Source organism: Pedococcus sp. P2_A3 (assembly GCF_056405035.1).
This window is the reverse complement of sequence record NZ_JBFUCW010000016.1, coordinates 1-54334: the sequence shown is the minus strand read 5'-3', so window position 1 is coordinate 54334 and position 54334 is coordinate 1. Positions and strand designations below refer to the sequence as shown.

Sequence of the window (54334 nt, the reverse complement as noted above, 5' to 3'; positions counted from 1 at the left end):
TGAGGACCACGTCCTCACCCCCGCCCTCGGCCGGGCCGAACAGGATCATGACGCTGGAGCGCCGGCCACCCTCGGGCGGCGGGGCGAACGTCTCGAAGTAGCCACGGTCGGCGGCAGCGATCGCGTCGCGGGCGCGGTCGATCCAGGCGGGGCGAGCAGCGGTCACGGTGCCGGGGTCCCTGTCGCCGCGGCATACGGGTTGGTCGCCCCGGGGGCGAGCTCGAACTTGAGGAGCTTCTCGGCCTTCACCGGGTCGGTCTCGCCGACGCCGTAGGACGGGCACAGCCTGGCCACGGGGCAGGCGCCGCAGGCGGGCTTCTTGGCGTGGCAGGTGCGGCGGCCGTGGAAGATCAGGACGTGCGAGAGCATCGTCCACTCCTTGCGCGGGATCAGCGCCCCGACGGCGTGCTCGACCTTGACCGGGTCGTCCTCGGTGGTCCAGCCGAACCGGCGGACCAGGCGGCCGAAGTGGGTGTCGACGGTGATGCCCGGGATGCCGAAGGCATTGCCGAGCACGACGTTCGCGGTCTTGCGCCCGACACCGGGCAGCGTCACGAGGTCCTTCATCCGCGGCGGCACCTCACCGTGGAACCGCTCGACCAGCTCGGCACCGAGCTTCATGACCGCGTTGGTCTTGGCCCGGAAGAAGCCGGTGGGCTTGAGCAGCGCCTCCATCTCCGCGCGGTCGGCCCCCGCGAGGGCCGCGGCATCCGGGTAGCGCGCAAACAGCTCGGGCGTGACCTTGTTGACCATGACGTCGGTGGTCTGGGCGGACAGGACGGTCGCCACGAGCAGCTGCAGGGGGTTGTCGAAGTCGAGTTCGCAGTGGGCGTAGGGGTAGTGCTCGTGCAGCATGCGGTACATCCGCCGGGCGCGCCGCGTCAGGGCGACAGGGGTCTCTTCGCCGGCGGCGTGGGCGGGGGCTCCAGACACCACCACAGACTACGGGGCGAGGCGGACATCCGACGTGGCACACTGTCGCCCGTGGATCACGACGTGGTGAAGAAGGCCCCGCTTTTCGCAGCCCTGGACGACGAGGCATCGACGACCCTGATGGCCTCGATGACGCAGACCCGCCTCGAGCGCGGCGACGTGCTGTTCAACGAGGGCGACCAGGGCGACCGGCTGTACGTCATCCGCGAGGGCAAGGTGAAGCTCGGGCGCCGCAGCGCCGACGGCCGCGAGAACCTCGTGGCGATCCTCGGCCCCGGTGAGATGTTCGGTGAGCTCAGCCTCTTCGACCCCGGCCCCCGCACGATGACGGCGACCGCGGTCGCCGAGACCCAGCTGCTCGGCATCGGCAACGACGACCTCAACGGCCTGCTCGAGGGTCGTCCCGGCGTCGCCAAGGTGCTCCTGGCCGCCCTCGCCAAGCGCCTGCGCCGCACCAACGAGAACCTCGCCGACCTCGTCTTCACCGACGTCCCGGGTCGCGTCGCCAAGGCGCTGCTCGACCTGTCGGCGCGCTTCGGGCGCCCGGTCGAGGAGGGCATCCTCGTGGCCCACGACCTGACCCAGGAGGAGCTCGCCCAGCTGGTCGGCGCCTCCCGCGAGACGGTCAACAAGGCGCTCGCCGACTTCGCCACCCGCGGCTGGCTGCGTCTCGAGGCCCGCGCCGTGCTGTTGCTCGACGTCGAGCGCCTCAAGCGCCGCGCCCGCTGACCCTCGAGGCAGCCTCTCGCCGAGCTACGTCACTGGTCGCACCCTGCGACCAGTGACGTAGCTCGCGCGACGACCTCTCAGTCGCCCGCCCGCAGGTAGTCGAGCTGGGCTGCCACGCTCTGCGAGGCGGCTGGCCAGACCTCGCGGGGCACGTCGGCATACACCCGCTCGACCACGGCCTGCACCGGATCGGGTGCCGACGCCGCACCGTCCGCGAGCGCCTGGCGCACCTGCTCGAGCCGTTCCGCGCGGTGCGTGCGGTAGAACGCGACCATCGCCGACGCGTCGGGCACGACCGGACCGTGGCCGGGCAGGATCGCGGTGACCACGCCATCACCCGTCAGCTGCGCGATCCGCTCCAACGACGTGAGGTATGCCGCGAGCTCACCGTCCGGGTGCGCGACCACCGTGGTGCCGCGGCCGAGGACCGTGTCGCCGGTGAGCAGGGCGTGGTCGGCGGCGAGCGCGAACGACAACGAGTCCGACGTGTGGCCGGGCGTCGCCACGACCCGCAGGTCGAGGCCACCGGTCGTCACCGCGTCGCCGTCGGCCAGGTCGTCGTGACCGCGACCGACGGCGCGAGTCGGGGCACCGGTCAGCTCGGCGAAGCGGTCGGCCCCCTCCGCGTGGTCCGCGTGGCCGTGGGTGAGGATCGTCTGCGCGACGCGAGCACCCCGCGCGGCCACCGCGTCGACGACGGCGCGCAGGTGGCCCTCGTCGAGCGGACCGGGGTCGATGACGACGGCGTCCGTCGAGCCGGGTTCGAGGAGCACCCACGTGTTCGTGCCGTCGAGGGTCATCGGGCTGGGGTTCGGGCAGAGGATGCACAGGGCCCGATCGGTCACCTGCCCGCCGTGCCAGTCACCGATCGCCGCCGACGGCTCGGGCGGCCTCGCCATGCTCATCCGGGGAGGTCTGCCCGCATCACGAGTCCGTCACCCGTGTCGACCAGCTCGGGCTGCACGGGCGCGATCACCGGTGACTCGGCGATGAACGCGGCCGCCGACGGGGCCGAGGCGACCTCCTCGACCGCCACGACGGTGGGTGGCAGCATCAAGGCCCGCCCGTCACGCCAGGCCTCCAACAGCTCGGCCGGACGCACCCAGTCGGCCACGTCGGCCTCGGTGGTGTCGTCGTCCGCGCGTTGCCCCTGCGGCACGGCGGCGCTGAAGAACCGCGTGTCGTAACGGCGCGCCTCGAACTCGGGCGTGATCCAGTGAGCGCGGTAGCCGAGCAGGTCGGAGCGCAGCACGAGCCCGTGCTCCCGGAGCACCTCCGAGAGCGACGCCTCGCGGTCGAGCAGTCGACGGCGCTGCGCGTGCCAGTGCTTGCCGCTGACGTCGGAGATCACCTCGTCGGGCGACGGCCCGGCCAGCAGCACCCCTGACTCCTCGAACACCTCGCGCACCGCCGCGGCGACCAGTACCCGGGCCGTCGGCTCGTCGACCTCGAGCCGGGCCGCCCATTCCGCAGGGGTCGGACCGGCCCACGGCAGGGCTTCGTCGGCGTCGCGCGGGTCGACCCCACCACCGGGAAAGACCATCATCCGCGGCGCGAAGGCCATCGTCGCGACCCTGCGCAGCATGAAGACCTCGACGCCCACGGCACCGTCACGCACGAACATGACGGTGGCCGCCCGCTTGGGCGTCACGGGGCCCGAGGGGTCGGGTGCACTCAGCCAGGCGTCTGCCCGGGCCCGCAACGACGGGGAGTCGGCGATGGGGAACTCGCGCCTGACCACCCGGGGCTACTCGTCGGCGAGGGCGACGACGATCTCGACCTCGACCGGGGCATCGAGCGGCAGCACCGCGACACCGACGGCCGAGCGCGCGTGGATGCCGGCGTCGCCGAAGGCCTTGCCCATCAGCTCGCTCGCACCGTTGATGACGCCGGGCTGGCCCGTGAAGGCAGGGTCGGACGCGACGAACCCGACGAGCTTGACCACCTGGGTCACCTTGTCGAGGTCACCCACGATGCTCTTGACGGCGGCGATCGCGTTGAGCGCGCAGATCTCGGCGAGCTTCTTGGCGTCCTCCGGCGGCACGAGTCCGTGGCCCTCGCCGACCTTGCCGGTCTGCACGAGCGCGCCGGACACCATGGGCAGCTGCCCGGAGGTGTAGATCCGGCGGCCGTCCTGCACGGCCGGGACGTAGGCGGCCACCGGCTTGGCGACCTCGGGCACGGTCAGGCCGAGCTCGGCCAGACGATCCTCAACAGCACTCATGTCAGGCCTTCTCCCGCTTCAGGTAGGCGACCAGGCCGTTGCCGTCGGGTCCGGTGAGGACCTGGACGAGCTCCCAGCCGTCCTCGCCCCACTGGTCGAGGATCTGCTTCGTCGCGTGGACGATGAGTGGCACCGTCGCGTACTCGAACTTCTTCATGGGTTGCAGCCTAGCCACCGCTGGCAGGATGGTCGCATGGCCCGTGACCCGATCCAGGTGCTCGACGAGCGGGCCGCCCCGCCGACCCGCACCACGGCCTACGGCGACGACCCTGCCCAGGTCTACGACGTGCGCCTGCCCGAGCGCGTCACCCGCCGACTCACCGTCGTGGTGGTGCACGGCGGGTTCTGGCGGCCCGAGTACGACCGCACCCACGCCGGCCGCCAGGCGCAGGCCTTCGCCGACGCCGGCTACCCCACGGCCGTCGTCGAGTACCGCCGCGCGGGCATGCCCGGTGGCGGGTGGCCGGGCACGGCCGACGACGTGGCGCACGCGGTCACCGCGATCCGCCGCGACCCGGACCTCGAGCACCCCTGGGTGCTCGTCGGCCACTCCGCCGGCGGCCAGCTCGTCGCGTGGGCGGCGGCGCAGTCGTGGGCCCACGGCCTCCGCGGCGTGGTGAGCCTTGCGGGCGTCCTGGACCTCGCGCACGGGGCGGAGAACGGCGTCGGCGACGACGCGATCACGACGTTCCTCGGCGGCCGCCCGGCCGACGTCCCCGACGCGTACGCCGCGGCCGACCCCGTGCGGCTACCACCCGCCATACCCACCCTGCTCGTGCACGCACGCGATGACGACGTGGTGCCGTTCGAGCTGAGTGAGCGGTATGCCGCGGTGCACCACGGCCCCACCGTGCGCCTCACGCCCGTGGACGATGGCGGTCACTACGGGCTCATCGACCCCGAGCACCCGGCGTTCGCCATGGTCCTCGAAGCCGTCGACCTGCTCGCCTCCTAGGCTGGGCCCATGTCCGTGGCCACCCCCGACCTGTCGAAGGTCCGCCTGCACGTGGTGACCGGCAAGGGCGGGACGGGCAAGACGACGGTCGCCGCCGCCCTCGCGCTCGCACTGGCCCGGCAGGGCAAGCGGGTGCTGCTGGCGGAGGTCGAGGGGCGCCAGGGGATCTCGCAGACCTTCGACGTGCCACCGCTGGGGCATATCGAGACCCGCATCCTGCACGACCGCACCGGCGGTCAGCTGTGGGCCATCTCGGTCGACGCCAAGGAGTCGCTGCGCGAGTACCTCCAGAAGTTCTACAAGGTCGGCAAGGCCATGTCGGTGCTCGACCGGTTCGGCGCGGTCGACTTCGCGACGACCATCGCGCCCGGCGTGCGCGACGTGCTCCTGATCGGCAAGGTCTACGAGGCCGCCGGGCGACGCACGGGCAAGGGGCCCGCCGCCCCGACGTACGACGCCGTGGTCCTCGACGCCCCGCCGACCGGGCGGGTCGTGCGGTTCCTCAACGTGAACGCCGAGGTCGCCGACGTCGCCAAGGTGGGCCCGATCCGCTCGCAGGCCGACTCGATCACCCGCATGCTGCGCAGCCACACGACGGCCGTGCACGTGGTGACCCTGCTCGAGGAGATGCCCGTCCAGGAGACCGTCGACGCGCTGGCCGAGCTGCGTCGCACCGACCTGCCCCTCGGCGCGATCGTCGTGAACCAGCTGCGTGACCCGCTGCTCACCGACAAGGCGCTGACCTCGGTGCGGCGAGCCGGCAACGCGAGGCTCGCCAACGGCGTCGCGGCCGACCTGGCCACCGTCGGCGTGAAGGTCACCGACGGCATGGTCGCCGGGCTGCTGGCCGACGCCGTCCACCACGCCGACCGGATCGCCCTCGAGCGCGAGCAGGACGCCATCCTCGCCCAGGAAGGGCGGTTGACCGTGCGACTGCCCCTGCTGGCCGAGGGCACCGAGGGCGGCGGCATCACCGTCCTGGCTCAGGCCGTCGCCGACCAGAGGATGGTCTGATGCCGCCCCGCACGAGGACCGCAAAGACCGCGAGGACCGCGAAGTCCGCTGCCGCGTCCGGGGCGGCGTCCGCCTCCCCGAACGCCGCCCCGCTCGACCTCGCCGCGCTGCTCACCGACCGGGAGACCCGGATCATCGTCTGCTGCGGCGCCGGAGGCGTCGGCAAGACCACGACGGCTGCCGCGTTGGGGCTGTGGGCGGCCGAACACGGCCGCCGGGTGGTCGTCCTGACGATCGACCCGGCCCGCCGGCTGGCCCAGTCGCTGGGGCTGACCGAGCTCGACAACACCCCACGGCCGGTCGCGGGGGTGGGCGAGGGCGCCGGTGGCTCCCTCGACGCCATGATGCTCGACATGAAGCGCACCTTCGACGAGGTGGTCGAGCAGCACGCCACCCCCGAGAAGGCCGCGCAGATCCTGGCGAACCCCTTCTACCAAGCAGTCTCGAGCTCGTTCGCCGGCACGCAGGAGTACATGGCGATGGAGAAGCTCGGCCAGCTCCGCACGGAGGCCGCGCGCGACGGCCGCTGGGACCTCATCGTCGTCGACACTCCCCCGTCGCGGTCGGCGCTCGACTTCCTCGACGCCCCGAAGCGGCTCGGGTCCTTCCTCGACGGGCGGTTCATCCGGCTGCTCTCGGCCCCCGCCAAGGCCGGTGGACGGGCCGGCTTCAAGGTCTTCAGCCTGGGGGTCAACGTCGTCACGAACACCCTGTCCAAGGTGCTCGGTGGCCAGCTGCTCCAGGATGTCCAGACCTTCGTCGCCGCGCTCGACACCATGTTCGGCGGGTTCCGGGAACGGGCCGACCACACCTACGCCCTGCTCAAGGACTCCGAGACCGCCTTCGTCGTGGTCGCCGCCCCCGAGCGCGACGCCCTGCGCGAGGCCTCCTTCTTCGCCGGCCGCCTCGACGAGGAAGGTATGCCGCTCGCCGGGCTCGTCGTGAACCGCATCCAGCGGGTGGCCGCCCCCTCCCTGACGGCCTCGCGGGCCCTCGCGGCGGCGGAGCAGCTGGCCGACGCCGACCCACGGTCGGCGACCTCCGCGACGACCGAGGGCCTGCTCCGGTTGCACGCGTCGCTGGCGGAGACCGCGGCCCGGCAGGAGCGGCTGGCGGCCCGGTTCACGGCCGGGCACCCCGGCATACCGGTCGTGGAGGTGCCGGCGTCGGCGCAGGACATCCACGACCTCGACGGGCTGCGCGAGGTCGCCGTTGCCCTCACCAACCCCACCCTCCCCACCCCCACCCCCACCTGACCCGTCACGCGACCCTGACCCGTCACGCGACCCTGACCCGTCACGCGACGAAGTCCCTGGACCCGCGGGGGATGGGTCAGGGACTTCGTCGGGGGGTCCGCGGCGAGCGCGGCGTCTGTCGGTGTTCGGGGGGCAGCCGGTGGGGTCCGGTCAGGCGCTCTCGGCCTCCGCCGAGGCCTGGCTGCGGGCCTGCGCGAAGAGGGCGGCCCAGGACGTGATGTTGGGGCGACGCTTCAGCAGGGCCCGGCGCTCGCGCTCGGTCATGCCACCCCAGACACCGAACTCGGTGCGGTTGTCGAGGGCATCGGCGAGGCACTCGGCGATGACGGGGCAGCGCTGGCAGACGACCTTGGCGGTCTGCTGGGCGGCACCCTGGACGAACAGCGCATCAGGGTCGGACTTGGAGCACGAGCCCAACGGGGCCCAGTCGTCCATCCAACCCGTGCCGACGGGCTGACCGCTCGGCCGCTCAGGTGCGATAGTCATTCTCAGTGCCTCCAGATACTGCTGGTTCAGACGCTTCACCGTGCGTCTTATGTCCGTATCGACGTGTGGAAACGATAGGAACTGCAGGCACTCCGACGACATGGCCCATTCGTGTAGTTCTGGCATGACCAAAGGGACTAGTCATTCCGAACCATCCCGTCTCGCTCCATCGAGCCGTGCTCAAACTAGGCTGAAATCCGGCGAGACCGGGTCATTCCGTATCCGCGCTCGCGGGAAACCGGTCGTTCAAGGTTCGCCAGTTACCCTGTCCGCATGCAAGGACGCGCCACCAACCTCGGAAATGTCGTCAGTCTGCTCGGTGCCTTCATCGCCACAGCCATGGTCATGGGCCTGCTGGCGGCCGGTCTGCTGATCCCTGCGGTGGGCGCCACCGGCAGTGCCGCGACCTCCGGGGTGAAGATGTTCGACGACCTCCCGGGTGAGTTCACCGCCACCCAGCTGTCGCAGCAGTCGACCATCAAGGATGCCCGGGGCGGGATCCTGGCGACTCCGCAGCAGGAGAACCGCATCATCGTCAACCTCAACCAGGTCGCCCCGATCATGCAGAAGGCCCAGATCGCGATCGAGGACAGCAGGTTCTACGAGCACGGCGGCGTCGACCCCCGCGGCATCCTGCGCGCGGTGGCGTCGAACGCGCAGGGCGGCGACGTCCAGGGTGCCTCCACCCTGACCCAGCAGTACGTCAAGCTGACGCTGCAGGAGAACGCGCTGCGGGCCAACGACGAGGAGGCCGCCCAGGCGGCGGTGCGCAAGAGCGCGGCGCGCAAGATCCAGGAGATCAAGTACGCGGTCACCCTCGAGAAGGAGATGACCAAGGACCAGATCCTGCAGGGGTACCTCAACCTGGCCTACTACGGCGACCTCGCGTACGGCGTCGAGGCGGCCGCGCAGCACTACTTCAGCGTCAGCGCCAAGGACCTCAACCTCCCGCAGGCGGCGCTGCTGGCCGGCCTCGTGCAGAACCCCGGCAAGACCGACCCGCGCAACTACCCGGAGAAGGCCCAGGCCCGTCGCGACGTGGTGCTCGACCGGATGCACGCCCTGGGCATCATCTCGGCCAAGCAGCTCAGGCAGTCCAAGGCCATCCCCGTGCGCAAGATGCTCAAGCTGAAGAACCCGCTGAGCAACTGCGCCGCCTCGTCGCAGCCGTACTTCTGCAACTACGTCATGGAGTACCTCAAGGACATGGACAACCATGCCCTCGACGTGCTCGGCAAGACCCGGCCGGAGCGGATCAAGAACATCACCGGCGGCGGCCTGACCATCCAGACCACGCTCGACCCGCAGGTGCAGGCCGAGTCGCTGAAGGACCTCACCAAGCGGGTCCCGTTCGGCAACACCGCCCTCCCGAAGGACACGGCCGACAAGTCCAAGATCGGTCGCTCCCGGCTGGTCGGCAGCGCCGCGACGATCATCGAGCCCAACACCGGCCGGATCCTCGCGATGGTGCAGAACACCAAGTACCCCACGACCAAGGCCCAGCAGGGCGCCTACGGCTACACCGAGGTGAACTGGAACGTCGACGAGAAGTACCAGGGCACCACCGGCTTCCAGTTCGGCTCGACGGCGAAGATGTTCGCGATCGTCCGGGCCCTCGAGACCGGCATCCCGGTGAGCGGCACGATCCCGTCGAAGTTCGCCAGCCCGACCAAGGGCGCGGTCTACACCCCGAAGGAGATCGGCCAGTGCGCCCCGGGCGGTCCCTACACGATCCACAACGACTACGCGATCGGTGGCAAGCCGATCCCGCTGAAGAAGGCGACCGCTGACTCGATCAACACCGCGTTCGCGTCGCTGACCTTCAAGCTGGGCGCCAAGAACGTGCTCAACACGATGTCGAAGATGCACCTGCACTCCGGCTCGGGACCGAACCTCCCGTGCTACGCCAGCACCGTCCTGGGCACCGGTGACGTCACCCCCATGACCCTGGCGAGCTCCTACGCGATCCTGGCGAACAACGGCAAGTACTGCCCCCCGAACCCGATCCTGTCGATCACCACCGCCGACAAGAAGCCGCTCAAGATCGGCGCCACCACCTGCCAGCAGGTCATCGACCCCGATGTGGCCAAGGGTGCCACCCAGCTGCTCCAGGGCGTCATCCAGGACGGCACCGGCAAGGGAGCCAAGCTCGGCTCGCGGCCCGCCGCAGGCAAGACCGGCACCACCGACAAGCACGTCGAGTCCTGGTTCGTGGGCTACACCGTCCAGCGCGCAGCCGCCGTGTGGGTCGGCACGCCGTACTCCCAGCTCGGGATGAACGGCATCCGGCTGGGCGGTCAGTCCTACCGAGGGGTGTTCGGTGGCGACATCGCCGCACCGATCTGGAAGGACCTGGTCCTGAACGCGTCGGTCGGGCTGCCCGACCGCCAGTTCGACGACCCGAGCAGCAAGATCGTCAACGGCGACAAGGTCGCCGTGCCGTTCGTGGGCGGCATGTCGGTGGCGGAGGCCACGGCCCGGCTCAAGGACGCCGGCTTCCTCGCCCAGGTCGCCGGGCAGGCCAACAGCTCCTACCCGCGTGGCACGGTCGTGTACACCAACCCGAGCGGCACGGCGCTGCGCGGCACCACGATCAGCCTCTACACCTCCAGCGGCTTCGCGGGGCAACCGAAGCCCAGCAGCACGCCGACACCCACCCCGAAGCCGACCAAGACCAAGGGCCCGCCGCCACCCGGGCACTGACCGTCGCGAAGGGCCTCCACCACCCGGTGGGGGCCCTTCGTCGTCGGCGTGCGCCGCGAGCCCTGCTCCGCGGCCCGGCTCACCCCTGGGTGAGGGCCGCCTTCACAGCAGCGGCGACGCGGCCGCCGTCGGCACGACCGGCCACGACGCCCTGGGCGACCTTCATGACCTGGCCGAGCTGCGGCATACCCGTGGCCCCGGTCTGCTCGATCGCGGCGGCGACGATGGTCGTGAGCTCGTCGTCGGAGAGCTGGGCGGGCAGGTAGGCCTCGAGGACGGCGAGCTCGGACTCCTCCTTGGCCGCGAGCTCGGGGCGGCCCGCGCCGGAGTAGGCGGTGGCCGCCTCCTTGCGCTTCTTGGCCTCCTTGGCGAGCACCTTGAGCACCTCGTCGTCACTGAGCTCGCGGGCCTCGGTGCCGCTCACCTCTTCGTTGGTGATCGCGGTGAGGGCCAGTCGCAGCGTGCCGGACCGCACCTGGTCACGCTGACGGATGGCGTCGGTGAGGTCGCTCTGGACGGTGGCCTTGAGGCTCTGCTCGGTCATGGCCCCAGTCTCGCAGGCGGGTGGGAGTCCGACCTACCGAGATTCGGTTTGCAAGGATGGACGCGATGAACACGCACCTGGGCACCGCGCTGGGCACGGCGGCGGGCGTCGCCGCGCTGGGCGTGGCCGGCGTCGGCTACGCCGCCGTGGTCGAACGCAACTGGTTCGCGCTGCGCCGGTTCACCGTGCCCGTCCTCGCGCCCGGGGCGCGGTCCCTGCGGATCCTGCACGTGTCCGACCTGCACCTCGTGCCCCGCCAGCGGCGCCGTATCGAGTGGGTGCGTGGCCTCGCGGCGCTGGCACCCGACCTCGTCATCAACTCCGGCGACAACCTCGCCGCCAAGGACGCCGTGCCCGGTGCGCTGCACGCGATGGAGCCGCTGTTCGCGTTCCCCGGGGTGTTCGTCACCGGGTCGAACGACTACTACGCGCCGGTGCCCAAGAACCCCGCGCGCTACCTCACCCGCCGGCACGCCGACGCCCCGCCGGGACGCGGGCGGCTGCCGATCGGCGAGCTGCGGGCCGGGTTCCGTGCCGGCGGCTGGGTCGACCTCGACAACGCCCGCACGACGCTCATGGTGGGCGGGGCCGAGGTGGAGCTCGTCGGCACCGGCGACGCCCACATCCGCCTCGACAGGTATGCCGCCGTGGCCGGCCGCGCCTCGACGTCCGCCGCCGTGACGATCGGTGTCACGCACGCGCCCTACCAGCGGGTGCTCGACCCGATGACGGCCGACGGAGCCAGGCTCGTGGTCGCCGGACACACCCACGGGGGCCAGCTGGCCCTGCCGTTCTACGGCGCGCTGGTCACCAACTCCGACCTGCCGACCAACCGCGCGAAGGGGGTCTCCCGCTGGTGGCCGGGGGCCGGGGCGGCCCCGTCGTCCAGAGCTCCCGCGGATGCCGCGTGGCTGCACGTGTCGGCCGGGCTGGGCACTTCCCCGTACGCGCCGGTGCGGTTCTGTTGCCGCCCCGAGGCCTCCCTGCTCACCCTGGTGCCCGCCGCCCCCTGAGCCCGCAGCGAGGCGGTCGGCTGCGCGGCGGCATACCGATTGGGAGCGGCCGGGTGAGGTGGGCTATCCTTCACTGTCGCTGCTCCCGTCGAACTGGCGTGGGTGGCGATTGCCACGGGGTGTGGCGCAGCTTGGTAGCGCGCTTCGTTCGGGACGAAGAGGCCGCAGGTTCAAATCCTGTCACCCCGACCCATGTGCGCAGGTCAGCTGACCTGCGCGTGCCACGAGTCGCGCTCGTTCGAGCGGACCGCACAGCAGTGGGCCTACAGCGGCAGCCTGCCCAGGCCCCGACGCGGGCCTTCGCCGTGCTCGCAGGGAATCATGAAGGCCATCTGCCTTTTCGCTTCCTGCTATCGGTCGTCACCAGCCGCACTCCGTCGCGGTCTCGCGTGCAGAGGTCCGCGTCGCCCGTCAACGGCGACCAGTGCCTCGAAGGGTGAATGCCTCTTCGAAACGGCGAACCGCGAGGTCGCTGCCTTCCTCACCGGGCGCCGATGCGAATGCCTCCATCGCGACAACACCCTCGTAGCCGGTGTCGGCAAGAGCTGCTGCGACGACTGACCACCGCACCTCCCCGGTGCCCGGCTCGCACCGGCCCGGTACGTCAGCGATCTGCACCTCACCGAGGTACGGGCTACACCGCCGGATCAGGTCGACCAGGTTCCCCTCCCCGATCTGCGCGTGGTACAGGTCAAGGTTCATCCGCAGGTGTGGGCTGTCGACCGCCCTGACCAGTGCCAACGTGTCCTCAGCGCGCGCAAACGGTGTGCCAGGGTGGTCAACAGCCGTATTGAGATTCTCGATGACGAAGGTCACGTCGTGCTGCTCGCCAAGCTCGGCGACGCGCTCGAGCGTGCGCAAAGCCGCCAACCACATCGGGCCGGTGACGTGTTCGATCGGTCGTGAAGGTATGCCGCCCTGCCCGAGCCCGGTGCCGTGCAGGTTGAGGCTGGGCCTCCCCAGTACACGTGCGAAGGCGATCGACTGCTCTGCTGTGCGGAGAAGGTCGTCGGCGCCCTCCGGCGTGACCAGGTCGCCGGTCACATATCCGGTCATCGAGGTGAAGGTGGCGCGCGTCGCAGCCAGCGCCCCGGCATCCTTGTCCGTCCAATCCCAGATTTCGACGGCGAAGCCGCAGTCGTGCAGGCGCCGCACTCGATCGAGATGGGGAAGGTCGAGGTACACCATCTCCGAGCAGACCGCCAGGGTGAAGCTCATCGGGCCACCTCTGTCGGCACCAGGGACCGGTTGCCGGTCTCCATCGAGTCGATGCATGCCTGTGCGATCGCGAATGCGGCGAATGCCGCGTCACCGCCAACCGTCGCTGGGCGACCCTCCAGGATGGCTGCCGCGAACTCGTTGAACTCGCCGGTGTAGGCGTCGATGAGCAGGTCCGTGTCGCTGTGCGACGTACTGGCGACACGACCTGCCGCGTTGTGGAGGCGCAGCGACGACGTGGCGCCATCACCCATGGTCGCCATCCCTCTCGAGCCGAAGATCTCTGCTCTGACGTCGTATCCGTAGGAAGCCGCAAAGCTTGCTTCCGCGACGGCCATGGCGCCGTTGCTGTAGCGGATGACGACGACCGCCGTGTCGAGATATTGGCTGCCGCGAAAGTCGGGTGCGACCAGGGCGTCGGCGGTCGCGATCACGTCGACCGCCCGCGCGCCGGGATTCAGCCAGTTGAGGGTGTCGAAGTCATGGATCAACGTCTGGGTGAAGATCGTCCACAAGGGAACGGCACCGGGGTCGGCGGGCCCGCTGCCCGGATCGCGCGTGAGGGAGCGCATCAGTTGGACCTGCCCGACCTGACCCTTGTCGACGGCATCGCGCGCCTGGATGAAGTCTCGCGCGAAGCGGCGATTGAATCCGACCTGGAACACCACGCCGGCGGCTCCGGTTGCGGCTCGGGCTCCATCAACCTCGGCCAGGGTCATTCCAGCCGGCTTCTCGCTGAACACGTGCTTGCCCGCGGATGCCGCCATGGCAATGAGCCCCGCGTGCACCGTCGAGGATGCGGCGATGACGACGGCATCCACATCATCAGCGCCGATGATGTCTTCTGGCGAGGTGCTCGAGCGGGCACCGTACTGGTCCGCCACGACAGCCGCGGCCCCTGGCCGTGGATCTGCCACCGCCACCAAGTGGGTGTCCGGGACCCGCCGCGCCAGCACGTTCGCATGTGACGCGCCAATGCGGCCGGCACCTATCAATGCCACTCGAACAGGGGCAGAGGGCATGAGAACTCCTTCATGGTGGGGAGGCCGTGGCGGCAGCTCGGGCCGCCGACGTGGAGCTCAGGGGGTCGATGGGGCGTCCGGCTAGGCCGCGTGCACGCATGCCTGAGCACGGTGGACGTTACGGGTGATGACCCGCACGTACTCCTCGAACAGCGACGGGACCAGTTGATGGCCCATGTCGGCGTAGGTGTGGAGCTCGGCACCGGGCACGGCAAGTGCCGTGGCGTAGCCGCCACTGACGTCGATCAAGCGGTCCGCGAGGCCATGCAGCACGACGGTGGGAACGTTCACCTGTCGAAGGCCGGAGGTGCGGTCCGGAGCGCGGCGCACTGCCGCCATCTGTCGGTCCGCGCCCGCTGGGAAGTAGCACCGGTCGTAGGTGGCTTCCGCGTGGTTCCTGATCCACTCCGGGGTGTACTCGGCGAGGCCACCGATGCTCTCGCGCTGGATGTACTGGGCGATGGCGCCCTCCCGGTCCGTGGCGGGCTCCTGCTCGCGGATCGCCCACACCTCAGGGGCGCTCGCGAGGTGCTCGATGCTGGGTGTGGAGTAGACCGAGCACAAGCTGAGAACCCGCGCCGGGTGCTCGATGGTCAGCTGCTGGGCGATCATGCCGCCCATCGACTGGCCGACGATGTGCGCGGCCTCCAGCTCGAGCCCGTCGAGCAGGTCAGCCACGTCATTTGCCAGATCAGAGATCTCGTAGCGTCCCCCGGCCTGCCACTTGGTCGAAAGGCCGACGTCGCGGTTGTCGAAGAGGATCACCCGGAACCCCTGCTCGATGAGCAGGTGCCGGAAATCCGGGTGCCAGGAGGTCAGCTGGGCACTCTGACCGGCGATGAGGACCAGGGGTGGTCCTGCCGGGTCACCTTCGAGTTCGTAGTACAGCTGAAGGTCGGAGGTCTGCACGTGGGGCACGGTTGTTCGCTCTCGCTGAGATCGGCGCTGTGGTCGCTCGGTCAGGCAGACCCGCGGACGGGTCGACTGACCAGAGGGAGGGTCAGTGCGCAGCCAGGGGGAAGGACTGCTGACGCTGCTCGGTTTCGACCAGACCTGCCATGAGATGGACGAGCTTCTGCGGGGTCATGTCCTTGGCCCGCGCATCCGCCACCAGCGCTCCCCGGTTGAGGATGACGTAGTGGTCGGCGAGCTCCTGGACGATCTCGATGTCGTGGCTGACCAGGATCACAGCGGCGCCCGACTCCGCGAGCTCCTTGATGAGTGCGACGACGTTGCGGGTTTGGTGCACGCCCAGGGCAGCGGTTGGTTCGTCGAGAAGGACGATCTTGACGTCCTCGGACACCACCCGGCTGATCGACACCGACTGGCGTTGACCTCCGGACAGATCCGAGAGCGGCCGGAACATGTCGGTGAGGTTGACGCCGATCGACGCCAGGCGCCGGGCCGCGGCCTGCTCGGCTGCGCGACGGTCAAAGACTCGGATCGGGCCGACTCCGATGCGCGACGGCTCGTTGCCAAGCGCCAGGTTGTAGGCAGCCCCGAGGTTCTGGCACACGGCGAGGTCCTGCCACACCGTCTCCAGGCCGGCGTCCCGCGGGTTGTCGGTCTTCTGCAGATCGACGTCTTCGCTCTGGTTGATCAGAATGTCACCGCTGCTGGGCGGCAGCGTTCCGGCGAGGATCTTGATCAGGGTGCTCTTGCCGGCGCCATTGTCACCGAGCAGGCAGGTGACCTCGCCGTACCGGACCTCGAAGCTGATGTCGCGCAGCGCCTGGACGGCCCCGTAGTTCTTCGAGATGCCCTGGACCCTGGCCGCCAGCGTTCCCCGGCTGGGGGTGTCGAGTTGCATGTCACCGAGCCGGGCACCCTCGGGCCTCCCCTTCGCACCCTGGTCAGCCGTTGCGGCGGTGCTCCTCATGCGGGCGCGGTACCGGGCGTACTGGTCGGCAGCGAGCGCGAGAAGGAGGATGCCGCCCTTGGCGATCTGCTGGTAGTAGTCCGCGAAACCGAGGAACACCATTGCGGCGTCGATCGTGCCGAGCAGAAGAACACCGAGGAACACGCCCAGGGGTCGGCCGGCGCCGCCGTTGAAGGCCACACCACCGACGATGACCGCAGTCAGGGTCTCGAGCTCGAAATTGACGCCGATGTCGGCGCTGCCGCTCTGAATGCGGGCCGTCGTCAGGACCGCGACGATGCCCATGGTGACGCCCATGAACGCGAAGTCCGAGAGCATGGCGCGGTCGACATTGATGCCCTCACTACGGGCGGCTGCAGGGTTGCCACCGATGGCGAAGCGGCGAACGCCCCCGGTCGTCCTGGTGAGCAGGAAGGCGCAGGCCGCGAAGTAGATGATGGCGATGACGACCGGCGTGGGTACACCCGCGAACTTGCTCAGGCCGAGCTCGAGGAACGCCGTCGGGAGGCCGAATACGGCCAGCGAGTCCGAGAGCGCGTAGGCGAGGCCGAAATAGACGAACGACAGGCCAAGGGTGACGATGAGGGGCGAGATGCTGAGCAGGCGAACGGCCACGCCGTTGACCAGCCCCACGAGAGCGCCGACGCCCAGAGCTACGGCGACGGCGAGCAGCGCCGAGCCGGTGTCCCGCGCGACCAGGGCGCTCAGGACGCTGAGCAGGCTCAGCTGGCCCCCGATCGACAGGTCGACGTTGCCGGCGACCACCAGCCGCATCATGGCGGCAGCAGCGATCAGGAGGCTGGAGACGTTGAGGATGATCGTCTGCAGGTTGGCCTCGGTGAGGAAGTTCGAGGCCTGGGTCTGCACGTAGAAGCTGACCAGCACGATGAGGATCGCCAGGCCCCAGCGGGTGGATCCGCCACCAGGGTGAGCGGTTGCCCGGTTGCTCCGGGACAGGCGTCCGACCACTGGTCGGCGCGCGGCATGGTCCGAGGTGGACATCTCAGGTGACCTTTCCATCGAAGTACGCTCCGCGCGTGGCATACGAGGTGGTTCCGTAGAGATTGAAGTACGTGCCTTCGGCGGTTGCGTAGACCGATCCCGGGTTGGCGATCGACCTGTTGTACTGCTCGATGGCCGCTGGGCTGTCGATGGGGACCGCGGGCACGACGACGAGCTGCGGGATGTTCAGCCCCTTGAGCCATCGGTCTGACATGTCCGCCAGCAGCGTGCCCAGGATCGCGAAGTTGAAGGCGTAGGTGGCTTTGTAAGGGCCGCCGGACTTCACTTCTTTCACAGCCTGCGGGTCGCCGTTCACGCCGAACAGCGCCAAGTTGGGGTCCGAGCCGCGACCGGCGGCGCGCAGCGCTGAGAGTGCGCCGAGGACGAGGGTGTCGCCACCGTCGACGACGTTGACGTGAGGATCCTTCTGCAGGATCGAGGCCATCGCGGTGTTGCCCTTCTCCTGGGTCTCGGGATTGCCCGGGATGTCGGCCACGATCTCCACGCCTGGGGGCCTGCCCTTCATCACTTCGCGCCAGCCCTTGTCCCGTGGAGCCACGGCCTCGTTGTAGTCGAAGTTGAAGTGCACCAACTTGGCCCGGTTGCCCAGGTGCTTGGCGATGTAGTCGAGGGTTCCCTGAGCCGCCTGCTTACCGATCTCGTACTGGCTGGCGGTCATCTGGAGGTGAGCGGGCATGTTGAACGCAAATGTGCCGATACCTTGGCCGATGGCGTTCTTGATCACCGGCACCTGCGCGGCAGGATTCAGGTCCTGCACGAAGATCGTGCCCACCTGACGCTGAAGGAATGAGTTCATCTGGGAGACGGCCTTCGCGCTGTTGGACGCGTTCACGGACGTGAACGTCTTCAGGCCCAGCGGGTCGGCGGCGGCTGTCGCGGCGTCGGCGAACTGCTTGATCGCCCCTTCGACCTGGACCATGCACAGGCCCAGCTGGAAAGCCAGCGGCGACTTGGCCTCGGCCTTGTCGGAGCGGGTGAACTTGTCAGTCGGCCTGGTCGTCGTGGGCGAACCCACGGAACCCCCACCGCTGCCGCTGCCGCCACTGGCGCCGCCGTCATTCACCCCCGAGGAGCACGCGCCGGCCAGCCCGACCAGCGAGAGTCCGCCCAGTACTCCGGCCCCTCCCCGCAGCAATGTCCGCCGGTCGATGCCTGCCTGCCATTCGAGTCCACTGTTCTCGCCCATGTCTACCTCCATACCCGCCGCAGCTTGGTCGCTCATCATTAGCACGCGCTAACACCGAACTATTAGAGCGCGGTAATGGTCTGGTGTCAACGGTCTATTTCTTGGGCCCGGATCTGGCGCAAGGGCACGACTTCGCAGCGCTGCCAAGGCTTCTCGCGAAGCTGCGCGGCAGGGGGCTTGCAGCCCGAGAGCCCGCAAGCGCACCTGTGCTGCCGTCGCGGGCCGGCCGACAAGGACTACTGCGCAACCCCGTCACCGGCGGGAGCCTTCACGGCGGCAGTCCCCCAGCCTTCCGACCGGATGGACGCGCCCTCGGCCGACTCTGGCTTTCCGATCGACCTCTTCGACAGAGCGGTTAGAGCGCGCTACCATTCCACGTCAATCGAACGTCGTGACAGCCGAGCACCGAAACGGAGGACGTCATGCCGGTCACCCAAGCGGACGTCGCGGCACTGGCTGGCGTGTCGCGCCCATTGGTCAGCCTGGTGATGCGGAACTCGCCGCGCGTCTCGCCGGAGAAGCGCGAAGCGGTGCTGCGAGCCGCCGAGGAACTGGGATACCGCCGCAACACCAACGCAGCGCTGCTGGCCAGCCGCCGGGCGATGATCCTGGGACTACTGCTGAACGAGCCGACCAACCCGGTCTACACCCGTCTGCTCAAGATCTCTGAGACGCAAGCGGAGTCCGCCGGCTACGGTCTCCTGCTGACCGTCAACACCGTCGGACCCGAGTTCGAGTCCGAAGCGGTTGGTCGGCTGCTCGGCCACCGGGTGGACGGCGTGATCCTGCTGGGGACGCAGATGTCGACCAAGCACATCGTCGACCTGTCCGAGCAGGCGCCCGTAGTCGTCGTCGGCCGCAAGGTGATGGGCGTCGACGTCGTCTCGGTTGATGACCGGGGCGGAGCCAAACTGGCCGTTCAACACCTCATCGACCTCGGACACCGCGACATCGCACACATCGATGGCGGACTCAATCCTGGCTCCGGCACTCGTCGCCGGAGCTACGAACAGACGATGCGCAAGAACGGTCTGGCCGACCATGTCCGAGTCGCCCGCGGCAACAACACTGAACCCGGCGGTTTCGCAGCTGCTCAGGCGCTGCTGGCGGAACCGACCCAACCGACAGCCATCTTCGCATCCAACGATCTAGCCGCCATCGGCGTACTCGCCGCCGCCAAGGACCGCGGGCTGGCGGTCCCTGAGGACCTGTCGGTCGTCGGCTTCGACAACACCCCGCTCAGCGAGTTTGCCTACGTCAACCTGACCACGATCAACCAGCCGCCAGAGGTCGGAGCTGCCGCGGTTGAGTTGCTCATCGAGCGGATCGAGGACCCATCGAAACCCGTGGCGGCCCGCTTGTTCAAGCCCGAGTTGGTAGTCCGAGGCACGACAGCACCGCTTGGCCAGGGGTCCGCCACCAACACGGGCCTGGGCACCACCCACATACGCACCGCGATGGTGCCTCACCCGGTGGAGGACGGCTCGCAGTGACAGTCTTCATGATGGTCCCAGCGGTCTTCGGTGACTGCCCAGGCTTCACTTCCCGTCACCCCGACTGCTGAGTGAAGGGCCCTGATCTGCGGAAAGTGATCAGGTCCCTTTCTGCTGGGGATTCGTCGGGCTTACCTGGGGCATGACGACACCTGCAGTGGGCCGCCCGCACCTGGTGTTGAGGCGGCCGTTTCGGGGTCAGAGCGACAGCCGACACGATGATGACGAAGAAGAAGATGACGACGAGGACGCCAACGACCGCTGGGTGATGCCGAAAGGCTTGGCTGCTGATGCCAAAAACATACCAATAATGGTATGGTTTTGGCATTGGAGGTTGACCATGAGCTATCGGCAAGAGCTGCGTGACAAGGCGTACGACAACCACGGGGTCATCACCCTTGACGACGCCCGCGATGCCGGCGTGCCCGCTGTCGAGGTGCACAAGCTGGCCTCCCGGCGAGTGCTCGACCGTGTCGGAAAGGGGGTCTACCGAATGGTCGAGGTGCCCGCCGATGCTTTGACCGAATTTGCGGAAGCCGTTGCCAGCGCTGGAGCTGATGCAGCCCTCGCGGATGACAGCGTGTTGGCCGCTCACGGTTTGGCCCAGGTCAACGCACGCACCATCCGAGTCGCGACCCCTCATCGGGTGCGAGCACAGTTGCCGCCCACAGTGGAGCTCGTTGCGAAGGCGGTTCCACTCGCTGACTTGGACTACATCGACGGCGTACCGGCCATGGCTGTCACAGACGCCTTGCTCGCCAGCCGGGGGCGGGTGATGACCGAGCGCCTCATCGAGGCTGCGCGCGATGCCGCCCGCCGTGACCTCATCACCGAGGACCAGGCCCAGCATGTCATCGAAGAGCTGACCCGCCGGTGAGCACCAGCCCCGCCCAAGCGCCACGGGATCCCGGAAGCGTCGCTGAGTTGCAGCGCAGGCTGGGGGCTGAGGCAAGGTCCCGACAGAGCACGGTGGCCCGCCTGCAGTCGCTCGTAGCCAACGTCGCGCTGGGTCAGATGCTCCCGGATACTGCCGTCAAGGGCGGGACAGGCCTGAAACTGCGATTCGGCGACGCCCTGACCAGACAGACACCAGACTTGGATACCGCGCTGCGCGGCGGGCGAGCACAGTTCACCGCCGACCTCGAACGCAACCTCACCCGCGGGTGGGGCGGGTTCGACGGTGCCGTGCTCGTCCGTGAACAGCGCCCGCAAGCCGGGGTGCCACGTGCCTACGTCATGCAACCGCTCAAGGTGAAACTGCGCTTCCGACACAAGCCGTTCGTCACCATCGACCTCGAGGTCGGCGTCGACGAGCTGGGAGCCACTGACGAGCCCGTTGAGACCGCCCTACCGGACGAAGTCACATCGCTCTTCGCCAGTCTCGGCCTCGGTGTGCCGGCGCCGATCCGTGTGCTGCCGCTGCACCACCAGGTGTCGCAGAAGCTGCATGCCTGCACCGAACCGGGCAACGAGCGCGCACACGACCTGGTCGACCTGCAGCTCATGAGGGAGCACACCGATCCGGACGCGGTTGCAGCCACGACACAGCGCCTGTTTGCCTTCCGACGAGCCCACGATCTGGATACCGCCACAGTGGCGCCCGAAGCACGATGGGGGCAGCTTTACGAAATCGCCGCCGCGGGACTACCCGTGTTGGGCACGGTCGGCGAGGCAGCCAACTGGGCCAACAGCTACCTCGATGAGATCCGGGGCAGGCTAAGGGATTAGGAGAACGGGCACGTAGACGTTGAAGTCGCCCGCCCCTCGTGGGGCCGGACCTGCGACAGGTGAACGCCAAGAGCGGTGAGAAGGGGCTGCGAAGAGCCGCGACTCTGGATCCTCAGATTCCGCGTTGCGGCAGACCAGGAGGTCTGCGCATGAGAGTCCTGCCGCGACGGCCTTGCCCTGCTCGCGACGGCGGCTTTACCAGCCGAGGCGGATGGCGGGGAGATCGGCTCGGTCGTGGCGCACGGCCCGTTCCAGGGTTCGCCGGGCGGCGGCCATCTGGCGTTGACCCACGACGTCGGCCCAGTGTTGCTCAATGCGGTCTTGCACGCCGACGGCCAGCGCGACGACGTCCTGGCCGCGAGCGGTGAGAACCAATGGTTTGCTGCGTGCGTCGCCCTGCGCGGTGCCGTACTCGAGGTAGCCCTCATCGAGCAGGTGCTGAATGAGGCGAGCCGCCCCTTGCTTGGTCATGGCAAGGAGCGGCGCCATGGCGCTGGCGGTGTTGTTGCCGCTCAGCACGGCATTCAGCGCGTACCCGTGGACCGGACGCAGGGTGGGGTGGCCGTTGGCGTTGAGCTCGCCGTGGAGCTCTTCCAGGGCAACGGTCACGGCCATCGACAGCAGCCGGACCAGCGGGATCTCATGCACCCCGCTGAGGTTAGCGAGCCCGGGACCGCTAGCGCGGTGCGACACGTTGCCTCAGACCGTCCAGGGCACCTGGACCGGGCCACCGTCCCCGACGGTGGCGAGCGCGCCGGGTTTGCCGACCGTGATCGTGGTCGCAGGTTCACCGCCGGCCGCCGCGAGGACTCGCGCGACCCCACCGGGGAGAACGAAGCCATCGCCGACGCTGAGCTCGTGTGCGGTGTCGTCGACTTCCACGCACACCGTGCCGCTGACCACGACGACGAGCTGGTCGCCGTCGATCGTGTGCTTCGGTCCGGCGGCGCCCGCGGGCAGCTCGGTGTGCCAGACGGCCACGTCCATGGCCGGTGAGGTGCTGGGCGTGACGATGGTGCGCATGGTCGCAGCTGCCGTGGCGACGGTGCGGGCGGTGTCGAGAGGGATGTGAAGGGCTGTGGTGGACATGGCAGGCTCCTGAGGAAGATAGACAACGGCGTTGTCTGTATGTTGCGACGGTACACCCGAAGCTGTCGATAGACAACACCGTTGTCTGATAGGCCTAGAGCCGTGGCCGCCCCGTGGAGCAGGGCGCGCCCGCGACGTGGGCCGTGGAGCACCCGGATCAGTCAGGGGCGGGGCGGGCCCGATGACGGTCGGAACCTGGCTCTGACGGCTTCCCACATCAGGTCTGCACGATGGTGCCCACCCAGCCCCCTGGTCAGGTAGGCGGCGCCGTAGCCAGCCGCCGGCTCGGCCCATGCCGTGCAGCCGCCCGCGCCGCCCATGCCGACGTCGACCCGTCCGTTGGCATCGTCGACCTGGAAGCCCAAGGTCCAGGTCACCGGACGGTCGAGCACCAGGTCGTGACCCGAGGCCGCGGGCTCCACGTAGGCGCGCCACAGGTCGTGACCAAGGCGGGCTGCGACCAGTCCTTCGGGTCGGATCACGTCGTCATAGAAGGATGCCAGCGACACGGAGCGGGCGTGCAGGGTCACCGCCGGGAACGGCGTGYGCCGGAAGCGCTCCGAGTTCAGCACCTCCAGCTCGAGGAGGCCTGATGGTCGTCCCAGTGCCGGGCCCCACCGCGGGTCCTCCAGGTAGCCCGAACGCCACCGCCCAGTGGGCTCGACCAGCGTCGCCACACGCGCCAGGTCGCGCGGGTCGACGCGCAGGTGCAGGTCCCACCCTGCCGCCGCCGCAATGCGGGCGAACCGCTCCGCCAAGGGCTCCCCGACGGCCCGGCGCAGCACCTCGTCGAGCAGGTGGCCATAGGTCAGGGCGTGCTCGGCGACCCCGGCACCCGGCCGGTGGATCGGCGCAGCCGTGGCCAACAAGCCGACGAGCCCCTCACGGTCGTCGTACTCGACCGTCAGCGCCTGCTCGGGAAAGGCAGGCAGACCGGCTTGGTGGGAGAGCAGGTGCCGCATCGTCGTGTCGGACTTGCCGGCCTGCCCGTACGAGGGCCAGACCGAGGTGACCAGCTGGTCCAGTCCGAGCAGGCCGTCGGCCACGGCATCCAGGAACGCCAGTGCGGCGAACGGCTTGGCGACCGAGAAGGTCATCACCAAGGTGTCCGAGGTCCACGGCACGGTCCCGTCCCGGGTCCCCACGCCGTGGTCCACCACCACGACACCGTCGCGGACCACGCTCACGGCCCCGCCAGGCTCGTCGCCGCTGGCCACGAGTCCATCGAGCACAGCGGCGACCTCGATGCCCACGTCGCGTCACGCTACTCCTTGGCCATGGCGTCCCACAGGCCTCGTCCTGAGAGGGAGAGGTACCCGCTGCGGCGTGACCCGGCGCACCAACAGCAGTGCCCCCGCGGGTGTGGCCGCGGGGGCACCACTTCGGTCGCCGTCGCCCAAACATCCCCTGTGGTGCCAGACGACGACCGGACGGCTCGGTCCCCCGAGCCACGCCGCTGGACCCGGACCTGTGCCATCGAAGGTGGCGATTGCGGGTCCGGGCAGGCGCCAGACCCGATGGTATCCGCGCCACGCAGTCCTGCCCACCCGCGGCCTCCTGCCCACCCGCGGGTCCACGGTCCCGGAGGGTCACCGCGCGAGGTCGCTCCGGGCGCGGGTCGTCAGCGCAGCCTGTCCCAGTCGAGGCGACCGGTCCACGTCGGCACGACCAGGGCCGCTGACAGCAGACACCCCACCAGCAACGCCCAGACGGAGAAGAAGTCGGGACCCATCCGCGCGTCCGCGACGTTGCCGGACGGGTCCTGCGGGTCGTAGACGACCTCCGGGCGGTCGCCCACCCGGGGCTGGGGGTCCCACCGGTAGTTCCCCACCTCCGCGGTGACCTCATGCCCGCCGGCGTCGTGGAACCTCACGACGACGTAGCTGTCCCTACGCTCGTGGTGCACCTCCACGACGTCACCGGTGGCACGAAGGCCGTGGTCGCGCAGCGAGGCGGCGGCCCGCTGCGCGACGACTGCGCCGACCCCGCACCCGAGCATGACGAGCACCAGGAACCCCGCGACCACCTTCCGGCTGTTCACGAACGCGACGAACGGGTTCGGTTTCTCGCGGGGCACCAGAAGACCCTAGCGACGGTGCGGCGCGTCGAAGCCCCAAGCGACGACCCCCGCCGCCGGTCGAGCCGTCAGCGGACGATCTTGAAGTTGAACGTCGCGGTGCCGAGAGCGCCCATGAGACGCAGCCAGACGGGGAGCAGCATCTCGGTGCCCCGGGCGGTGCTGAGGTCGCCGAGGTCGATGACGTCGGTGTGCCCGAAGCTCTGGAGCAGCTCGGTGACCATCGCCTTGGCGGCCTGGTCGTTGCCCGAGACGAAGACCGACGAGTCCTGACCGAGGTCCTTGGGGTTGACCATCAGCGCGGCGGTCAGCGTGTTCAGGCTCTTGACGACGCGGGCCTGCGGGAAGGTGCGCTGGATCTGCTCGCCCAGCGAGTCGGTGTCCTTCACGAAGAGGGTGGGAGGGAAGCCGGCCGAGAAGTCGAGCGGGTTGGAGATGTCGAGGATGACCTTGCCGGCCAGGTTGTCGGCACCGGCCTGCTCGAGGGCCGGGATCGCTCCGGGGCCGCTGGTCGCGTTGACGACGAGCTCCGCAGCAGCGGCGGCCTCGGCGAAGGTGGCCAGGGCCGCCCCGGAATGGGCGGCGAGCCAGGCGCTGAAGGGAGGATTGCCCATGCCGTCGGACTCGCCGCGGCTGCGCGTGGCCTCGGGGTCGCGGGTGCCGACGACGACGTCGTGGCCGAGCTCGAGGAGGCGGCCGGCGAGGGCCTGCCCGACCATGCCGGTGCCGAGGACTGCGATCTTCATGGTGACTCCTGGTTGCGAAGGGAGCGGCATAGGGTAGACAAGTCTGTCTACCTCGCGGTGCAACCTAACAGACAGATCTGTCTACTTGCAAGGTATGCTGCGTCGTGACCCGTCCGCACGCCGCCAGGAGGAGCTCGATGGCCACCGCAACCTCGCCGCGCCCCAGCGCCGCTCGCGAGCGCATCCTCGACACGGCCTTCGCGCTGTTCTACGCCCGCGGCATACGGGCCGTGGGGGTCGACCTGATCATCGCCGAGTCCGGCGTGGCCAAGGCGACCTTCTACAAGCACTTCCCGGCCAAGGACGACCTCGTCGTCGCCTACCTCGGCAAGGTCGACGGCGTCTGGTCCGGCCAGCTCCACGAGGCAGCCGCAGCTGCCGGGGAGGATCCCGCAGACCAGCTGGTCGGCCTGTTCGACGCCCTGGGCACCGCGTGCCGACGGGAGGGCTACCGCGGGTGYGCCTTCATCAACGCTGCGGCCGAGTCGCAGCCGGGCACCCCGGTCCACGACCGCACCGTGGCGCACAAGGACGCCGTCCGCGTCTGGGTGCAGGGACTCGCGGAGCAGGCCGGCGCCCCCGACCCCGGCGGCCTGGCCCGCTCGCTCACGCTGCTGCTCGACGGTGGGCTCGCCAGCGGCGCGCTCGACGCCAGCCCCGATGCGCCGCAGGCCGCGAAGGCCTCGGCCCGAGCCTTGGTGGACGCCGCGGTGCGACGGCAGGTCGAGGCCGGCTGACCTCGCTCGGCGCGCCCAGCGCCAGGCCCCCGCGCGCCGGGAACGACCGGTTCCGCACTACGGGCCGTGCAGGTGCAGATCACTTCCTGCAGGGTGCCGGCGGAGGTCGCGGTACAGGCGCAGGTCATCGCGCAGCTGGGGCGGGACCGGCAGCCGGCGAGCGGTCAGCTCGTCCGAGTAGAGCTCCATCACCCGGAGCAGCTCCTGGCGGGCCGACAGCAGGAGGCTCGGGGTCACGGGAGACATCCGTCGCGCGGCGACCTCGTCGCGGGCCGCGCGGACGTCGCCGGCCATCTCGGCCAGGGTGCGGCGTGGTCCTGGGACGGGGGCAACGGTGTCGGTGTGCATGGTGGGACGACCTCAGCTCGTCGCGGACCCTTCGGGCCCGAGCGCGATATCAACGACCCTACGCCGGTCATCCCCGTGGTCGGCGTCCCGGGGTCACGTTTCGAGGACCGCCTCCGTCGCGGCCACGGCACCCCGCTCGTGGAGGTCGGCCAGGGCGCGGGTGTAGGCGTCGGTGAACCGCGGGTCGTCGGCCAGGTCGCCGAAGAGGTCGGGGTCGCGCAGGAACGCGCACGGGTCCTCACGCTGGGCCGCGGCCCGCGCGACGACGGCGTCCTTGCGCCGGTCCACGACCTCGATCGGGCTGCCCTGCTCGTCCTGCCCCTCGGCATACCGGGCCCAGGAGGCGACCACCAGCGCGGAGACGTCGATGGCACCGCCGGTGCGCAGGTTGTGGCGGATGACGGGCACCAGCCACTTGGGGATGCGGTCGCTGGACTCCGCGCACAGCCGCGTGAGCGGGTCGCGGATCTCGGGGTTGGCGAACCGCTCGAGCAGCTGGCGCCGGTACCCCGCGAGGTCGACCCCCGGCACCGGCTGGAGCGTCGGGCTGGCCTCCTGCTCCATGAAGGTCGCGAGCATCCGGACGAACAACGGGTCCTGACAGACCTCGTGGGCGTAGCGGTACCCGGCGAGGTAACCGAGGTAGCACATCGCCTGGTGGCTGGCGTTGAGCAGCCGCAGCTTCATCAGCTCGTAGGGAACGACGTCGTCGACCAGCTGCACGCCGGCGTCCTCGAAGGGCGGGCGCCCCTGGGTGAAGTTGTCCTCGAGCACCCACTGGCTGAACGGCTCGCAGACGACCGGCCACAGGTCGGTCACGCCGAACTGGTCGGCGAGCCGCTCGATGTCCTGTTCGGTCGTGACCGGCGTGATCCGGTCGACCATGCTGTTGGGGAAAGCGACGTTGGCCTCCATCCAGTCCGCGAGGTCGGGATCCTTCAGCCGGGCGAACGCACAGATCATCCGCTTGGCGACGTCGCCGTTGTCCGGCAGGTTGTCGCAGCTCATCACGGTGAACGGCGCCCGCCCCTCGGCACGGCGACGGGCCAGGGCGGCGACGACGTAGCCGAAGACGGTGTGCGGCACCGCATCCGGCTCGAGGTCCTGCCTGATGTCCGGGTCGTCGGCGTCGAAGTCGCCGGTCTCCTGGTTGACCAGGTAGCCGCCCTCGGTGATGGTCATCGACACGATCCGGGTGCGCTCGTCGACCAGGCGGTCGACCACGTACGCGCGGTCGGCAGGCGCGAAGACCACCTCGACGATGGAGCCCACCACCCGCGCGGACCACGTGCCGTCAGGGTGCTTGACCACCAACGTGTAGAGGCCGCGCTGGGCGTCGAGGGTGTCGATGATGCGACGGTCGTGCGGCAGCACGCCGACCCCGCAGATACCCCACTGCGAGCCCTGGCCCTGGTTCATCAGGGTGTCGAGGTAGACGGCCTCGTGCGACCGGTGGAAGCCGCCCACGCCGAAGTGCACGATGGACGCGGTGACCTGGGAGCGGTCGTAGGTCGGCTGGTCGACCGACTCTGGCACCACGGGCAGCAGGGTGGCCCCGGCCGCGGCACGGTGGTGGACGGTGTGTTCGTGTGTCACGGGAGTCGTCCTGACCGTCGGTTACTTGATCGCGCCCATGGACAGCCCGCGCACCAGCTGCTTCTGCGCGACCCACCCGGCGAGGATGACGGGCAGCGCCGCGATCGTGGCAGCCGCGGAGAGCACCGCGAGGAACTGACCGCGTCCGTCGACGAAGCTGCCGAGGAACGGAGGCGTGGTCCGGGCCGCGTTGCTGGTCAGCAGGGTGGCGAGGAAGTACTCGTTCCAGCTGAAGATGAAGCTGATCAGCGCGGCCGCGGCAACGCCGGGCAGCACCAGCGGCAGGACGATCCGCACGATCTCGCGGTAGACGCCGGCACCGTCGACTCTGGCCGCCTCGACGATCTCGAACGGCACCTCCAGGAAGAAGGACCGCATCATCCAGACGGTGACCGGGAGGTTCACCGCACCGTAGACGACGGCCAGCATGTAGATGTTGTCGAGCAGGCCCAGGTTCTTGAGGATGATGTAGAGCGGCAGGACCACCGCAGCCATCGGCATGAAGCGGGTGGAGATGAAGAAGGACAGGGCCCCCTCGACGTTCTTCACCCGCCGGATGCTGAGGGCGTACGCCGCCGGGATGGCCAGCACCACGGCGATGATCGTCGCGGTCACCGACGCGGTGACGGAGTTGAGCAGGTAGCCCTTCATCCCGCGGTCCATCGCGAGCTGGTAGCCGGTGGTGACCGGGCTGAAGAACACCTTGGGGTGGATGGACGAAGCGATCGACTCGGGCTTGAAGCCGTTGATGATCATCCAGAAGACAGGGAAGAAGAAGACCAGGACGAGCACCCACGTGAGTGCGGTGACGAGGCCTCCCCGGGCAGTGCGTGTCATCGACTTCCTCCAGCCATGAAGACCTTGAACAGGGTGCGGAGCGCGATCGTGGCCACGATGATCGTGAGCACGACGGTGATGACGCCGTATGCCGCGGCCTGACCGACGTCGAGCCCGATGAAGGCGCGCTCGTAGAGCAGGTAGGCGAGCGTCTTGGTGCCGCCGGTGCCCTTGGTCAGGATCGCGATCGGGTCGAAGACCTGGATGATGATGACGGCACCCAGCAGGACGCCGATCTCCACGTACATCCGCAGGTGCGGCAACGTGATCCAGGTGAAGACGCGCCACGGGCCGGCGCCGTCGACCTGCGCCGCCTCGAGGATGCCCCGGTCCTGCCCCTGCAACCCGGCCAGCAGGATCAACATCATGAACGGCGTGAACTGCCACGTCAGGACGATGACGACGGCCAGGAGCGGGTGCTCGGTGCTCCACGAGACGACCGGCAGGTGCAGGGTGCGCGAGAGCCAGTTGAGCATGCCGATGTTCGTGTCGAACATCGAGTACTTCCAGATCAGTGCCGAGGCCGCCGGCATGATGAGGAACGGCGTGATCATCAGCGTGCGGGCCACGGCTCGACCGTGGAACGGGCGGTCCAGCAGGAGCGCGAACACCAGCCCGAACAGGAGCGAGCAGATGACGGCCGAGGCGGTGATGACGACGGTGGCGACGATCGACGGCCACAGGTCACCGGACGACAGGGCGGTCCCATAGTTCTTGAACCAGGTGAAGCCCCGGTCGTTGGGGTAGAGGAGGTTCCACTTGATCGTCGAGTAGCCGACGGTCGTGAGGAACGGGATCTGGGTCAGCAGGATCAGGAAGATGACGGCCGGCAGCAACAGCCACCGTGCGGTCCACACCTCCTTGGAGGTGGTCTTGACCCGCCGTTTGTCGGTCGCGGTCTGCGCGACGACGGTGTCGAGCTCGGTGACGGCCATGATGGCAACTCCCTGGTCGTGGGGTGGACAGGTATGGGGTGCGGGCAGTGCTTCTGGGGAGGGTGCCGGGGTCGGATGGGAGTCACGACCCCGGCACCCTGTTCTTCCATCCGTGCGAGACCGGACGGAGGTCCTCAGGAGCGGGCGGCCACTACTTGTGCGCGTCGCCCGCCTTCTTGGCGATGCTCTGGCACTTGCCCAGGGCGTCGTCGACGGTGCCTCGGTTGGCGAGGTAGTCGGCGACCAGCTGGGCGCACTGGTTGCCCACGTCCTGGAACTCGGGGATGGACACGTACTGGATGCCGACCCAGGGCTGCGGGTTCACGCCCGGCTGCTTGGGGTTGACCGTGCTCATGACCTCGAGGGTGATGGGTGCGTAGGCAGCAGCGGCCTTCTTGTACTCGGGGATCTCGTACGTGGAGGTGCGCGAACCGGGCGGCACGTTGGACCAGCCGATCTTGTTGCCGACGAGCTTGATGTAGTCCTTGCTCGTCGCCCACTTCACGAAGTCGATGGCGGCGGCCTTGTTCTTGGTGGTCGCCGGGATCGCGAGGTTCCAGCTCCACAGCCAGCCCGACTCCTTGGTCTTGTCGACAGGCATGTGGGCGTAACCCATCTTGCCCTTCACGGGAGAGTCGTCCGCCTCGAGCATCGACGCAGCCACCGAGGCGTCGGCCCACATCGCCGCCTTGCCTTCCTTGAGTGCGGTGAGGCACTCGTTGAAGGAGTAGGAGACCGGGTCCTTCTCACCCGAGGTGTCGAGCAGCGTCTTGTAGAAGGTGATCGCCTGCTTCCACTCGGGGGAGTTGACGGTGGCGTTCCAGTTGTTGTCGTACCAGTTGCCACCGAACGTCTGCACCACCGTGGTCAGCGGTGCGAACAGGTCACCCCAGCCGGGCTTGCCGCGCATGCAGATGCCGGCTGTCGAGGCGGAGTTGACCTTCTTGGCCGCGTCCGCGACCTGCTGCCACGTCGGGTTGGCCGAGAGGGTGACGCCCGCCTTGTCGAGGATCTCCTTGTTGTACATGAGGATCGACGACTCGCCGTAGAACGGCACCGCATACTGCTTGCCGTTGTTGGAGATCGCCTCGCGCACCGGCGGGAGGAGGTCGTTGACGTCGTATGCCGCGTCGGACTTGAGCGGGTCGGTCAGGTCCACCAGCCAGCCGTTCGCACCCCACTGCGGGGTCTCGTAGGCGCCGATCGTGACGATGTCGTACTGACCGGCCTTGCTGGCGACGTCGGCGGTGACCGCTGCGCGCAGGTCACCCTCCTCCATCACCTGGAAGTTGATCTTGGTGCCGGGGTGAGCCTTCTCGTACTCCCCCTTGAGCTTCTCCATGTCCTTCATCTGGCCGTTGTTCACCGTGGCCAGGTTGAGGGTGACGTTCTTGCTGTCGCCTCCGCCGCCGCCACTGGATACGTTGCCCGACGAGCAGGCCGCCATGGCGAGCGCGGCTGCCACCACGCCCGCACCCGCGGTCAGGGCGCGCTTCGAACAGAGCATGCCTAACTCCTTTGGTAGGTGAGCCTCATGTTGCTGGGTCCTGGTGCCAGGTCCCGTTGCTGGGTCCCGCCGGCCGCGGGGGACGAGGTGGGCTCACCTGGTCCTGGCCGCGGTGCCGGGATGACGCTCAGCGTGGCCGCCAGGACGGCGACCGGACAATGACGCCTTCGCCAGTCTTTCGATACTTTCCCTAAGCGCTCATCTGAGCAGGCCCCTTCACGCCTGAGCATCCGTGCGGCAGACTGTCGTGGCGAACCACTCTGACCCCATGACCCAGCAGGTGGAGGTGAGGACTTCGTATCAGTCGACAGGCACGCCGCGGCGCCTTCTCGCGGGGATCCCCACGTCCGGGTTGGCCGAGGACAGGGTCGAGTCCTCCGCCGGGCACCCGAGCAGCCCCTATCCCGGCGCCCCGCGCCGCGAGGTGATCCCGCCCCACCCGCAGCACGCGTTCCGTGCACTCACCCATGACTTCCCCAGTGAGATCTGCGGGTGGGGTGCCCACCCGGAGTATGAGATCCACCTGATCACCAAGACGCACGGCAGCTTCATCGCCGGCGACCACGTGGGCACGTTCGCCCCGGGGCACGTCAGCCTCATCGGGCCGCTGCTGCCCCACGACTGGGTGAGTGACCTGCCTCCCGGCCAGGTGGCCGTCGACCGTGACGCCGTCATCCAGTTCACCGACGAGTGGATCAGGCAGTGCATGCGGCTGATCCCCGAGCTGCAGGAGATCGACGACGTCCTGGCGCAGTCAGCCAGGGGCATCGTGTTCTCGGGCGCCACTGCCTGGCGGGCCGCCGAGAACATCCTCGAGGTCGTGCGCACCGAGGGCACCGAACAGGTGGCCAGCCTGTTCCGCCTGCTCGCGATCTTCGCCCAGTCCCCCCTCGACGAACGCGAGGTCGTGGCCAGTGAGTGGCTCGGTCGCCCGACCGACCCGAACTCCCTCAACGCCGTCGAGGCGGGCCTGGCCTACATCTTCGAGAACCTCACCGACGACATCCGCCTGTCGACGGCGGCCAGGCTCGCCTACATGTCGGAGCCCACCTTCTCCAAGTACTTCCGCAGTGCGACGGGCATGACCTTCAGTGCCATGGTCAAGAAGCTCCGCATCGCCCATGCCCGGCGGCTCCTCGACACGACCACCGCGTCCATCGCCCAGGTGGCGGAGCTGAGCGGCTACCGCAACATGGCCAACTTCAACCGGCAGTTCCTCGCCGAGGTGGGTGCGACCCCCACGGCGTACCGGCGGCTCGAGTCGTCGCAGAAGCCGCCGGCCGAGGTGTTCAGCCTGGGGCTGCGGGCCCGCGTCGGCGCCGGCGCGCACGGCTGACCACGCGGCATACCTCGCTCGGGGTGGTCGCGCGCTCGCGCGCCCGCCGCGGAGGGCAAGAAACGATCGACGAGCGCACGGTTCCTACCGATGGCCGCCGCACCGGCCCCGAACAACTCGGTATCCCCTGGCCCACGTGGACTGGTAGACAGCCGGGGTGCACACGACACCGGACTTCCCTGACCTGCTGCGACTGCTCGACGAGCGGTCGGGCGCCTTCCTGGCGCTGGTGGCCGCCGCTCCGGATCTGGACGTCCCGGTACCGACCTGCCCGGGATGGACGCTGTTCGACCTGGCGGAGCACGTCGGACAGGGGCGCCGCCGCTGGGCGACCATCGCCGCGGCCGGCCCCTCCGACGAGCGACCGGCGGGCACGGCGCCCGACGAGGCACCCGGCGCGCCGCGTGAGCGTGACGCGCTGCTCGCGTGGTTCGAGGAATCGGTGGCCGAGCTCGACGCTGCCCTGCGCGCGGCCGGACCCGACCGCGGGTGCTGGGCCTGGTGGGACGAGTCGCAGTCGCCGCTGACCGTCGCCGCCGTCGCCCGCCACCAGGTGCAGGAGCTGGCCGTGCACACCTACGACGCCCAGGTCGCCGTCGGCGCACCGCAGCCGATCCCTGACGAGGCGGCGGTCGACGGCGTCGAGGAGTTCCTCTCCACCTGCAACGCCACGACCTACCCGTGGCCCCATGACGCGGCGACGCTCGACTACGTGGCCACCGAGGGCCGCGCCTGGCGGCTCTGGCTCTCCGAGGACGGCGCCCGCTTCGCTCGCCTTCCCGACGCCGGCGCGAAGGACGCCGCAACCATGACGGGCCGGGCCTCGGCGAGCGAGATCGTCCTCACGATGTACGGCCGGATCCCGTTGGAGACCCTGGAGATCACCGGCGACCGGGCCGTGCTCGACGGCCTCGTCGAGTGGATCCCCGGGGAGTAGCGACGGACGGCTGGCGTCGCAACGCGTAGGTGTAGGCGCGCACCCCGACCCCACCGGTCAGGGTCACTGTCGTGAGCACCCGGTCGTAGCCCTCGCCCTCGAACTCGTCGAGCCGGGGCCAGTGCGCCTCGAGATCGTCAGACCTGAACAGCAACCCCGGCACCTCCGGTCCGCGGTCGTCGAGGACGATCGCGGGATAGCCGATGGCTGCACCCCACCCGTCCGGCAGGAGCGTGCCCCTCGCCGTGGCCCGCTCCCAAGTGCCGACGATCCCGTCCATCACGTGCGCGTTGGGTCGCCCGGGCGCGAGCGTCCCGTACACGAAGAGCCCGTGGACCGACGGGGACATCAGCCCCGGAGCACCTTGTCCATCGCCTTGCCCTTGGCCAGCTCGTCGACCAGCTTGTCGAGGAAGCGGATCTTCTGCATCAACGGGTCCTCCACCTCTTCGACCCGGATCCCGCAGACCGACCCGGTGATCAGCGAGGCTTGCGGGTTCAGCGTGGCCGCCCCGAAGAAGTCCTCGAACGTGGTCTCGTCGGCCAGGTGCCGCGCCAGTGCCGCGTCATCGAAGCCGGTCAGCCACTCGATGACCTGGTCGAGCTCGGCCCGGCTGCGCCCCTTCTTCTCCACCTTGGTCACGTAGTGGGGGTAGACCGCGGCGACGCTCGTCGTGAAGATCCGGCTCACCTGCGCGAGCCTAGCCGCGATGGGCGAGGATGGGGGTATGCCGGACATCGCACCTTCACCGGGCGGCGTGCGCATCGCGCGCATCGTCACCGCAGGCACCCTCGACCGACCCGAGGGCACGCTGACGCTCGAGAACAACACGTGGGTGATCGGCGACGACAGAGAGTGCCTGGTGATCGACGCGGGACACGACGGCCGCGCCATCGTGAAGTCGATCCCCCGCGAGCAGCGCGTGCAGGGCGTGCTCGTCAGCCACGGGCACTTCGACCACATCGACGCCGTCGGCGAGGTGTGCGACGGCACACGGGCGCCGGCCCACCTGCACCCGGATGACCGGTTCCTCTGGGACGAGCTCTACCCGGTGACCCCTGACGCGTCGCTCGCCGACGGCCAGGTGCTCACCGTGGGCGACGTCGAGCTGCACGTCATGCACACGCCGGGCCACACGCCCGGGTCGTGCTGCTTCCACGCCCCGGCCCTCGGTGTCGTCTTCACGGGCGACACCCTGTTCCCCGGTGGGCCCGGCGCGACGCGTCACGACTACAGCGACTTCGACACCATCATCGAGTCGGTGCGCACCAGGCTGTTCACCCTGCCCGAGGACACCGTGGTGCTCCCCGGCCACGGCGACTCGACCGTGATCGGGGCCGAGCTGCCCCACCTGCAGGAGTGGGTCGACCGACGCTGGTGACGCGTCAGGAGAACAGCAGCACCCCGGCCAGCACCAGCAGGACGGCAGCGCCGTAGATCATCAGTGCGGCAGCCGCGACGGCCACGAGGCTGTGGCTCAGCCACCACGTGGGTTCATGGTGGGCGACGTGCGGGTGGGGGACGTGCAGGTGGGCGAGTGCTGTGCGCATGGGCGCACCCCCTTGTGTCGGGTTCCGGCCTCCTTCGAGGGTAGAACGCCTCGCTGAGGTGTCCAGTGCGCCACGCCGGGACCCTCGACGCGCGCCAAGGGTCCCGCGACGGCTCAGCCCCGGTAGTTCTCCACGGTGCGGGCGTCGCGGACCTCGGCATCGGCCGGGTCCTCGCCGTACTCACGCTTGGCGCGACGCTGCCGCAGGAGGTCCCAGCACTGGTCGAGCTCGACCTCGAGGGTGCGGAGTCGCTGGTTCTCCTCCTCGACGCTGATCTCGCCCGCGCCCAGCTTGCTGCGCAGGCCGTGCTCCTCGTCGATGAGTCCCTTGATGTGCTGCTGGATGTCGATGTCGTCGGCCACGTTCTCACTATGGCATCGCCCCCTGTCGCTGGCGAGGGCGCACTGGTTTCATGGACGGGTGGCACCCCGAGGTGTGCCGAGCCGGGAACCGCTGACCTGCATGGTGGTCGGTGGTGGAGAAGTCGACGCCCTCGGTCCCGCGGTGGCTGCGCTCGACGCGCCGCTCACCGGTACCGCCGTCGTGCTGACCCGCCTGCGCCAGCCGACGCCGGTGGCTGCCGAGGTCGTCCACGCCCTCGTGGACCTGTTGCAGGACAACGGATGCAGCCCGGTCATGGTCGGAGCGAGCGTGCAAGCCCACGACCGGGACCGCGGACACCACTCGGTGCAGGAGCTCGCCCGGCTGGCCGGCCTCCACGGGCGCACCCCGTCAGGCGCACGGTACGACGTCGTCGACCTCGGCAGCGAGCTCGTCGCTGCGCCGGTCCCCGACACCAGCGTGCTGTCCGGCCGCCTCGTCTCGAGGAGGTGGGCGGAGGCGTCGGTCCGCGTGGTCGTCGGCCGCGCCGTGACCGACCTGGCCGACGGGTATGCCGCGGGCCTGGCGACACTCCTCGGAGCCGCGCCGGAGGTGCCCGGCGCGGAACCCGCCGACGTCGCTGCTGACCTGGTGGCCCACCTCCCCCCGGGGCTCGCGGTCGTGGACGCCCTGGCTGCGAGCGTCGGGCCCGACGGCGGACGCCTCCCCCAGCTCCTCGACAGCCGCACCCTGGTCGTGGCGACCGACCTGCTCGCCGCCGACGGCGCCACCGCGGCCCTGCTGGGTCTCGACCGGTCGGTCTCGCCGCTGTTCGCCCGTGCCCTGCTCGCGGTCGGGTCCCGCCCGGGGCGCACCGAGGGTCGGCAGACCCCGCTCGACGGCGCCCACTCAGCTCATCCGCTGGCCCGGGGTGCAGCGCGGTCGGTGGCACTGGAGCCGCGGCTGGCACGAGTCCTGAGTGCTGCCACCGGCGGGCCCGACGAGGGCGCCTCCGCCGCCGACCCCGTGCTCTCGGCGGTGCGGGCGGTCCTCACCCCGTTGGTCGCGGCCGCTGACGACCCCGCCGGACACCTGCCACTTGCTGCGGTCCTCAGCGCGGTCGGTGCCGGACGGCAGGGCTTCCTCGCCTGGTCGACAGGCCTCGACAAGGGCTCCGTCGACCGACGTGAGGTGCCCCTGGGACTTGACCCCGCGGCATACCCGGTCGGCGCGTATGACGCGCTCCCGGCGTTCTTCGCGCCGTTCGACGCGATGGTGGAAGGGCTCCCGGAGAACGCCGACGGGATGCGCTGGCGCCTGGTCGACGGCGCGACCCTCTTCGAGGTGGCGCGGGAGGTGCGCGCCGACTTCGACGAGTGGGTGGCCCGGGTGGACGTCGCCGCAGGGATCAGCCTGATGGCCGACTACCTCGGTGGTCGACGGGTCACCGTTTCCTCGACCACCAGCGGCGGGACCACCCGCACGCGGCAGGCCGAGCGGAACCTCTACCTGCCCCAGCCCAACTACCTTGCGGCCTGGGGCGGCGAGCCGATCGACGTGTGCAAGATCGAGCTGGTCGAGCGCAGCGCCGACCGGCACCGCCTCACGTGGCGCACCGTGAGCAGCCCCAACGGTTCCGCGGAGTTCGACGACGGCAGCCTCACCTTCACCCGAGTCGCCGGCGCCACCCGGGTCGTGGTCCGCGGGCGACAGCTGTTCGCCCTGCCTGCGAGCTGGGCGGGCATCGACCTGGCGGCCGTCCCCGAACTGCGAAACCCGTTGCTGGAAGAGGCCTATCGGCGATTCTTCACGACGACGTTCGACAACCTGGAAGCCTGCTTCGAAGGCCGGGAGTTCCGGATCGGGCGACCCCCGATGGACCCCACCGAGCCCCTCCTCACCCAGGCCCTCGACCTCGTCCTCGGTGCTGTCACCGACTGGGTCGGCGACGGATCCGACGGCCCCCGGGCGGGCGCGGCGGGGAGGCCGGCCGGTCCCGAGGTCGACGCCCAGGGCTTCCGTCACGTGAGGGGGACTCGGTGAAGGTCGCCGTCACCGGAGCCACCGGGATGGTCGGCGGACAGGTCGTGGTCGCGGCCCTGGCCGCCGGGCACGACGTGTTGGCGGTCACCCGGCCGGACCCCGACCGCGACCGGACGCAGGTGAGGGTCGGCGGGGTGACCGTCCCGGCTGCGACCGCGGGCCTCACCGACCCGACCGCCCTGCGCCACGCACTGGACGGGTGCGACGCGCTCGTGCACTGCGCTGCCGTCTACGCCTTCGGCGAGACGCGGGCCGCCGAGTTCGGCCTGGTCAACACCGACGGCACCCGCGCCGTGCTGGAGGCAGCCGCGGCGGCCGGCGTCTCCCGGGCTGTCGTCACGACGTCGTCCGTCACCCGGGGGTCGAGCCTGCTCCCGCGGGCCCGCTCGGAGCGCGACCACCTCGGGGCGGAGCCGGCACCCGCCTACTACGCGAGCAAGGTGGCCCAGGAGGACGTCGCCCTGGAGACCGGTCGACGTCTCGACCTCGAGGTCGTCCTGGCCCTGCCCACCGTGGTCCTCGGTGGGCCGTTCACCCGCCTCGCGCCCAGCAACGCCATCGTCCTGCGCTACCTCCTCGACCCGACCCGCAGCACCTTCCCCGGCGGCTGCAACGTCGTCGACGCCCGCGACGTCGGCGCTGGTCACGTCTGCCTGCTCGAGCGCGGGGAGGCCGGCGAGCGGTACCTGCTCGGGGGCGAGGACGTCAGCTGGCGCATGCTGCACACCCTCGTGTCCGACCTCGCGGGGCTCCCTGGCCCGTTCGCGGAGCTGGACGCCGGCAGCGCGTGGGCCGTGTCGGCGGCCACCGAGTGGTGGGCGCAGCTGCGTGGCACGACCCCGCTGACGACGCGCGAGGAGGCCTCCACCGTGGGTCGCTTCTACTGGTACACCTCGGCCAGGGCCCACGAGCTCGGGTATGCCGCGCGGCCGGCCCGCGCAGCGGTGGCCGCCTCCCTGGCGTGGTTGACGGTGAGCCCGGAGCTGCCCCGGTGGGCCCGCGAGAGTCTGCGGTTGCAGCCCGAGGTGCGCGCCGCCCGCGAGCTCGTGCCGGCGCCGCTGGCCGAGGCGCCCGGCGTCAGTCCGCGACCTCGACGGTCACCTCCAGCATGGCCTCGTCGCCCCCGCTGACCGTCACGCTCCCGACGTACTGCTGACCGGGCTGCACGACGGCCTCGTCGAGGTCGGCCGTGATCCGGACCTGGTGCTCCTCGCCGGCCGGGATGGTGACGTGGTCGGGGTCGACCTCGAGGCTCAGCGCCACCACGGTGCCGGTGGCATCACGCAGGTCGCTCGCCTCCAGCTCGACCCGACGGGCCCTGGGGTGCCGGTTGACGACGGTGACCGTGCCCTGGGCCGTCTGTCCCGCTGCGGCTCGCAGGTGCACCCGAGACCGTCGAACCCCGTCGTCCGGCTCCGCGGGCGGGGCCGCAGGTGCACTGTTCCTGGCCGCACCCGCGCCACGGTGCACCCGGGTGCCACCGGCGGCAGAGGCGTCGCTGATGATGCGCGCCGCGCTGCGGGTGCCGAGGGCCATCAGCTCGCTGGCGTAGTCGAGCCCCAGCGCGCTGGCCTCGCGCCAGTAGCGTGCGCCCTCGCGGCTCATCGCGTCGAGGTAGGCCTTGCTGGTCGTGGACCGGTCCACGTCGCCGGACAGGGCCGCCCTCCCCAGCTCGAGCGACTGCTTGGCCAAGGTCGACTGAGACTGCAGGGCCTGGCGCGCCAGCTCGGTGATCCGGGCCAGCGTCTCGTCGGTGCCGTTCGTTTCTGTCATGGCTTCTCTCCTAGCAGCAGCATCCGCAGTCACATCCCACGTCCACGGCGTCGCACTCGGCAGGCAGCACCACGACCGCGACCCGCTGCGGACGCGCACAGCCCTCGAACCGGACGTCGGCGTAGGCGCTCACGCAGGACTCCACATCCTTCGTGCGGCCTCTCGTGCCGACCACCACGTCAACGGGCTCCCGCGCCGCCGTGGCCCGTGCCGCCTTGGCCGCGACGGCGTCTGCCGCCGGGTCCTTCGTCGCGTCCTGAGCGACTGCGTCGGCGCTGCGGTTGGTCGACGAGCCGTCGTCCTTGGCGCCCCTGGTCGAGATGAGCAGTCGCACCACCCGGTCCTCACACGGTGCGAGGACGAGCTTCTCCTCCTCCAGGAACGCGCGGACCTCGAGGTCGCCGTCGCAGCCGTGCCACGGCCCCACCTCCAACGAGACCTCCCGCTCGCGGCGCCACGGGTTGTGCAGCCGGAACGGCACCACCCGCACCTCCCCGGACCGGGCGCGGACGATCACGTCAGCCTCCAGGACGCAGCAGTCGCACACGTCCCCGCAGCCGCAGCGGTCAGGACACCCGCACCCCCGCCGGCCACGGTGGTCCTGCACGCCGTCGTGGTCGTGCACGCCATCGTGGTCGTGGCCGTGGTCGTGGCCGTGCTCGCGGCAGCCGCCCGACCCCCCACAGCCGCAACCCCTTTCGGCAGGCCCGTGGTCAGGCCGTCGGCCGTGCTCGGCGTGGTGTTCATGGTGGTGCCCCTGGTGGCCGCCGTCGGACCGGCGCCCGGGAGCGCCACCGGGCGCACGCGGCATACCGAGCCCGGCGGCCTCGACGACCGGGGACCAGGCCTGCTGCCACTGGTCCCACGCGGTCGCCGACTGGTCCATCCACTGCTGCACGGCGTCGGCGAAGCCGACGCGCAGGGAGGCGAGGTACTCGGGTGCGGTGGTGCTCATGGTGATCACTCCGTGGGGTCGCGAGGCAGGATGATGACGTCGAGGTCGGCCGTGCCGACGGGGAGCCGTGCGGTGTGCCGCCGGGTGGGGTCGAGCTCCGTGGGGGCGCTGATGGTGGCGCCGACCACCGTGGTGGTGCCGGGCTCGGCCGTGGTCGACCCGGCCAGCGTGAGGGTGAGGTCGGGGCCCGGGTCGGGACCACCGTCATCGGTGCGGGCGCGCACGACGGCCGCCAGCGGGATGGCGACGTTGCCGTCGTTCGTCACAGTGAGCGTGACCGTCGTGTCGCCCACCCCTGCCAGCAGCCGCCGGGGCGAGACGCGCAGGGAGAGGTCGGGCTCGACCCGCAGCACCGCCTCGCGACGGATGCCCCCGACCTCGACCTCGGCCGGGTACTCACCCGGTGGGGTGTCCGGCTCGAGCCGGAACGACACCGGCACCTGGGCCGTGGCCCCGGGGGCGATGACCGCCGACCCGGCCCCGGTGAGGGCCTGTCGACCGCTGCGGTGCAGGGTCAGCCCGCGGACCGCCACCCGCTGGTCGACGGCGTTCTCGACGGACACGGTCGTCCTGAGCAGGCCCGGCGGACCGGTGAGCACCAGGGCGCCGTCGGAAGTGGCAGCCACGGTCGCCGCAGCGTCCTTGGTGGCCTCGCGTGCGGTGGCCTTGCGTGCGGTGGCCTTGCGTGCGGTCGCCTTGGCGGCCTTGGGCTGCCCTCGCCCGGAGGGCTTGGCAGGGGCGGGCGAGGCGGCAGGCGCGGGTCGGCGGCGGGCGGTGGTCATCAGGGGCTCACAGGTCGATCACGACGGGGCCGTGGTGCTCCGGGCGGATGTGGGTCGTGGAGCTGCCACGGACGGTGAGAGCGAACAGCTCGAGGCCGAGCACCGACCATCCCCACGTCTGCTCGTAGGGCGTGCAGACCTCGGTCGCCGGCGGCGGGCCGAGCTCGAGCCGCACGCAGGTGTCGACAGCCACCGGCTTGAGGTCGACGGTCGAGCTGGACGTGACGTCCGAGGTGGAGTCGATGCTCGAGGTCGTGGTGACCGTCGAGGTCGTGGTGACCGGCTCGAGGGTGATGGTGGCGTCGCTGTGGACGGTGTTCTCGCCGTTGTTGGTGTTCGTGGTGCCGCCGGCGAGGGTCAGCTTCATGTCGTCGAGCCCGGTCAGCGTCGAGGTCACGTCCGCGGTGACGTCGGAGCTGAACGTGTTCCCGCCGAAGACGGTGGTGTCGATCGTGTAGTCGGCCATCAGAGAGCTCCTGCGGGAGGTGGTGCGTCGGGACTGACGAGGTAGGAGTGGTGGAAACCCAGGCGTGGGTCACCCCAGGCGGCCAACCGCGGGTCGAACTCCTGGAGCTCGGGCATGACCACCCGGTCGCGGACCTCCAGGGACGGGTAGTCGTAGACGGTGATGTGGTTCTGTCCCCGGTTGGCCGTGAACAGCAGCGTCTGGTCGGCCGAGAGCTGGCAGGCGTAGATGCCGTCCACCAGGGCACCGCGGCTCACCCGCAGCGACTCGGCATACAGGTGGGAGTTGCTGAAGAAGTTGCCGCGCATGACCGACTCAGCGACGGTGTTCGCCGACTGGCGGGTGAGCGCCAGGCTCTCCAGCGCGCCCGGGTGCTCGTCGATCATCCGGTGTCGGCTCAGGGTCAGCAGGTCGACGAACACGACCGTGTGGCTGCCGCCGGTGCAGAAGATCAGCTCGGAGTCGGAGATCGTCACGTCGGAGTTGATGTGGCCCGGCAGGTCCCGGTCGGCAGTCCAGTGGCGCACCACGCGCCCGTCCTCGGCATCGATCTCGAAGGCGTACTGGCGCAGCCACGCCATGCCCCAGTGCTCGTAGTCGGAACGGTCAGCGGCGTTGACCCTGAACGAGATCGCGTAGAAGACGTCCAGCACCGGGTGGCAGACGACGTGCCAGCACGTCGTGGGCAGCGTGACGCGCCGGACCTCCCCCGTCACGGTGTCGAGGATCCCGACCTCCCTGGCCTCCCCCCGAGTCGGGTGGTCCATGCCGCCGTAGACGATGTAGCGGCCGGACGCGGTGCGCTTCATGGCGTGCGGGATCTTCAGGCCGTGGGGTGCGACCTGCTCGGCCTTGGTCAGTCGGTTGACGTCGAACTTCCACAGGTGCTCGCCGATCGACGTGACGAACTGGGTGTCGTCGAGCCAGACGAGGTGGGTGCTCCCCTTGATCGTCGTGTCGGGCACCTCGAAGCGCAGCGTCGAGACGCGGTCGGCCTCCTCCAGCGTCGCGAGGTCGTAGAAGAGCAGGTGCTGACCGGTGTTGCCCAGGAAGCCGATCCGCCGGCTCGGGTCGACGCTGGGTGCGTGGCCGCCGGACGCGCCGCCGAAGTACGTGACCTTGTAGGCGTGGTCGCCGGTCACCGGGTCGTAGTGGAACAGGCACACGCCCGCCCTGCCCTCGAGACCGTTCAGTCCGTTGCCGTCGAGGGCGACGTGAAAGGCATATGGGTAAGTCCGCACTGGCAGCCCCGGCCCGCTCTGATACCCCAGCGGACCCGGCGGACCGCCGTTTTCACGGTACTCGGGGTCCAACGGCCTCGAAAGACCTCAACGACCACCCACTGAGACCAACCACGCCCATCGGCACCCAGATGCCCGTAATGGCCGGAATGCCCTTGCGGGGCTTGGGGATCAACTGCGTCGGCGGGGCCCTCAGCCCTTCAGGTCGGGGAACTGGTCGTCGCGGAACTCCTCGGACAGGGACGTCCCACCCTCGAACGCGTGCTGCTCGCGGTCGCGGAGCTCCACCCGCCGGATCTTGCCGGAGATGGTCTTGGGCAGCTCGAAGAACTCGATCCGTCGCACGCGCAGGTAGGGCGCGAGATGGCCTCGCGCGTAGCCGAGGATCGCCTTGGCGGTCTCCGCATCCGGCTCCCAGCCGGGCGCGAGCGCGATGTAGGCCTTGGGCACCGCGAGCCGGGTCGGGTCCGGAGCCGGCACCACGGCGGCCTCGGCCACGGCCGGGTGCTCGATCAGCACGCTCTCCAGCTCGAACGGCGAGACCTTGTAGTCGCTCGCCTTGAAGACGTCGTCGGTGCGTCCGATGTAGGTGATGTAGCCGTCCGCGTCCCGCTGGGCCACGTCGCCCGTGTGGTAGTACCCACCGGCCATCGCCTCGGCCTGCCGCTCGTCATCGCCGAGGTAGCCGGTCATGAGGTTGACGGGGTGCTTCGAGAGGTCGAGGACGATCTCGCCCTCGTCCGCGAGCTCTCCCGTGAGGGGGTCGACCAGGGCCACCGGCACCCCCGGCATCGGTCGGCCCATCGACCCGGGCTTCAGCGGTTCGCCGGCGATGTTGCCGACCTGGAGGGTCGTCTCGGTCTGCCCGTAGCCGTCGCGGATCACCAGGCCCCACGCACGCTCGACCTGCGTGATGACCTCCGGGTTGAGTGGCTCCCCGGCCGCGAGGAGCTCGCGGAGCTCGCCCTTCCCGCCGCTGAGGTCGGCCTGGATGAGCATCCGCCACACCGTTGGGGGCGCACAGAAGGTCGTCACCCCCGCCCGCCGGATCTGGTCGAGGAGTGCAGCGGCGTCGAACCGCGCGTAGTTGTAGACGAAGATCGTCGCCTCCGCGATCCACGGCGCGAAGAAGCACGACCAGGCGTGCTTCGCCCAGCCCGGCGAGCTGATCGCGAGGTGGACGTCACCGGGCCTGGCTCCGATCCAGTACATCGTCGTCAGGTGGCCCACGGGGTACGAAACCTGTGTGTGCTCAACGAGTTTCGGCTTGCTGGTCGTGCCCGACGTGAAGTACAGCAGCAGGGGGTCGGTGGTGGCGGTGATCGTCTCGAAGGGGTGCGGCTGCACGGCATACGCGTCGGTGTAGGTGTGCCAGCCACCGGCTTCGGCCACGCAGACGCGCAGGTAGTCGCCGGGCACCTCGTCGAACTTGGCCGCGTCGGCGGGGTTGGCCACCACCACCTTGGCGCCGCCGCGGTCCACCCGGTCACGCAGGTCGGCCGGTCCGAGCGCGGCCGTGGTCGGCATGATCACCGCCCCGAGCTTGAAGACCGCCAGCATGGTCTCCCACAGCTCCACCTGGTTGCCCAGCATGAGGAGCACCCGGTCGCCCTTTCCGACCCCGAGCCCCGAGAGCCAGACCGCCACCTGGTCGGAGCGGGTCGCCATCTCGTCGAAGGTCAGGCGCCGCTCACTGCCGTCCTCCTCGACGATCCAGAGGGCGGTCGCGTCGTTACCCCGAGCGATCGCGTCGAACCAGTCGATCGCCCAGTTGAAGCGTTCTCCCACGTCGGGCCAACGGAACTCGCGCAGTGCCCGGTCGTGGTGGCCGGAGAGCGCGACGAGGGTGTCACGCGCTTCGCGGTATGCCGCGGTGCCGGGGGCCGTGACGTGGGGAGCGGGGGTGCTGGGCGAGTCGGGTGCCATGCACCCGACCCTGCTACGCCTGGCCGATGTCGGCAAGCAGTGCGGTGTACCAATCGGTCGCCGGGTCGAAGGCCTTGCCACCCTTGATCCGGTCGAACTCGATGGCGCGCAGCGTGTCGTCCTGGTCCTCGTCGTGCCCGATGACCCCGGACTCGCCCCGCAGCGCCGCATCGACGGCATACCTCGTGCAGTCCCGGATGAGCGCGAGGTCGGCGTCGTTCGCTGCGGCCGACCGGGCGAAGTAGCCGCTCTTCTGGACCAGCACCTTGTCGGCGCCGAGCTGGTCGGCGAACTGCTTGGCGAACCACGCGCCGGGGTTGACCTTGTCGAGCTGCACATGGCCGAACGGGTCACGCGGCACGTCCTGCCCCGCGGCCTCCATCGCGGCGACGATCTCGGCGACGCCGGCACCCTCGGAGACGAAGAGGTTCACGCCGTCGAGGTCGTCCATGAGGGTGCGCAGCCGGGCCGCCTCGCTGTCGATGTCGAGGGGCTGCTCCGGCACGTAGACACCGTGCACGTCCCACCGCTGCGGGGAGTTCTCGAGCCAGCCGCTGAACTCGGTGCCCTGGACCCACTGGTGGTGCGCCTGGGCGGTGGCGGCAGTCAGCCACCCGCAGTTGCGCCCCATCACCTCGTGGACGATGAGCATCCGAGGGTTCGAGGAGTGCTCGGCGATCACGTTGCGAGCGAAGACCGCACCCTGCTCGGCCGCCGTCCACGCGCCCAGTGACTGCCTGATCGGGATGACGTCGTTGTCGATGGTCTTCGGGAGCCCGACCACCGTCAGCTCATAGCCGTTGGAGTGCAGGTATGCCGCGAGGTCGGCGGCCGTGCCGTTCGTGTCGTCGCCGCCGATGGTGTGCAGGACGTCCACGCCGTCACGGGTCAGCTGCTCGGCGGCGACGTGCAACGGGTCCTGCCCCTCCTGGACCAGGCCGCGCTTCACGCAGTCCTTGACGTTGGTGAGCTTGACCCGGCTGTTGCCGATCGGGCTGCCGCCGAACCGGTGGAGCAGGTGGGCCTTGGCCCGCACCTCGTCGGTGACCTCCACCGAGTCGCCGGTCAGCAGGCCGGCATACCCGTTGCGGTAGGCCATGATCCGCACGTCGGGAGCGACCTCGGAGTAGCGCTCGATGAGTCCCCCCACAGCAGAGGAGAGACAGGGCGCGAGGCCACCGGCGGTGAGCATGGCGACGGTCTTGACGGTCATGGCGCCCACTCTGCCGTGTCGGGGGTGGCACGGCCAGCGTGGTCTCACGTCTGGTGCCGGAGTCCTCCCCGCGGCTCAGCCGATCGACATGACGGCGCCGGCTCGCTCCCACCGCAGGACGGCCAGGAGGGACGACGTCGGCAGGCTGATGCATCCCGCGGTCCCGCCGCCGGTGTCGACGTGGAAGAAGATCGCGGATCCCTTGCCCGGCGTCCGTGACTCGTTGTAGCCGACCACCTGTGCGTAGTTGTACGCAGGGGTGTTCAGGAGCTCCTCCGCCGAGTCCCACCGGCCGGAGGCCGGCTTGCGCTGGTGGGTGTTGTAGAGGCTCGACTGGCTGTCGTCGACCCAGACGTCGTTGCCGTCGACGCGGAACCAGCCCTGGGCCAGGCCCGGGTTGGCCCTCGCCCCGAACCCGCCACGCAGCGGGTAGGTGCCGGCGGGCGTCTTGAGGTCACCCTCGCGCTTCGACCAGCTCACGCCGTTGCGCCCGACGTGGCCGTAGAACGGACCGAGGTCGCGGACGTAGCCGGTCGAGGTCCGGTGGCAGGCACGGACGGTCGCGCTGGACCCGGACGACGTGACGAGCACGACCTGCGCGGCCCGCACGCCCGACGGCACCTTGCACGTCGCGGCAGCCGGCGTCGGGGTCGCCTTGGCGGTCAGGCGGGGGCTCGGCTTCGGGGTGGCGGTGCGGGTGGTGGGCTTGGGCGCCGGCCGGGTGGTGGTGGTGGTGGTGGTGGTGGTGGTCGTGGCGCTCGTCGTCGTGCTCGGTGTCGTGGTGGACGAGCTCGAGGACGACGTCGTTGCGGACGAGGAGGTCGGAGCGACCGCCTGCGGATCACCCCCGCAGCCCGCGACCAGGGTCGTGGCGACGACGGCGGCGACGCCGAGCGCCCCGGGCAGCCGGCTCCGGCTCATCGGTCGAAGTGCTGGTAGTCGGGGTGGTTCCAGAGCCCGCCCCAGCGCAGCCCCTGGCTCGTGAACGCACGCACGGCCGCGCTGCCGCTGGAGGAGAAGACGCCGGCCGCCGGCCCCCGGCGACTGAGGAAGTAGCGGTTGGGGTAGACCGTCCCGTCGTCGGCGACATAGGGGTTCTCGAAGTCGTTCACGTCGATGGCCGTTCCGTAGGCGTGCTTGCTGTAGACCTTGCTCGCCTCCTGTCCGCCGACGTAGCGACAGTTGAAGGCGGACGTGTTGTCGGCCGCCATCGCGGCGTAGTCGTTGGCTCCGGGACCCTTGGGGTTCTTGCCCCAGGTCGAGTCCATCGGCTTCATCTGCCGGATCCGGAACTGCACGGAGTAGAGGCGCGTGAAGGCGGCGGCGGTCTCGTCGGCGATCGATGCGTTGACCACGATCGCGCCCCGTGAGCGCTTGCCGTCGAATCCCCAGAAGTTGACTCGCACGTAGCGCAGCTGGGCGCGGCCGACCGGGCAGCCCTGCGTCCACGAGACGCCGACCATGCGGTTCCACACCGCGTCGGGCACCGGGGCGATCGAGGCGTTCGCCCCGGCCCCGACCGCTGGGTCGTTCGTCGGGAAGCGCACCGCGGGCTCCGCACCGGCCCGCGGCACCGGGGCCAGCGTCGTGACCGGCGAGGGCCCGCCGGAGCGGGAGGGAGGCGGCTTCGGCGTGCTCCTGGTCGTGGACGTCGAAGGCGTCGCGGCGGGGCTGGCCGTCGTGGCCGACGGCGCCACTGTCGTGGTCGTGGACCCGGTGGTCGTGGTCGCTGTGGTGGTCGCCGACCCAGGGCCCGACGAGGCGGCGGAGCCGCCCGGGTCACCCCCGCAGGAGGCGAGGGCGAGGCACACGAGCGGCACGGCATACAGGGGACGAGTCGTCATCGGGCACCCACTGTGCCCTGTTCGTCCCCTTCGGGGCCAGTCCGCGCAGGTCGGGCGCTCAGGTGCTGGTCACCCGTGGGCGGCCCCGGCCTCCTTGCCGGGCCCCCTTACCGGCCTCCTTGCCCGGCCCCCTTCCCGGCCCCCTTCCCGGCCCCCTTCCCGGCCCCGTGCTCGGTCAGGTGCAGGGGCGGGCGACCGTCGGGGTCGGCTGCTGGGGTCGAGGCGGCAACGGTGGCACGTCGGCGGTGGGGGTCAGCGCGGTGAAGGCATTGCCGATCACGAGGTCGAGCGAGGCGTCGGTGCGGGTGTCCTTGACGAGCTGGGCCCCCGGGACGTGGCCCTGGAGCAGGGCRGCGGCGAGGTCGCCCTGCTCGCCGTAGCGGATCACGGCCGTGCCCAGCTGCATCGTGCGGAGGGGGTCGTTCGACACGTCCTTGACCTTGAACCCGCGCGCCGCGACCGCGTCGGCGACGACCTTGGCCAGCCCGGTCTTGTAGGTGGTGTTGTAGACGTTGACCGTGACCTCGGACGGGATCGGCTTGAGCCGTGGAGGGATTGCGACCATGTCCTTGTAGGCGAGACCCACGACGACGTCGACCGAGGTTCCCTTGCGCGAGTCGGCGAACAGCTTCGCGCCGGGGATCTGGGAGGCGGTCAGCAGGGCCTGGTCGAGGCCGTCGGGGCCGTGGTGCACGACGGCCGACTGGGTGACGTACCAGGACTCGGGCGCGTTGCTGATCCCGCCGACGGTGAACTTCCGCTTGGCCAGTCCTGACGCGACCAGCCCCGCGACGCCGTTGCGGCCGGTGGCGTTCATGACGTTCACGGTGAACGACGCCCGCGCGGGGGCAGGCACGACCACGGGGTTGCAGCTGGGTTTCGGGGGCGCCGGGGTCATCCAGCCCGCCGAGTAGGCAGCGGTGATGCTCGCGGTGCCGAGCAGCACGCCGGGGATGGTGACGAAGAGCATGACCTGGCGCATCCGGTGCTTGCGCCACAGCTGGCTCGGTGTGAGGTTCTCGTCCTTCATGGTGGCCCCCTGGCTCGTGCTGCTCGAGTCCCAATGGTCACACCAGTCACATCAGTCACACGTTACGCGACACGCAGGCGACACGTTTCGTCACCGACCCGTGATCGCCCGGTCGCGGGTGGCGGTGCGCGAGGATGGCCCCCCATGACCTCCCTCGTCCGCCCCATCGAGCGCCGCGTCAGCCGCCGCGTCGTCGGTGCCGCTGCATCCGTGCTGCTGGTCGTCCCGCTGGCTGCCGTTGCCGGCTGCGGCGGACCGGACCGGCTGGAGGGCACCGTGGTGGCCGTCGCCGACGCCGGCAAGGGCGGTCGGCCACTCGGCGGCGGCTGGGTCGCGGCGTTCGGCGACGACGCCCTGCTGGGGTTCCTGTCCGGGGCCGGCATCGACGTCCCCAGCAGCGGTGACCTGCCCTACGTCGGCGGACGGGTCCTGCACGACGACGTCGCGCGTTCGGGCGGGAGCCTGGCGGCGATCGACCAGGACGGGACGTTCGCGCTGACGGTGACCGGGCGGCATACCGTGTGCCGCATCGTCGAGGCTCCCCAGGTGGATGTCCTGAAGGGCTGCGCGGTGGTGGACCTCCCGGCCCGGGGCAGGCTCACGCTCTCGGCCGGGGAGGCCGGGCTGCGGGCCACCCTCGACGACTGAGCCCCGACGTACGACTGAGCCCCGACCTCAGACGACTGAGCCCCGACCTCAGGCGACGACGGCGAGGTCCTTCGCGACCAGCTCGGCGACCTGCACCATGTTGAGCGCAGCACCCTTGCGCAGGTTGTCGCCGCAGATGAAGAAGTCGAGCGTGTTCGGGAAGTCGAGCGCCTGCCGCAACCGACCGGCGAACCGGGGGTCGGAGCCGACGATGTCGGAGGGCGTCGGGAACTCCCGGCTCTCGGGGTCGTCCAGCACCACCACCGCCGGGGCCTCGACGAGCGCCTGGCGCGCCTCGCCCACGTCGATCCGGCGGGCGAACGTCGCGTGCACTGCCACCGAGTGGGTCGTGATGACGGGCACCCGCACACAGGTCGCCGAGACACGCAGGTCGGGCAGGCCCAGCACCTTGCGGGTCTCGTTGCGGATCTTGAGCTCCTCGGAGGTCCAGCCGTCCTCGGCCGCGGTACCGATCCAGGGCACGACGTTGAGGGCCAGCGGCGCCGGGAAGGGCGAGACAGTGCCCAGCTCGTGCTCGATGAGCCGCCGGACGTCGCCGGCCTGGTGTCCCAGGTCGCGGTGTCCGGCCACCACCTCGAGCTCGTCGTAGAGCCGCGCCATGCCGACCCGCCCCGCACCCGAAGCCGCCTGGTAGGAGGCGACGACCAGCTCGGTCAGCTCCCAGCCGGCGTGCAGCACCCCGAGCGCGTCGATCATGGTCAGGGTGGTGGCCCCAGGGTTGGCGATGATCCCCTTGGGTCGGTTGCGGATCTGCAGCGGGTTGACCTCGGGCACGACGAGCGGGATGTCGGGGTCGCCCCGCAGCGCCGAGCTGTTGTCGATGACGACCGCCCCCCGGCTCGCGGCGATCGGGGCCCAGTGCGCAGCCACCGGCGCCGGCACGTCGACCAGCGCGATGTCGACGCCGTCGAAGAACTCCGGTGACAGCTCCTGCACGACGACCTCCCGACCGCAGACGGTCAACACCGTCCCGGCGTCGTCGGCTGCGGCGGCGGCGCGGATGTCGCCCCAGATGTCGGCTCGCATGCCGAGCACCTGCTGGGTCACCGCCCCCACGGCCCCGGTGGCACCGACCAGGGCAAGGCTCGGGCGCGGCGCCTTCGAGGCGAGTGAGGTCACCGGCCGGTGCCTCCGTAGACCACGGCTTCGCCTTCCGCGGAGTCGAGGCCGAAGGCCGAGTGCACCGCCCGCACGGCGTCGTCGAGCACGTCGGCCCGGGTCACGACCGAGATGCGGATCTCCGAGGTGGAGATCATCTCGATGTTGACGCCCGTGTCGGCCAGGGCCTTGAAGAAGGTGGCGGAGACCCCGGGGTGCGACCGCATGCCGGCTCCGACCAGCGACAGCTTGCCGATCTGGTCGTCGTACTGGATGGACGCGAAGCCCACCGACTCCTGGACCTTCTTGAGCGCGTGCACGCCGGTCTGCCCGTCGGTCTTGGGGCAGGTGAACGAGATGTCGGTCAGCCCGGTCTCGGTCGCCGACACGTTCTGGACGATCATGTCGATGTTGATCTCGGCGTCGGCGCAGGTCTGGAAGATCGCCGCGGCCTTGCCCGGGTGGTCCGGGACGCCGACGACGGTGATCTTGGCCTCGCTGCGGTCGTGTGCGACACCGGCGATGATCGGGGCTTCCACGGTGTCTCCTTCAGCTGGTTTGTCCGTGACGATGGTGCCCTCCTTCGCTGAGAAGGAGCTGCGGACGTGGATCGGGATGTCGAAGCGACGGGCGTACTCGACGCTGCGCAGGTGCAGCACCTTCGAGCCGGAGGCCGCCAGCTCGAGCATCTCCTCGTTGGAGATGCGGTGGATCTTCCTGGCAGCAGGGACGATTCGCGGGTCGGCAGTGAAGACGCCGTCGACATCGGTGTAGATCTCACAGACCTCGGCGTTGAGCGCCGCGGCCAGCGCGACCGCTGTGGTGTCGGTGCCACCACGGCCGAGCGTGGTGATCTCCTTGGTGTCCTGGCTGACGCCCTGGAACCCGGCGACGATGACGATGTGCCCCTTCTCGAGCGCGTCGGTGACGCGTCCGGGAGTGACGTCGATGATGCGCGCCTTGCCGTGGGTCGAGTCGGTGATGACCCCGGCCTGGCTGCCGGTGAACGAGCGCACGGTGTAGCCGAGGTCGGCGATCGCCATGGCCACCAGGGCCATCGAGATGCGTTCGCCCGCGGTCAGGAGCATGTCCATCTCGCGCGGTGGTGGTTGCGGGCTCACCTCGTTGGCGAGGTCGAGGAGCTCGTCGGTGCTGTCGCCCATGGCCGACACCGCCACGCAGACGTCGTTGCCGGCCTTCTTGGCCTCGACGATCCGCCGGGCGACGCGCTTGATGCTCGCGGCGTCGGCGAGCGAGGAGCCGCCGTACTTCTGGACGACGATGGGCACGGTGCTTCTCCTGGGACCACGGCGGGCAGGTGCGGATGGCGGGTCAGTCTACGGCTGGCGCACAGTCTATCTGCCGTCCTCATCGTGGGACGGCGGTGTCGTATGCCGGACGCGCGGGTGAGTACGAAAGCGGAGGTCCGGAGCCACCCCCGCCGCTAGCCTTCGCGCATGAGCATCGAGGTGCAGGGGGTGCGGCGGGCGTTCGGGGACGTGCTCGCCGTGGAGAACATCAGCCTCACGGCAGAACCGGGCGAGGTCACCGCCCTGATCGGTCCCAACGGTTCCGGCAAGACGACCCTGCTGCTGATGCTGGCGACCCTGCTGGTCCCCGACCAGGGCCAGATCCGGGTGGACGGGCTCGACCCCGTCACCCAGCCCACCGAGGTCAGGGCGAAGATCGGGTGGATGCCCGACGGCTTCGGCACCTGGGACGCGCTCACGGTGCGCGAGGTGCTGCTGACCATCGCCGCGGCATACCGGATCGCACCGGACCGCGCGCGCACCCGCGCCGACGAGCTGCTGCACACCGTGCACCTCGAGGACCTCGCCGACCGCCGCGCCCGCGTGCTGTCGCGTGGACAGAAACAGCGGCTCGGGTTGGCCCGGGCGCTGATCAACGACCCGACGGTGCTGCTGCTCGACGAACCGGCATCGGGCCTCGACCCGCGCAGCCGCATCGAGCTGCGCGACGTGCTCCGCTCGTTGGCCGCCCAGGGGAAGACCGTGCTCGTCTCGAGCCACATCCTCACCGAGCTGCAGGAGGTCGCCGACCGCGCCGTCATCGTGGCGCGGGGACGCAGCCTCGAGACGCAGAGCCTCGACTCCGGCTTCATCGCCACCGCCACTGCGTCGTGGCGGATCGACTCACTCGACCCCGAACGACTCGCGACCTGGCTGGAGGAGAAACACGTCCCGGCCACCAGGGTCGGCGGAGGACTCACCGAGGTGGAGGTCGCCGGGGAGGAGAACGCCGCCCGCCTCCTGGCCGACCTCGTCGGTGACGGCATCCGCGTGGTCGCGTTCACCCCCAGCCAGGGCGCGCTCGAGTCCGCCTACCTCGCAGCGACGGAGGACCGGCGATGAGCTGGCACGGCATCAAGACCATCGCAGCCCTCGAGCTGCGCCAGCGGCTGCGCACCTCGCGGTGGCCGATCGTGTTCGGGATCTGGGTGCTGCTCATCGCGGGCACCTCCCTCCTGTCGTACTGGGCCACCAACGACCCCGACCTCAGGTCGGGCTCCGCGATGTACGACATCGTGGTGTTCTTCGTGCTCGGCCTGTCGATGCTCATCGTGCCCTCGCTCACCGCCACCTCGGTGAACGGCGACCGCGAGCACGGCGTCCTCGCCACCCTCCAGACCACGCTGCTGACGGAGTGGGACATCGCGCTCGGCAAGCTGCTGTCGGCCTGGGTCGTGGCGCTGGCCTTCCTCGCGACGGCCCTGCCGTTCCTGGCCTGGGCGTGGTTCGAGGGCGGCATCTCCGGCGGGCGGATCGTGCTGTCGCTGCTCGTTCTCGTGCTGGTGCTGGCCGTGGTCTGCGCGATCGGCCTGATGTTCTCGACCCTCACCGCACGCCCGGTGTCCTCCGCGGTGCTGACCTACCTCACGATGGGAGCCCTCGTCTTCGGCACGACGATTGGGTTCGGGCTGAGCGCCTTCCTCGTCACGCAGGACGAGCAGCAGCAGGTCTACGGCATCCCGGACTCCTGGTACACCGAGCACCAGCCGCCCGCATTCGACCCTGCCGACCCCAGCCTGACCCCCGACCAGCTCGAGCAGATCAAGAAGAGCCAGCTCGAACCCACGCGGGCCGACTGCGTCACCTTCACCCGGAGGTCGACGGTCGCCCACACCGAGCGGATCTGGTGGATGCTGCCGCTCAACCCCTTCGTCGTGGTGGCTGACGCAGCGCCGTCGGAACCGCGCAAGGACAACGGCATCTACTCCAGCGGGTTCACGCCCATGCGGTGGATCAGCGCCGGCGCCAGGGCTGCCCGCAACGGACCCGGCACCGTGCACGACGAGTGCAGCAACTACGTCGCCTCGTCAGAGGGCAGCTTCAGCGGCACCAACGACGACCCCCTCGACAAGGCGCTCGACACCGCGCCCGTCTGGCCGTACGGGCTCGCCTTCCTGCTCATCGCCGGGGCCGGCGCGACCGCGCTGGCCGGCAGCCGACTGCGCACGCCGATCCGTCGCCTGCCCAACGGCACTCGGATCGCCTGAGAGCTCACCACCGCGAGACGGTATGCCGCGTGGCTCAGGCGGCCACGCGGCATACCCGTCTGCGCCCTGCGAGGAACCTTTGCTAGCAAGGGTTCCTCGGTGGTGGACAGGTTGCAACGTGTCCGCCTGCGAGTTTCCTTCGCTAGCTGTACTGACCTGACAGGTTGGTCAAGCGGGTGATGGGTGGCTTGTTCTCGCAGGCGGTGTGGGGTCGGTGGTGGTTGTACTCGTGGATCCATGCTGACAGGGCGGCTCGTCGCTCGGCTTCGGATTCGTAGCAGCGGGCGTAGCCCCACCCTTCGGCCATGGTGCGGTGGAAGCGCTCGATCTTGCCGTTGGTCTGTGGGCGGTAGGG

General features: G+C 70.0%; 58 protein-coding genes and 1 tRNA gene (1 of these 59 cut by a window edge). 19 read left to right on the top strand and 40 right to left on the bottom strand.

Going from position 1 to position 54334, the window contains the following annotated elements:
- A protein-coding gene (locus AC1DX8_RS13665; RefSeq protein WP_477630473.1) for an NUDIX hydrolase crosses the window boundary here: on the bottom strand, positions 1-166 show its 5' portion. The gene continues 527 nt to the left of window position 1, outside the view; only the first 166 of its 693 coding nucleotides appear in the window; the start codon lies at positions 164-166; the stop codon falls past the left edge of the window.
- The gene (nth, locus tag AC1DX8_RS13660; protein WP_477630570.1) at positions 163-864 is read right to left on the bottom strand and encodes an endonuclease III; all 702 of its coding nucleotides are present in this window, start codon (positions 862-864) and stop codon (positions 163-165) included. Before nth ends, AC1DX8_RS13665 begins: the two co-directional genes overlap by 4 nt.
- A 120-nt stretch (positions 865-984) precedes the next feature.
- On the opposite strand from nth, the gene AC1DX8_RS13655 reads away from it, so the two are divergent.
- Positions 985-1662 (top strand): Crp/Fnr family transcriptional regulator, encoded by a 678-nt coding sequence (locus AC1DX8_RS13655; protein ID WP_477630472.1) that lies wholly within the window; start codon positions 985-987, stop codon positions 1660-1662.
- Between the two features lie 77 nt (positions 1663-1739).
- Here AC1DX8_RS13655 and AC1DX8_RS13650 read toward each other — a convergent pair whose 3' ends face one another.
- Genes AC1DX8_RS13650 through AC1DX8_RS13635 form a run of 4 tightly spaced genes read right to left on the bottom strand, consistent with a single transcriptional unit; the run spans position 1740 to position 4043 of the window.
- Complete coding sequence (locus AC1DX8_RS13650) at positions 1740-2567, bottom strand: MBL fold metallo-hydrolase (RefSeq protein ID WP_477630471.1); 828 nt, start codon at positions 2565-2567, stop codon at positions 1740-1742.
- On the bottom strand, positions 2564-3403 hold the full coding sequence (locus tag AC1DX8_RS13645) for an NUDIX hydrolase (RefSeq protein WP_477630470.1): 840 nt from the start codon (positions 3401-3403) through the stop codon (positions 2564-2566). The genes AC1DX8_RS13650 and AC1DX8_RS13645 overlap by 4 nt, the downstream gene beginning before the upstream one ends.
- 6 nt (positions 3404-3409) lie before the next feature.
- Complete coding sequence (locus AC1DX8_RS13640; protein ID WP_477630469.1) at positions 3410-3886, bottom strand: RidA family protein; 477 nt, start codon at positions 3884-3886, stop codon at positions 3410-3412.
- A 1-nt stretch (position 3887) separates the two neighbouring features.
- Positions 3888-4043, bottom strand: a complete 156-nt coding sequence (locus AC1DX8_RS13635) for a DUF4177 domain-containing protein (protein ID WP_157582273.1) — start codon at positions 4041-4043, stop codon at positions 3888-3890.
- A gap of 36 nt (positions 4044-4079) precedes the next feature.
- On the opposite strand from AC1DX8_RS13635, the gene AC1DX8_RS13630 reads away from it, so the two are divergent.
- Genes AC1DX8_RS13630 through bagB form a run of 3 tightly spaced genes read left to right on the top strand, consistent with a single transcriptional unit; the run spans position 4080 to position 7111 of the window.
- Complete coding sequence (locus tag AC1DX8_RS13630) at positions 4080-4841, top strand: alpha/beta hydrolase family protein (RefSeq protein WP_477630468.1); 762 nt, start codon at positions 4080-4082, stop codon at positions 4839-4841.
- A 9-nt stretch (positions 4842-4850) separates the two neighbouring features.
- On the top strand, positions 4851-5855 hold the full coding sequence (bagA, locus tag AC1DX8_RS13625) for an ATPase BagA (RefSeq protein ID WP_477630467.1): 1005 nt from the start codon (positions 4851-4853) through the stop codon (positions 5853-5855).
- Positions 5855-7111 (top strand): ATPase BagB, encoded by a 1257-nt coding sequence (gene bagB / locus AC1DX8_RS13620; protein WP_477630466.1) that lies wholly within the window; start codon positions 5855-5857, stop codon positions 7109-7111. Before bagA ends, bagB begins: the two co-directional genes overlap by 1 nt.
- A 150-nt stretch (positions 7112-7261) precedes the next feature.
- Here bagB and AC1DX8_RS13615 read toward each other — a convergent pair whose 3' ends face one another.
- Positions 7262-7597: a WhiB family transcriptional regulator gene (locus AC1DX8_RS13615; protein ID WP_477630465.1), complete on the bottom strand. Its 336-nt coding sequence runs from the start codon at positions 7595-7597 to the stop codon at positions 7262-7264.
- Between the two features lie 273 nt (positions 7598-7870).
- Here AC1DX8_RS13615 and AC1DX8_RS13610 point away from each other — a divergent pair, with 273 nt between their 5' ends.
- Positions 7871-10300, top strand: a complete 2430-nt coding sequence (locus tag AC1DX8_RS13610; RefSeq protein WP_477630464.1) for a transglycosylase domain-containing protein — start codon at positions 7871-7873, stop codon at positions 10298-10300.
- A gap of 79 nt (positions 10301-10379) precedes the next feature.
- On the opposite strand, the gene AC1DX8_RS13605 is transcribed toward AC1DX8_RS13610, so the two are convergent.
- The gene (locus tag AC1DX8_RS13605; RefSeq protein WP_477630463.1) at positions 10380-10844 is read right to left on the bottom strand and encodes a GatB/YqeY domain-containing protein; all 465 of its coding nucleotides are present in this window, start codon (positions 10842-10844) and stop codon (positions 10380-10382) included.
- A gap of 65 nt (positions 10845-10909) precedes the next feature.
- On the opposite strand from AC1DX8_RS13605, the gene AC1DX8_RS13600 reads away from it, so the two are divergent.
- The gene (locus AC1DX8_RS13600) at positions 10910-11857 is read left to right on the top strand and encodes a metallophosphoesterase (protein ID WP_477630462.1); all 948 of its coding nucleotides are present in this window, start codon (positions 10910-10912) and stop codon (positions 11855-11857) included.
- 115 nt (positions 11858-11972) lie between these two features.
- Positions 11973-12046: transfer RNA gene (locus AC1DX8_RS13595), tRNA-Pro, on the top strand.
- A gap of 222 nt (positions 12047-12268) precedes the next feature.
- Here the strand turns inward: AC1DX8_RS13595 and AC1DX8_RS13590 are convergent.
- The 5 genes from AC1DX8_RS13590 to AC1DX8_RS13570 form a co-directional block, all read right to left on the bottom strand.
- Positions 12269-13075 (bottom strand): TIM barrel protein, encoded by an 807-nt coding sequence (locus tag AC1DX8_RS13590; RefSeq protein WP_477630461.1) that lies wholly within the window; start codon positions 13073-13075, stop codon positions 12269-12271.
- Positions 13072-14097, bottom strand: coding sequence for a Gfo/Idh/MocA family oxidoreductase (locus AC1DX8_RS13585; protein ID WP_477630460.1), 1026 nt, complete (start codon positions 14095-14097; stop codon positions 13072-13074). The genes AC1DX8_RS13590 and AC1DX8_RS13585 overlap by 4 nt, the downstream gene beginning before the upstream one ends.
- Before the next feature lie 81 nt (positions 14098-14178).
- Positions 14179-15006, bottom strand: a complete 828-nt coding sequence (locus tag AC1DX8_RS13580) for an alpha/beta fold hydrolase (protein ID WP_477630459.1) — start codon at positions 15004-15006, stop codon at positions 14179-14181.
- A 91-nt stretch (positions 15007-15097) separates the two neighbouring features.
- Positions 15098-16978 (bottom strand): ABC transporter permease subunit, encoded by a 1881-nt coding sequence (locus AC1DX8_RS13575; protein ID WP_477630458.1) that lies wholly within the window; start codon positions 16976-16978, stop codon positions 15098-15100.
- Position 16979: 1 nt separating this feature from the next.
- Entirely contained in the window at positions 16980-18185 is a 1206-nt protein-coding gene (locus tag AC1DX8_RS13570; protein ID WP_477630457.1) for a sugar ABC transporter substrate-binding protein, read from the bottom strand.
- A gap of 422 nt (positions 18186-18607) precedes the next feature.
- Here AC1DX8_RS13570 and AC1DX8_RS13565 point away from each other — a divergent pair, with 422 nt between their 5' ends.
- The 3 genes from AC1DX8_RS13565 to AC1DX8_RS13555 all read left to right on the top strand — a co-directional run bounded on the left by AC1DX8_RS13565 (position 18608) and on the right by AC1DX8_RS13555 (position 21406).
- On the top strand, positions 18608-19678 hold the full coding sequence (locus AC1DX8_RS13565; protein ID WP_477630456.1) for a LacI family DNA-binding transcriptional regulator: 1071 nt from the start codon (positions 18608-18610) through the stop codon (positions 19676-19678).
- A 142-nt stretch (positions 19679-19820) separates the two neighbouring features.
- Positions 19821-20555: a type IV toxin-antitoxin system AbiEi family antitoxin domain-containing protein gene (locus tag AC1DX8_RS13560; protein WP_477630455.1), complete on the top strand. Its 735-nt coding sequence runs from the start codon at positions 19821-19823 to the stop codon at positions 20553-20555.
- A 92-nt stretch (positions 20556-20647) separates the two neighbouring features.
- The gene (locus AC1DX8_RS13555; RefSeq protein ID WP_477630454.1) at positions 20648-21406 is read left to right on the top strand and encodes a nucleotidyl transferase AbiEii/AbiGii toxin family protein; all 759 of its coding nucleotides are present in this window, start codon (positions 20648-20650) and stop codon (positions 21404-21406) included.
- A 195-nt stretch (positions 21407-21601) separates the two neighbouring features.
- Here the strand turns inward: AC1DX8_RS13555 and AC1DX8_RS13550 are convergent, their stop codons facing one another.
- The 5 genes from AC1DX8_RS13550 to AC1DX8_RS13530 all read right to left on the bottom strand — a co-directional run bounded on the left by AC1DX8_RS13550 (position 21602) and on the right by AC1DX8_RS13530 (position 25318).
- The gene (locus AC1DX8_RS13550) at positions 21602-22054 is read right to left on the bottom strand and encodes a MarR family winged helix-turn-helix transcriptional regulator (RefSeq protein ID WP_477630453.1); all 453 of its coding nucleotides are present in this window, start codon (positions 22052-22054) and stop codon (positions 21602-21604) included.
- Positions 22055-22105: 51 nt separating this feature from the next.
- A complete protein-coding gene (locus AC1DX8_RS13545) occupies positions 22106-22495 on the bottom strand; it encodes a cupin domain-containing protein (protein ID WP_477630452.1) in 390 nt (129 codons plus the stop codon).
- 161 nt (positions 22496-22656) lie between these two features.
- Positions 22657-23748, bottom strand: a complete 1092-nt coding sequence (locus AC1DX8_RS13540) for a serine hydrolase domain-containing protein (protein WP_477630451.1) — start codon at positions 23746-23748, stop codon at positions 22657-22659.
- Positions 23749-24116: 368 nt separating this feature from the next.
- Entirely contained in the window at positions 24117-24572 is a 456-nt protein-coding gene (locus tag AC1DX8_RS13535; RefSeq protein WP_477630450.1) for a DUF3592 domain-containing protein, read from the bottom strand.
- A 68-nt stretch (positions 24573-24640) separates the two neighbouring features.
- A complete protein-coding gene (locus tag AC1DX8_RS13530; protein WP_477630449.1) occupies positions 24641-25318 on the bottom strand; it encodes an NADPH-dependent F420 reductase in 678 nt (225 codons plus the stop codon).
- Positions 25319-25455: 137 nt separating this feature from the next.
- On the opposite strand from AC1DX8_RS13530, the gene AC1DX8_RS13525 reads away from it, so the two are divergent.
- On the top strand, positions 25456-26055 hold the full coding sequence (locus AC1DX8_RS13525) for a TetR/AcrR family transcriptional regulator (RefSeq protein WP_477630448.1): 600 nt from the start codon (positions 25456-25458) through the stop codon (positions 26053-26055).
- A gap of 57 nt (positions 26056-26112) precedes the next feature.
- Here AC1DX8_RS13525 and AC1DX8_RS13520 read toward each other — a convergent pair whose 3' ends face one another.
- The 5 genes from AC1DX8_RS13520 to AC1DX8_RS13500 all read right to left on the bottom strand — a co-directional run bounded on the left by AC1DX8_RS13520 (position 26113) and on the right by AC1DX8_RS13500 (position 31278).
- Positions 26113-26403 (bottom strand): hypothetical protein, encoded by a 291-nt coding sequence (locus AC1DX8_RS13520; RefSeq protein ID WP_477630447.1) that lies wholly within the window; start codon positions 26401-26403, stop codon positions 26113-26115.
- Between the two features lie 93 nt (positions 26404-26496).
- A complete protein-coding gene (locus AC1DX8_RS13515) occupies positions 26497-27999 on the bottom strand; it encodes a mannitol dehydrogenase family protein (protein ID WP_477630446.1) in 1503 nt (500 codons plus the stop codon).
- 21 nt (positions 28000-28020) lie between these two features.
- Positions 28021-28836 (bottom strand): carbohydrate ABC transporter permease, encoded by an 816-nt coding sequence (locus AC1DX8_RS13510; protein WP_477630445.1) that lies wholly within the window; start codon positions 28834-28836, stop codon positions 28021-28023.
- The gene (locus AC1DX8_RS13505; RefSeq protein ID WP_477630444.1) at positions 28833-29771 is read right to left on the bottom strand and encodes a carbohydrate ABC transporter permease; all 939 of its coding nucleotides are present in this window, start codon (positions 29769-29771) and stop codon (positions 28833-28835) included. The genes AC1DX8_RS13510 and AC1DX8_RS13505 overlap by 4 nt, the downstream gene beginning before the upstream one ends.
- Positions 29772-29922: 151 nt before the next feature.
- Entirely contained in the window at positions 29923-31278 is a 1356-nt protein-coding gene (locus tag AC1DX8_RS13500; protein ID WP_477630443.1) for an ABC transporter substrate-binding protein, read from the bottom strand.
- 268 nt (positions 31279-31546) lie between these two features.
- Between AC1DX8_RS13500 and AC1DX8_RS13495 the strand changes: the two genes are divergently transcribed.
- Positions 31547-32614, top strand: coding sequence for a helix-turn-helix domain-containing protein (locus tag AC1DX8_RS13495; RefSeq protein ID WP_477630442.1), 1068 nt, complete (start codon positions 31547-31549; stop codon positions 32612-32614).
- A gap of 157 nt (positions 32615-32771) precedes the next feature.
- Complete coding sequence (locus tag AC1DX8_RS13490; protein WP_477630441.1) at positions 32772-33551, top strand: maleylpyruvate isomerase family mycothiol-dependent enzyme; 780 nt, start codon at positions 32772-32774, stop codon at positions 33549-33551.
- Here AC1DX8_RS13490 and AC1DX8_RS13485 read toward each other — a convergent pair.
- Both AC1DX8_RS13485 and AC1DX8_RS13480 read right to left on the bottom strand, forming a co-directional pair.
- On the bottom strand, positions 33496-33900 hold the full coding sequence (locus AC1DX8_RS13485) for a gamma-glutamylcyclotransferase family protein (RefSeq protein WP_477630440.1): 405 nt from the start codon (positions 33898-33900) through the stop codon (positions 33496-33498). The two genes, AC1DX8_RS13490 and AC1DX8_RS13485, sit on opposite strands and share 56 nt — an antisense overlap.
- Positions 33900-34241 (bottom strand): DUF2200 domain-containing protein, encoded by a 342-nt coding sequence (locus AC1DX8_RS13480; protein ID WP_477630439.1) that lies wholly within the window; start codon positions 34239-34241, stop codon positions 33900-33902. Before AC1DX8_RS13480 ends, AC1DX8_RS13485 begins: the two co-directional genes overlap by 1 nt.
- A 37-nt stretch (positions 34242-34278) precedes the next feature.
- Between AC1DX8_RS13480 and AC1DX8_RS13475 the strand changes: the two genes are divergently transcribed.
- Positions 34279-34932, top strand: a complete 654-nt coding sequence (locus tag AC1DX8_RS13475) for an MBL fold metallo-hydrolase (RefSeq protein ID WP_477630438.1) — start codon at positions 34279-34281, stop codon at positions 34930-34932.
- A gap of 4 nt (positions 34933-34936) precedes the next feature.
- Here the strand turns inward: AC1DX8_RS13475 and AC1DX8_RS13470 are convergent, their stop codons facing one another.
- Positions 34937-35101, bottom strand: coding sequence for a hypothetical protein (locus AC1DX8_RS13470; RefSeq protein WP_477630437.1), 165 nt, complete (start codon positions 35099-35101; stop codon positions 34937-34939).
- Positions 35102-35214: 113 nt separating this feature from the next.
- Positions 35215-35463, bottom strand: coding sequence for a DUF2630 family protein (locus AC1DX8_RS13465; protein ID WP_477630436.1), 249 nt, complete (start codon positions 35461-35463; stop codon positions 35215-35217).
- Between the two features lie 58 nt (positions 35464-35521).
- Here AC1DX8_RS13465 and AC1DX8_RS13460 point away from each other — a divergent pair, with 58 nt between their 5' ends.
- Both AC1DX8_RS13460 and AC1DX8_RS13455 read left to right on the top strand, forming a co-directional pair.
- On the top strand, positions 35522-37465 hold the full coding sequence (locus AC1DX8_RS13460) for a DUF362 domain-containing protein (RefSeq protein ID WP_477630435.1): 1944 nt from the start codon (positions 35522-35524) through the stop codon (positions 37463-37465).
- Entirely contained in the window at positions 37462-38595 is a 1134-nt protein-coding gene (locus tag AC1DX8_RS13455) for an NAD-dependent epimerase/dehydratase family protein (RefSeq protein ID WP_477630434.1), read from the top strand. The genes AC1DX8_RS13460 and AC1DX8_RS13455 overlap by 4 nt, the downstream gene beginning before the upstream one ends.
- On the opposite strand, the gene AC1DX8_RS13450 is transcribed toward AC1DX8_RS13455, so the two are convergent.
- The 10 genes from AC1DX8_RS13450 to AC1DX8_RS13405 all read right to left on the bottom strand — a co-directional run bounded on the left by AC1DX8_RS13450 (position 38543) and on the right by AC1DX8_RS13405 (position 48695).
- Positions 38543-39238, bottom strand: coding sequence for a hypothetical protein (locus AC1DX8_RS13450; protein ID WP_477630433.1), 696 nt, complete (start codon positions 39236-39238; stop codon positions 38543-38545). The genes AC1DX8_RS13455 and AC1DX8_RS13450 overlap by 53 nt on opposite strands.
- A gap of 10 nt (positions 39239-39248) precedes the next feature.
- Positions 39249-40193 (bottom strand): hypothetical protein, encoded by a 945-nt coding sequence (locus AC1DX8_RS13445; RefSeq protein WP_477630432.1) that lies wholly within the window; start codon positions 40191-40193, stop codon positions 39249-39251.
- Between the two features lie 5 nt (positions 40194-40198).
- On the bottom strand, positions 40199-40975 hold the full coding sequence (locus tag AC1DX8_RS13440) for a hypothetical protein (protein WP_477630431.1): 777 nt from the start codon (positions 40973-40975) through the stop codon (positions 40199-40201).
- Positions 40976-40982: 7 nt separating this feature from the next.
- Positions 40983-41441, bottom strand: coding sequence for a hypothetical protein (locus AC1DX8_RS13435; protein WP_477630430.1), 459 nt, complete (start codon positions 41439-41441; stop codon positions 40983-40985).
- Positions 41441-42682: an NHL repeat-containing protein gene (locus AC1DX8_RS13430; protein WP_477630429.1), complete on the bottom strand. Its 1242-nt coding sequence runs from the start codon at positions 42680-42682 to the stop codon at positions 41441-41443. The genes AC1DX8_RS13435 and AC1DX8_RS13430 overlap by 1 nt, the downstream gene beginning before the upstream one ends.
- Positions 42683-42874: 192 nt before the next feature.
- Positions 42875-44608 carry an AMP-binding protein gene (locus AC1DX8_RS13425; RefSeq protein WP_477630428.1) on the bottom strand — a complete coding sequence of 578 codons (1734 nt, stop codon included), beginning with the start codon at positions 44606-44608 and terminating at the stop codon, positions 42875-42877.
- A gap of 13 nt (positions 44609-44621) precedes the next feature.
- Complete coding sequence (locus AC1DX8_RS13420; protein WP_477630427.1) at positions 44622-45821, bottom strand: pyrophosphate--fructose-6-phosphate 1-phosphotransferase; 1200 nt, start codon at positions 45819-45821, stop codon at positions 44622-44624.
- Between the two features lie 75 nt (positions 45822-45896).
- The gene (locus AC1DX8_RS13415; protein ID WP_477630426.1) at positions 45897-46742 is read right to left on the bottom strand and encodes a L,D-transpeptidase family protein; all 846 of its coding nucleotides are present in this window, start codon (positions 46740-46742) and stop codon (positions 45897-45899) included.
- Positions 46739-47665, bottom strand: a complete 927-nt coding sequence (locus AC1DX8_RS13410; protein ID WP_477630425.1) for a M15 family metallopeptidase — start codon at positions 47663-47665, stop codon at positions 46739-46741. The genes AC1DX8_RS13415 and AC1DX8_RS13410 overlap by 4 nt, the downstream gene beginning before the upstream one ends.
- A gap of 175 nt (positions 47666-47840) precedes the next feature.
- Positions 47841-48695, bottom strand: coding sequence for a LytR C-terminal domain-containing protein (locus AC1DX8_RS13405; protein ID WP_477630424.1), 855 nt, complete (start codon positions 48693-48695; stop codon positions 47841-47843).
- A 144-nt stretch (positions 48696-48839) separates the two neighbouring features.
- On the opposite strand from AC1DX8_RS13405, the gene AC1DX8_RS13400 reads away from it, so the two are divergent.
- A complete protein-coding gene (locus tag AC1DX8_RS13400; protein WP_477630423.1) occupies positions 48840-49343 on the top strand; it encodes a hypothetical protein in 504 nt (167 codons plus the stop codon).
- A 48-nt stretch (positions 49344-49391) separates the two neighbouring features.
- Here AC1DX8_RS13400 and AC1DX8_RS13395 read toward each other — a convergent pair whose 3' ends face one another.
- Together AC1DX8_RS13395 and AC1DX8_RS13390 are read right to left on the bottom strand one after the other, a co-directional pair.
- Positions 49392-50483: an aspartate-semialdehyde dehydrogenase gene (locus tag AC1DX8_RS13395; protein WP_477630422.1), complete on the bottom strand. Its 1092-nt coding sequence runs from the start codon at positions 50481-50483 to the stop codon at positions 49392-49394.
- The gene (locus AC1DX8_RS13390) at positions 50480-51751 is read right to left on the bottom strand and encodes an aspartate kinase (RefSeq protein ID WP_477630421.1); all 1272 of its coding nucleotides are present in this window, start codon (positions 51749-51751) and stop codon (positions 50480-50482) included. The genes AC1DX8_RS13395 and AC1DX8_RS13390 overlap by 4 nt, the downstream gene beginning before the upstream one ends.
- Positions 51752-51919: 168 nt before the next feature.
- On the opposite strand from AC1DX8_RS13390, the gene AC1DX8_RS13385 reads away from it, so the two are divergent.
- Complete coding sequence (locus AC1DX8_RS13385; protein ID WP_477630420.1) at positions 51920-52834, top strand: ABC transporter ATP-binding protein; 915 nt, start codon at positions 51920-51922, stop codon at positions 52832-52834.
- On the top strand, positions 52831-53979 hold the full coding sequence (locus tag AC1DX8_RS13380) for an ABC transporter permease (RefSeq protein WP_477630419.1): 1149 nt from the start codon (positions 52831-52833) through the stop codon (positions 53977-53979). Before AC1DX8_RS13385 ends, AC1DX8_RS13380 begins: the two co-directional genes overlap by 4 nt.
- Positions 53980-54121: 142 nt before the next feature.
- Here AC1DX8_RS13380 and AC1DX8_RS13375 read toward each other — a convergent pair.
- The coding region (locus AC1DX8_RS13375; RefSeq protein ID WP_477630418.1) for an integrase core domain-containing protein at positions 54122-54334 on the bottom strand (213 nt) is incomplete at its 5' end.

Excerpts from the sequence above, each read along its gene's own strand:
- nth (WP_477630570.1), bottom strand. The coding sequence starts at position 864 with ATGTACCGCATGCTGCACGAGCACTACCCCTACGCCCACTGCGAACTC.
- AC1DX8_RS13650 (WP_477630471.1), bottom strand. The coding sequence starts at position 2,567 with ATGAGCATGGCGAGGCCGCCCGAGCCGTCGGCGGCGATCGGTGACTGG.
- AC1DX8_RS13640 (WP_477630469.1), bottom strand. The coding sequence starts at position 3,886 with ATGAGTGCTGTTGAGGATCGTCTGGCCGAGCTCGGCCTGACCGTGCCC.
- AC1DX8_RS13635 (WP_157582273.1), bottom strand. The coding sequence starts at position 4,043 with ATGAAGAAGTTCGAGTACGCGACGGTGCCACTCATCGTCCACGCGACG.
- AC1DX8_RS13630 (WP_477630468.1), top strand. The coding sequence starts at position 4,080 with ATGGCCCGTGACCCGATCCAGGTGCTCGACGAGCGGGCCGCCCCGCCG.
- bagA (WP_477630467.1), top strand. The coding sequence starts at position 4,851 with ATGTCCGTGGCCACCCCCGACCTGTCGAAGGTCCGCCTGCACGTGGTG.
- bagB (WP_477630466.1), top strand. The coding sequence starts at position 5,855 with ATGCCGCCCCGCACGAGGACCGCAAAGACCGCGAGGACCGCGAAGTCC.
- AC1DX8_RS13615 (WP_477630465.1), bottom strand. The coding sequence starts at position 7,597 with ATGACTATCGCACCTGAGCGGCCGAGCGGTCAGCCCGTCGGCACGGGT.
- AC1DX8_RS13610 (WP_477630464.1), top strand. The coding sequence starts at position 7,871 with ATGCAAGGACGCGCCACCAACCTCGGAAATGTCGTCAGTCTGCTCGGT.
- AC1DX8_RS13605 (WP_477630463.1), bottom strand. The coding sequence starts at position 10,844 with ATGACCGAGCAGAGCCTCAAGGCCACCGTCCAGAGCGACCTCACCGAC.
- AC1DX8_RS13600 (WP_477630462.1), top strand. The coding sequence starts at position 10,910 with ATGAACACGCACCTGGGCACCGCGCTGGGCACGGCGGCGGGCGTCGCC.
- AC1DX8_RS13590 (WP_477630461.1), bottom strand. The coding sequence starts at position 13,075 with ATGAGCTTCACCCTGGCGGTCTGCTCGGAGATGGTGTACCTCGACCTT.
- AC1DX8_RS13585 (WP_477630460.1), bottom strand. The coding sequence starts at position 14,097 with ATGCCCTCTGCCCCTGTTCGAGTGGCATTGATAGGTGCCGGCCGCATT.
- AC1DX8_RS13575 (WP_477630458.1), bottom strand. The coding sequence starts at position 16,978 with ATGTCCACCTCGGACCATGCCGCGCGCCGACCAGTGGTCGGACGCCTG.
- AC1DX8_RS13570 (WP_477630457.1), bottom strand. The coding sequence starts at position 18,185 with ATGGGCGAGAACAGTGGACTCGAATGGCAGGCAGGCATCGACCGGCGG.
- AC1DX8_RS13565 (WP_477630456.1), top strand. The coding sequence starts at position 18,608 with ATGCCGGTCACCCAAGCGGACGTCGCGGCACTGGCTGGCGTGTCGCGC.
- AC1DX8_RS13560 (WP_477630455.1), top strand. The coding sequence starts at position 19,821 with ATGACGACACCTGCAGTGGGCCGCCCGCACCTGGTGTTGAGGCGGCCG.
- AC1DX8_RS13545 (WP_477630452.1), bottom strand. The coding sequence starts at position 22,495 with ATGTCCACCACAGCCCTTCACATCCCTCTCGACACCGCCCGCACCGTC.
- AC1DX8_RS13530 (WP_477630449.1), bottom strand. The coding sequence starts at position 25,318 with ATGAAGATCGCAGTCCTCGGCACCGGCATGGTCGGGCAGGCCCTCGCC.
- AC1DX8_RS13520 (WP_477630447.1), bottom strand. The coding sequence starts at position 26,403 with ATGCACACCGACACCGTTGCCCCCGTCCCAGGACCACGCCGCACCCTG.
- AC1DX8_RS13510 (WP_477630445.1), bottom strand. The coding sequence starts at position 28,836 with ATGACACGCACTGCCCGGGGAGGCCTCGTCACCGCACTCACGTGGGTG.
- AC1DX8_RS13505 (WP_477630444.1), bottom strand. The coding sequence starts at position 29,771 with ATGGCCGTCACCGAGCTCGACACCGTCGTCGCGCAGACCGCGACCGAC.
- AC1DX8_RS13500 (WP_477630443.1), bottom strand. The coding sequence starts at position 31,278 with ATGCTCTGTTCGAAGCGCGCCCTGACCGCGGGTGCGGGCGTGGTGGCA.
- AC1DX8_RS13495 (WP_477630442.1), top strand. The coding sequence starts at position 31,547 with ATGACCCAGCAGGTGGAGGTGAGGACTTCGTATCAGTCGACAGGCACG.
- AC1DX8_RS13485 (WP_477630440.1), bottom strand. The coding sequence starts at position 33,900 with ATGTCCCCGTCGGTCCACGGGCTCTTCGTGTACGGGACGCTCGCGCCC.
- AC1DX8_RS13475 (WP_477630438.1), top strand. The coding sequence starts at position 34,279 with ATGCCGGACATCGCACCTTCACCGGGCGGCGTGCGCATCGCGCGCATC.
- AC1DX8_RS13470 (WP_477630437.1), bottom strand. The coding sequence starts at position 35,101 with ATGCGCACAGCACTCGCCCACCTGCACGTCCCCCACCCGCACGTCGCC.
- AC1DX8_RS13450 (WP_477630433.1), bottom strand. The coding sequence starts at position 39,238 with ATGACAGAAACGAACGGCACCGACGAGACGCTGGCCCGGATCACCGAG.
- AC1DX8_RS13445 (WP_477630432.1), bottom strand. The coding sequence starts at position 40,193 with ATGAGCACCACCGCACCCGAGTACCTCGCCTCCCTGCGCGTCGGCTTC.
- AC1DX8_RS13440 (WP_477630431.1), bottom strand. The coding sequence starts at position 40,975 with ATGACCACCGCCCGCCGCCGACCCGCGCCTGCCGCCTCGCCCGCCCCT.
- AC1DX8_RS13435 (WP_477630430.1), bottom strand. The coding sequence starts at position 41,441 with ATGGCCGACTACACGATCGACACCACCGTCTTCGGCGGGAACACGTTC.
- AC1DX8_RS13425 (WP_477630428.1), bottom strand. The coding sequence starts at position 44,608 with ATGGCACCCGACTCGCCCAGCACCCCCGCTCCCCACGTCACGGCCCCC.
- AC1DX8_RS13420 (WP_477630427.1), bottom strand. The coding sequence starts at position 45,821 with ATGACCGTCAAGACCGTCGCCATGCTCACCGCCGGTGGCCTCGCGCCC.
- AC1DX8_RS13415 (WP_477630426.1), bottom strand. The coding sequence starts at position 46,742 with ATGAGCCGGAGCCGGCTGCCCGGGGCGCTCGGCGTCGCCGCCGTCGTC.
- AC1DX8_RS13410 (WP_477630425.1), bottom strand. The coding sequence starts at position 47,665 with ATGACGACTCGTCCCCTGTATGCCGTGCCGCTCGTGTGCCTCGCCCTC.
- AC1DX8_RS13400 (WP_477630423.1), top strand. The coding sequence starts at position 48,840 with ATGACCTCCCTCGTCCGCCCCATCGAGCGCCGCGTCAGCCGCCGCGTC.
- AC1DX8_RS13385 (WP_477630420.1), top strand. The coding sequence starts at position 51,920 with ATGAGCATCGAGGTGCAGGGGGTGCGGCGGGCGTTCGGGGACGTGCTC.
- AC1DX8_RS13380 (WP_477630419.1), top strand. The coding sequence starts at position 52,831 with ATGAGCTGGCACGGCATCAAGACCATCGCAGCCCTCGAGCTGCGCCAG.